The organism is Falsirhodobacter xinxiangensis, from assembly GCF_004959935.1.
GTDB classification, from domain to species: Bacteria; Pseudomonadota; Alphaproteobacteria; order Rhodobacterales; family Rhodobacteraceae; genus Falsirhodobacter; species Falsirhodobacter xinxiangensis.
The window spans coordinates 226,503-280,783 of the sequence record NZ_SMYN01000002.1; the positions used below are offsets into that span (position 1 = coordinate 226,503).

The following is a 54,281-nucleotide window of genomic DNA, read 5'->3' on the forward strand; positions in this document are numbered from 1 at the left end:
AGGACGATGCCGCACGTTTCGCCCTGATGAGCTGGTTCTTCGAGGAGAATCTGTCCAGCTTTTCACCCTATAACGCGAACAACCCGCGCGAGGGGTTTCAGATCATCGGAACCTCGGGGACGGTCACGACGGTCGCGGCGTCCTTCCTCGGCTTGCGGCGCTATGACCGCACCAAGGTTGACGGGCTGCACATGACCTCGGACCAGATCGACACGGTGATCCGGGACTATCTTGCGCTCGGCCCCGAAGGGCGGCGCAGCGATCCTCAGATCGGACGCGATCGGCACAGCCTGATCATGTCGGGCGCGGCGATCCTTCAGGCCCTGATGCGCATCTGGCCCACCGACCGGCTTTCGGTCGCGGACCGGGGCCTGCGCGAGGGGCTTCTCTATGCACAGATGAACGCGGATGGCGTTCTGGAAGACGGACCATTGAAATGACGGAAAAGAACACTTCGGGCCGCGGGCAGCGCGATCTTCGCGTGCGGGTGAAGACGGCGAAGGGGCGCAAGCTGTCTTCGACGCTGTGGCTGGAGCGGCAGTTGAACGACCCCTATGTCGTGAAGGCGAAGAAGGAAGGCTACCGCGGTCGCGCCGCCTATAAGATTCTGGAACTGGATGACAAGTTCGGCTTTCTGAAGCCGGGTGCGCGCGTGGTCGATCTTGGCTGCGCGCCGGGTGGCTGGTGTCAGGTCGCCGTCGCGCGGGTGAATGCGCTGGGCGAGCGGTCGGCCAAGCAGGGCACGGTGCTGGGCGTCGATCTGCAAGAGGTGGAGCCGATCCCGGGCGCCGAAATCCACCAGCTGGATTTCCTGTCCGACGATGCAGATATGCTGGTCAAGGGCTGGCTCGGCGGCGCGGCAGACGTGGTTATGAGCGACATGGCCGCAGCCAGTTCGGGCCACAAGGGCACGGATCACCTGCGCATCATCGCCCTGTGCGAGGCAGCAGCGGAGTTTGCGTTCGACGTGCTGGAGGAAGGGGGCACCTTCGTCGCCAAGGTTCTGGCAGGCGGTGCCGAGAATGAGCTTCAGCAGATTTTGAAGAAGAACTTCACCAAGGTCGCGAACGTGAAGCCGCCGGCGTCACGCTCCAATTCTTCGGAAAAGTTCGTCGTGGCTATGGGGTTCAGGGGGCGGCGGGCTTAACCGCCCCAGCTCCGCACCGGGCCGCAATCCATGTGGACGAAGTTGGAGCGCGAATAACGCCCCACGCCGCCCGAGGAGCAGGCCTCCGCCGCGCGGGCCATCTGGCTGACCGACCGGGATTTCAGTCGCAGGTCGGCGGCCTGGCCGACCATATGCAATGAATTGCGCGCAACGCCGCCCGAGCGGGACCGAAGCATGGCGTTGGTCTTGGGGCTGCGATATCCGGACAGAAGCATATAGGGTTCGGACACATCCATTAGGCGGTGGGACGCGGCCATGATGTCGATGGTTCGGGGGTCCATCTGGACCGTGTCGCTGGTCCGCCAGTCGCGCATGAAATGGTTGATCTCGCGCAGACCCTCGGGGATATACTCGCCTTCGATCCAATAGATCGTGTCGAGGCTTTCGCCGGTCCGGCCAGAATACATCTTGATTCGGCGAACGTCGCCAGCGCCGCGAAGGAAGCCGAACGCTTGCGATGTCGTGGGTGCTGCCACCACCATCGTTGCTGCGAATGCCCCCAGAAGCCCGCGTCGCGTCAGCCCCGGTAAGGATGATCCTGCCATTTTTGCCTGTCCCGCTTCGATCTTGCCACGTCTGTCTGTGCCGACAGTTCGTCTGCACTCTATGCCATAAGGCGCACGGATTCCCAAGATAGCGTTACGAAAAACGCGAGGGCGGGGTTGCGGATCGGCAGACAACCGCTGATGCCGGTGCGTGATGCATGTTCGTCACCGCAAGTTGCAGGAATGTCACGCGCGCCATGGCCGCGAAACGGACTGCATGGACAGCGGTCCGGCGGTTGTAAATGATGACGTTGAAGCGATTTTTCCTTTGGGTTTTTCAATGACGCGGCGGCTGAGACTGGGACATGCCCTTTGGCTGATGATGGCTTTTCTGCCACCAAGCGCCGTCGTGGCGCAGGAGGCCGGGCTGGCCCAGGTCATCGCGAGCGCCGCCGGAAGCGGCGATCAGATCGCAAGATTCTATCAGGAGCGGCATTACGCGCCGCTTTGGACCGGCCCGGATGCGTCGGAACGGCGGCAAATCTTCCTTGATGCCATTGCGACCGCATCCGAACACGGCCTGCCCACATCGCGCTATGACGCCGCGGGGCTGATCGCACAGCTTCGGGCCGTCTACACCCCCGACGATCTGGGGCGGGTCGAGATGGCGATCACCCGCGCCTTCCTTGCCTATGCCCATGACCTGCGGTCGGGGGCAATCGTTCCGGGCCGCGTCGATCCAACGATCGTGCGCGATGTCAGCCATAGGGAGCCCCTTGCCGAACTCGCCGCGTTCGAGGCTGATCCGGCGGGGTTTCTGCGCAAGCTGCCGCCGCAGGACCCGGAATATGCGCGGCTGATGCGGGCGGCGCGGCTGCTGCGCTCCGCCGATTGGGGGCGCGCGGTCCCCGCATCGATCCTGCGGCCCGGCCAATCGGGCGCGAGCGTGGTCGCGCTGCGCGACCGTCTGATCGCCATGCGTTATCTGGGGCGCACCGCGGCCGCCACTTATGACACGCCGCTGCGCGAGGCCGTGGCACGTTTCCAGACGGATCACGCCCTTTCCGCCGACGGCATCGCGGGCGAGGCGACGCTTGCCGCGCTGAACATCGGCCCGGACGAGCGGTTGAAATCCGTCCTCGTCGCATTGGAGCGGCAACGCTGGATGAACGCGGATCGCGGCGCGCGGCACATCTGGGTGAACCTTGCCGATTTCACGACACAGATCGTGGACGGGGGCGAGGTCGTGTTCCAGACCCGTTCGGTCATCGGCAAGGAGGTTCCGGATCAACGCACGCCGGAATTTTCCGATGTCATGGATCACATGGTCATCAACCCCTCGTGGTTCGTGCCGCGATCGATCGTGACGCAGGAATACCTGCCGCAGCTTCAGCGCAATCGCAACGCGGTGTCGCATATCCATGTCGTCGATGCGAATGGACGGGTGGTGGATCGGGGGGCGGTCAATTTCGGCGCCTACACTGCGCGGACCTTCCCGTTTTCGATGCGCCAACCGCCATCCGACCGGAATGCGCTGGGCCTTGTGAAGTTCATGTTTCCCAACAAGTGGAACATCTATCTTCATGACACGCCATCGAAATCCCTGTTCGACAGGGCTGCACGCGCCTTCAGCCATGGCTGTGTGCGCTTGGCCGATCCGTTCGATTTCGCCTATGCTCTGCTGTCGGCGCAGGAGGCCGATCCCGAGGGGGCTTTCCGCAAGATCCTTGCCAGCCGCAAGGAAACGCGGGTGAACCTTGCGCAGCCTGTGCCGGTGCATCTTGTCTATTTCACCGCGGTGGCGCCCGCGGTCGGGCAGATCAACTATCATCCCGACATCTATGGCCGCGATGCGGCGGTCTGGGATGCGCTGGACGCCGCCGGGGTGGCATTGCGCGAGGTTCAGGGTTAGATCAGTTCCGTCAGTAACGGAGGTCCACATGCCGCATACGATCCGCGAAATCGCAGCCGCCCTCGGGGCAGAGGCGGCGGGTGACCTCGACATCGCAATAGATGGCGTTTCCGAACCGGCCAGCGCCGCGCCGGATCAACTGGCCTTGGCGCTCGATCCGAAATACGCGGCGGGACTGGCCCAAGGGAAGGCGCAGGCGGCTCTGGTCTGGCCGGGTGCGGATTGGCAGGAGTTGGGCCTGAAGGCTGCGATCTTTGCTCCGCGCGGGCGGCTTGCGATGGCGGGGCTGTCGCGAATGATGGACAAGGGGCCGCAGATCGCGCCCGGCATCCACCCGATGACCGTGATCGATCCGACCGCCCAGATTGCCGAAGATGCCGCGATCGGCCCCTTCGTCACCATCGGCGCGGGGGCGCGGATCGGGGCGGGCGCGCGCATCGCCTCGCATGTCTCCATCGGCGAGGGGGTGCGGATCGGTGCGGATGCGCTGATCCTGCAGGGTGCCAAGATCGGCGCACGGGTGGTCATTGGCGACCGGTTCATCTGCCAACCCGGCGCGGCGATCGGTGCGGACGGCTTTTCCTTCGTCACCCCCGAGAAATCCGGGATCGAGGAGATCCGACAGACACTTGGCACCCGCGCCGAAATCCGCGCGCAAAGCTGGGTCCGCATCCACTCTCTCGGCTCTGTCACAATCGGCGACGATGTGGAGATGGGCGCGAATTCCTGCATCGACCGGGGCACCATCCGCGACACGACCGTCGGCAACGGCACCAAGATCGATAACCTGGTCCACCTTGGGCACAATGTGCAGGTCGGGCAGGATTGCCTGCTGTGCGGGCAGGTGGGTGTCGCGGGGTCGGTCAAGATCGGCGACCGTGTGGTGCTGGCAGGGCAGGTCGGCGTGTCGGACAACATCTTCATCGGCGATGACGTGATCGCGGGCGGCGGCACCAAGATCCTGAGCAACGCCCCGGCTGGCCGCGTCCTTCTGGGCTATCCCGCCATCAAGATGGACAGCCATGTCGAAATCCAGAAGGCATTGCGCCGCCTGCCACGACTTGCCGCCAAGGTTGCAGAGCTTCAGAAATCTGTTTCAAACCCTGGTGTAGGTGACTAGAACTTTTACGCGGACGAACAGGAGACAGCCATGACATCCGTCGAACAAGAGGTCATTCGGATCATTGCCGAACAGGCGGTGCTGGACCCGGCGGATGTGACGCCCGATTCCACGCTGGCGGACCTTGGTATCGACAGCCTCGGCCTTGTCGAATCCATCTTCGCCATCGAAGAGGCGTTCGACATTTCCGTCCCGTTCAACGCCAACGATCCTTCGGCCAGCGGGTTCGACATCTCTACCGTGAAGTCCATCGTGGCAGCGGTCGAGGGATTGGTCGCGCAGAAGGCATGAAGCGCGTCGTCATTACCGGGGCCGGCACGATCAATGCGCTGGCCCACGACGTTCCCGGCACGTTCGAGGCGTTCCGCGAAGGCCGTTGCGGCATCACCGAACTGGAGATCCGCGACCGCGACCGCCTGTCGATCCAGATCGGCGGGCAGGTCCACCACTGGGACCCCGAGGCGCATTTCAACCGCCAGCAAATCGTCCTTTATGACAAGTTCACCCAATTCACCCTGCTTGCGGCGCGCGAGGCGGTGGGCCAATCGGGTCTGAACTTCGATGGCCATCTGGGATACGAGGCCGGCGTCGTGCTGGGCACCGCCGCGGGCGGCGTGAACACCTGGGACGAGAATTACCGCACGGTCTACGAGGAAGGGAAGAACCGCGTTCACCCCTTCGTCGTGCCGAAGCTGATGAACAACGCGGCAGCCAGCCACATCTCGATGGAGTTCAACCTCAAGGGGCCAAGCTTCACCGTCGCCACCGCCTGCGCCAGTTCCAATCACGCGATGGGGCAGGCGTTCAACATGGTCCGGTCGGGGATGAGCCGGGCGATGGTCACGGGCGGCTCGGAATCCATGCTCTGCTTCGGTGGCATCAAGGCGTGGGAGGGGCTGCGCGTCATGTCCAAGGACGCCTGCCGCCCGTTCAGCCTGAATCGCAACGGCATGGTGCAGGGCGAGGGTGCCGCCGTCTTCGTGTTCGAGGAATACGAGCACGCCAGGAAACGCGGGGCCGAGATATTGGCCGAGGTTGTCGGCTTCGCCATGACCTCGGATGCGTCCGACATCGTGATGCCCAACAAGCAGGGTGCGGCGCGGGCGATTTCGGGCGCGCTGCGGGATGCGAAGCTGAACGGCGAGGAGGTGGGCTATATCAACGCCCACGGCACCGGCACGGCGGCGAATGACAAGACCGAATGCGCGGCGGTGGCGGATGTGTTTGGCCATCACGCCGACCGGCTGACGATCTCGTCCACCAAATCCATGCATGGGCACCTGATCGGCGGGACCGGCGCGGTGGAGCTTCTGGCCTGCATCATGGCGCTGAAGGACGGGGTGATCGCCCCCACCATCGGCTATGAGGAGCCGGACCCGGAATGTGCGCTGGATGTCGTGCCGAACGTGGCACGGGATGCGAAGGTGGATGTCGTGCTGTCCAACGCCTTCGCTTTCGGCGGGCTGAACGCGGTTCTGGCCCTGCGCAAGGTGTAAGGCCCCCTTTCGGGGGCCTTGGCCTTACTGGCCGGCGTTCTTGGTGTTCGCCTCGGTCACGGCGTTGAAGCCTGCGGTGAAGCCCGACAGCGACAGGTCCAGCGCAACCTTCTGATCGGGAGCGACGACCGGAACGATGGTCAGCACGGCTTTCGATCCGTTCTTGAACGCATCCACCTCGGCCTGCGTGAACCCGACGCGGGAAACGCAGCCGACATTGCTGCACCAGCTGAAGGGATAGACCTTCTCGGGAGTGTTATCGACCTTCATCACCAGATTGGCGGTCAGCAGCGTCTCCAGCGGGACGATGATGGTCGCACCGGCAGCTGCCTGATTCCCGGCGGGCAGGTTGAACAGGCTGAATTCGGCGACGTTGTTGCCCTCGCCATCCTGAAGCAGCTGATAAAGCTGGCAGGGGTTCGTGCCGTCTTCCTCGCGGATGCAACGCTGTTCCCAGTCGTTGAAGTTCGCCTCGACATACATGCTGCCGGGACCGTTCGGATCGGCGGGGGCCGCGCCCATGCTCAGCCCTTCGGCAGCAGGTGCATCGGCAGTCGGCGCGGCGGGGGCAGCCTCCTGCGCGAGCGTGGCCTGTGCAAGGCCAAGGCCCAATGTCAAGGCAAGAAGGCTGGTAAGGGTCTTCGACATTCGCATATCGTCCTCAAGTGGTTCTGCCAGCCGGATTAGCATGTGCGAAAGCCGAAGTCAGGGAGAAACTGTCAGGAAGTCACGCATGAAAAAGGAAAAGGGCCGGCTTTCCGCCGACCCTTTCCGAAGTGATGCTCCCTGTCGGACTGGCCGACTTATTACTGTTACGCTACGGTCTGGCCGATGGTCCGTCAACTGGAATGTTCCGGTTGTCAGGCTGGACGGGAAAAGGCTTCATCCCCACAGGGCGGTTCGGCAGAGGGATTTTCGGATGGACGGCATCTTCATCGGCGGCGGTTGCGAAGGATACGGCGCGGCGCAGACCCTTCTTCTAAAATACGGCAACCGGCACGGTTTGGTCGCCGGCGCGACCGGAACCGGCAAGACCGTCACGCTCCAGGTCATGGCCGAGGGGTTTTCTGCGGCGGGCGTTCCGGTCTTCCTGGCCGATGTGAAGGGCGATCTTGCCGGGCTTGCCCGTCCCGGCAGCGATACCGCAAAGATGCATGAGGGATTCGCGGCCCGCGCAAAGACCATCGGCCTCGATCTGGCTTATGCCGCCTTTCCCGTCACCTTCTGGGATCTGTGGGGGCGGCAGGGACACCCGATCCGCACGACCGTGGCCGAGATGGGTCCGCTGCTGCTGTCGCGGTTGCTGGAGCTGACCGAGGCGCAGGAAGGCGCGCTGAACGTCGCCTTTCGGTTGGCGGACGAGGAGGGGCTGGCGCTTCTGGATCTGAAGGACCTTCAGGCGATGCTGAACTTCGTGGGCGAGAATGCCGAGGAGGTCGGCACCCGCTATGGTCTGGTCGCCAAGGCATCGATCGGCGCGATCCAGCGTCGTCTTCTGGTGCTGGAGAACGAGGGCGGAACGCAACTTTTTGGCGAGCCTGCGCTGGACCTTGCGGACATGATGCAAACCGCGCCGGATGGGCGGGGGCGCATCAACATTCTTGCCGCCGACCGGCTGATGAACTCGCCCCGCTTGTATGCAACGTTCCTTTTGTGGCTGCTGTCGGAATTGTTCGAGACGCTGCCCGAGGTGGGCGATCCTGAAAAACCCAAGCTGGTCTTCTTCTTCGACGAGGCGCATCTGCTGTTCGACGACGCGCCCAAGGCGCTGGTCGCCAAGGTTGAACAGGTGGCACGGCTCATCCGGTCCAAGGGGGTCGGCATCTATTTCGTCACGCAGCAGCCAGCCGACGTGCCAGAAGATATCCTCGCCCAGCTTGGCAACCGGGTGCAGCACGCGCTGCGGGCCTTCACGGCCAAGGATCAGAAGAACCTGTCGCAAGCGGCGCAGACCTATCGCTCGAACCCGCGTTTCGACACCGAAACCGCAATCCGCGAGGTCGGGACGGGCGAGGCGGTGACATCGTTCCTGGAGGCGAAAGGCGTGCCGGGTGTGGTGGAGCGGACTCTGGTGCGCCCGCCATCCTCGCAGCTTGGCCCGATCACGCCGGACGAGCGGGCACAGGCGATCTTCGCCTCGCCGCTGGCGGGGAAGTACGATCGCCTGGTGGATCGCGAGTCGGCATTCGAGAAACTGGCCGCCCGGGTCAAACCGCCAGAGCAGGAACATTCCGCTGGCCGCCGATACGAGCCGAAGAAACCTGCAGCGCGGCGCGGAGACAGCGTGGGCGAGGCCTTTGCCAAATCCTTCGCGCGGCAGCTTGGCTCGCGGTCGGGACAGGCGCTGGTGCGGGGCGTGCTGGGATCGCTGTTCGGCGGACGGCGTTAATCTTCGGCCAGCGGGTGATGTTTCAGGACGAGCGATTTGAGCTGCTCGTCCACCACATGGGTATAGATTTCGACGGTGGCGATGTCGGAATGACCCAGCAGCGTCTGGATTGCGCGCAGGTCCGCGCCGCCTGCCAAAAGATGCGTGGCAAAGGCGTGGCGCAGCGCGTGCGGCGTCACGCGCGACGGCGAAATCCCGGCCATCACCGCGATCTGCTGCACCAGCTTGAAGAAATATTCGCGCCGCAGATGACCTTCGACACCGCGCCCCGGAAACAGGAAGCGCGATTCGCGCACCTCGGAGGCGTCGCGGACTTTCAGCCAGGCGGCCAGCGCCTCGCGCGCCGGAGGGGAAAGCGGCACCAACCGCTCCTTGCCGCCCTTGCCCTTCACAAGCATCATCTGCGGGTTGCCGCGCGCCGCCGCCTCGGGCAGTCCGACCAGTTCGGACACACGCATCCCCGTTGCATAAAGCAGTTCCATCATGCAGCGGTTTCGAACCTGCGCGGCATCGCTCCGGCCCTTGTCACGGGCGGCTTCGAGCAGCCGATCCACCTCCTCGACGCTCAGCGTGCCGGGCAGTTTCCGGGCAGGGCCGGGGCCTTTCATGCGGATGGCAGGATTGTCGGCCCGCAGCCCTTCCTCATGCGCGAACCTATACATCTGGCGGATCGACACCAGCCGCCGCGCACGGGTCGCCTTGGACAGACCCTGCGCATCGCAGAAGATCAGGTAATCCTCGACCGCTTGCCGATCCGCGCGGGTGAAATCGGACGCGCGCCGCTCCAGCCAGCCGGCGAAGTCCTTCAGATCGCGACCATAGGCCAGAAGCGTGTTGCGCGCGGCCCCGATCTCGGCTGCCTGCGCATCAAGAAAGCGCGAGATCCAGGCGTGGTCGCTCATCCCCGCCGCTCCAGCAGCATCAGTTGCAGCGCCACGCGTTTCGCCTGATCGTCAAGCCGCAAGGACAGCAGGATCGACAGCCCTTCGGTCACGCCGCGCAGATCGCCCTGCACCCCGCGCGAGATGCGATCGACCCCCAGCATCAACGCCTCGCCCACCCGGTTTTCGGCAAGCAGGCCCTGCGCCTCGGGCGAGGGAACGGGCCGCATGAAGGCGGCCGCGATGGCCCGGGCAAGGCTGTCGGTCGTCGGAACGCCCGTCAGCTTGCCGCGGGCGATCCCGGCAAGGAAAACCTCGGTCGGATCGTCGGGGGCATGGGTCTTGGCGGCATCCGCATAATCCCCCGCCAGCAGCCCGATCCGATAGGCAAGCGCCGCATCTTCGCCCCGCAATTCGCTGTTCAGCAGCGGCTCGGCATAGATGCGGGCAAATGGGACTTCCAGTTCGGCGCCGACCATCTGTCGCCACGCGGCCCCAAGCGCCGGGGCGGGATCGCCCGCATCGAGGCCCGCATCCAGCGCATGGATCGCCGCGACCCGGTCCCAGACACCGCCGGATGCCGCAGCCTGCCGTTCGGTGTAAAGGCCCAGAAGCTGGTTCGGCTCCAGCACGCCCGCGCGCGAGAGACGCTCTGCCGCCTCTAGCTGGGCCTTCCAGCCGGCGGTTTCGCGCAGTTCGGCATGGGCGAAAGCGAGCGGCAAGGTATTGGTCGAAAGCGGCTCGCCAATCGCCTCGAACATGCGCCAGTTGAGCGGATTGGGACGTTCGGGCGGGGGCAGGGGCGGCTCGCCCTCGTAAAGCTCGGGGTCGAGGAAGCGGGACAAAAGCGCGTCCTCGTCCGCAGGAATATGGCCCAGCGCCACGCCGGTGCGCAGCGTCAGCGCAGCCGCATTCCAGTCACCCGACCGTGCAAGGCAGAAGACCCGCGCCGGAAAGGTCGGCGCCAGATGCGGCGAGGCATCGATGATCTTGCAGGCGCGATCCTCGGTTCCCTGAAGCAGGGCGATGTCGAAACTGCGGCGGAACGGCTCCACGCTGTCCGAACCAGCAACGTCCAGCAGCGCCTGTGCCTGATCGAGTGCGCCCATCGACAGCAGCTTGTCCACCCGCGCAAGCAAAAGCGCGTTGCCGGTTCCCGCGTCGGCGGGCGGATCGGCTTCGGCGAGGAGCAGCGTCATCATCAGCCCATGCAGCGCCGGCAGGCTGTTCGCGGGTGCGGCGGTGATCTTCGCCGCGATCTCGTCCGCGCGGCCAAGGCCCCAGAGGTTGCGCGGCAAACCTGTCTGGCGCGGCGTCAGCAGCCCCGCGCCATCGGCGCTTGGCCCATCCAGCGGCGTCACCGCGACATGGCCGGGCAGTGGCGAGGTCGAAACCGCAGGCTCTGCCGGTTTCGGCGCGGGCATGACCACGGGCGTCGTCACCGATTGCGACAGCCAGTCGATTGCGGAAAGCGGCGCTTCCGCATGCGCGGGCAACGCGCCCGCAAGACACAGGAAGGCGAGGTGCCTAGCCCGCATCCAGCACCACCGGCTTGGTGATCTCCGACTGCGGCGGATCCATGTCACCCAGATAGGCGAAACCGGCCAATGCCGCGAAACCCAGAACCGCCAGCAGCAGCACCGTCTTGATGATGAACCCCATGTCTTGCCTTTCTGCCCGTCGCAGCGCCGCTTCCGGCGTCATTGGCGATTGTATCTGGCAATCGCGTTCAGTTCACGCCATTACCCCATAACAGTGTCGTGGGCCAGAACCCGCGCGAGTTTTGAAGACAGGGAAGAATGGCGCGGCTGAAGAAAACCGTTGTGCTGGTCGGGATGATGGGTGCGGGCAAGACCGCCGTGGGCACCCAGCTGGCGCGGCAGCTTGGTGTGCCCTTCGTCGATTCGGATGACGAGATCGAAAAGGCCGCCGCGCGCAGCATCCCCGAAATCTTCGCCGATCATGGCGAGGCGTTCTTTCGCCAGAAAGAATCGCAGGTTCTGTCGCGGCTTCTTCTGGGCGCTCCATGCGTTCTGTCCACCGGCGGCGGTGCGTTTCTGGCCGAGGCGAACCGGCGCGCGATCGCGGATCATGGCGTTTCGGTCTGGCTGCGGGCCGAGCTGGACCTTCTGTGGCAGCGCGTGCGGCACAAATCCTCGCGCCCCTTGCTGCGCACGGCGAACCCGCGCCAGACGCTTGCCGATCTTCTTGCCGCACGCGAAGACATCTATGCCATGGCCGCGATCACCGTGGACAGCCTGCCGGGCGTTCCGGTCGATCAGATGGCCGCCCGCGTGCGCGACGCCTTGTTCCGCCACCCCCATGTCATGGAGCCGTGAATGGATATCGTCCCCGTCGATCTTGGAAGCCGCAGCTATGAGGTCCGCATCGGGCGGGGGCTGATCGACCGGGCAGGGGCCGAGATCGCGCCTCTGCTGCGGCGCAAACGCGTGTCGATCATCACGGATGAAAATGTCGCCGATACGCAACTGCCGCGCCTGATCGCCGCGTTGGAGGCGGAGGGGGTCGAGGCCACCTCGCTGGCACTTCCCGCCGGAGAGGCCACGAAAAGCTGGCCGCATCTGGCCCACGCCACCGAATGGTTGCTGGAACAGAAGGTCGAGCGGCGCGATGTGGTCGTTGCGCTTGGCGGCGGCGTGATCGGCGATCTGGCCGGATTTGCCGCGTCGATCCTGCGGCGCGGCGTGCGCTTCGTGCAGATCCCGACCTCGCTTCTTGCACAGGTGGACAGCTCCGTCGGCGGCAAGACCGGGATCAACACGACGCAGGGCAAGAACCTCGTCGGCGCATTCCATCAACCCTCGCTGGTGCTGGCCGATATCGACGCGCTGCAAAGCCTTCCGCGCCGCGAGTTCCTGTCCGGCTATGGCGAGGTCGTCAAATACGGTCTTCTGGGCGATGCGGCATTCTTCGGCTGGCTGGAAGCGAACGGTCCGGCACTGACCGACCCGGCACTGTGCCAGCGCGCCGTCCTGCGTTCCGTCCAGATGAAGGCCGAGATCGTCGCCCGGGACGAGACCGAAGAAGGCGACCGCGCGCTGCTGAACCTCGGCCATACATTCTGCCATGCGCTGGAAAAAGCCACAGGCTATTCCGAACGTCTGCTGCATGGCGAAGGCGTAGCGATCGGTTGCGTGCTTGCGCTGGAATTGAGCCAGCGTCTGGGCCTCTTGCCACAAGAAGCCCCAAGCCGCCTGCGTGCGCATCTGCGGGCGATGGGAATGAAGGTCGACCTGACCGACATCCCGGGCGAACTTCCAAGCGCAGAGGCGCTGCTGGCCCTGATGGGTCAGGATAAAAAAGTCATCGATGGCAAACTGCGCTTCATCCTCGCGCGGGACATTGGCGAGGCGTTCATCTCATCCGACGTTCCGGCGGACGCCGTTATTGCCACGCTTAAAGGATGAGATAGCAGTAAAAAGTTACATAACCCAGATTATATCAATCTGTGGTCAGGTGGATTCAAGTTTGAATTGTGACTTTGGAGTAAGATCAGGATCTTGCAACAAGGAGGAATTCTCATGCGAAGATCCGCACTTTTCCCCACTGGTCAACCGACCACCGATCCCATACACCGCAAGCCCACGAAGACGGAGAGCCGCGATGCCCGACATCATTGCACGCTGCGAGGCCAAAGGTTTGCGGATGACCGACCAGCGGCGCACGGTCGCCCGCGTCATCGGCACCGCCGAGGACCACCCGGATGTCGAGGAACTCTATGCCCGCGCCTCCGCGATCGATCCGCGGATTTCGCTCGCGACCGTCTACCGGACCGTGAAGCTGTTCGAGGAAGCCGGTATCCTCGACAAGCTGGAATTCGGCGATGGCCGCGCCCGGTATGAGGACGCCGAGCGCGATCACCACGATCACCTGATCGACCTTCACACCGGCGAGGTCATCGAATTCGTCGATCCCGAAATCGAGGCGCTGCAGGAAAAGATCGCGCGAAAGCTCGGCTATCGGCTCAAGGGCCATCGGCTGGAGCTTTATGGAGTGCCGATCAAGAATGGATAACCTGCGCGGTATCGGGCTGATGATCCTCGCAATGGCGCTTTTCGCCGTCGAGGACGTATTCATCAAGCTTGCCTCGGCGCTGATGCCGACCGGTCAAGTCATTGCTGCAACTGGTCTTTTCGGCGCGACCTGCTTTGGGATCGCGGCCGTGATGCGGCGCGAGACGCTTTTCCGCCGCGAGGTCTGGTGGGGCGCGGCAGGCCTGCGGAACTTCGGCGAGATGATTGCGACCGGCGGTTTCGTGACCGCTCTTGCGCTGGCTCCGCTGGCGCTCGTATCGGCCATCCTTCAGGCGCAGCCGCTCGCCCTCACCTGCTGCGCGGCGCTGTTCCTTGGCGAAAAGGTCGGCTGGCGCCGCTGGACGGCGATCGCCGTCGGTTTCATCGGCGTGCTCGTCATCATTCGCCCGTGGGATGACGGCTTCCGCCCCGAAGTGGGCTGGGCAGTGCTGGGCATGATCGGCCTGACGATCCGCGACCTCGCAACCCGCAAGGTGCCGCGCAGCGTCGGGGCAGTCTCGCTCAGTTTCTCGGCGCTGTTCGTGATCTTCGTAATGGGCACGGCGATGATCGCCACCCAGGGCGGGTTCGTCGTGCCGACTGCGCATGGGGCGTGGCTTCTGCTGGGAACGGTCGTGTCCGGAACGGTGGGCTACGTCACCATCGTCGCCGCAACCCGCATCGGAGAGGTGTCTGTGGTGATGCCCTTCCGCTATGCCCGGCTCGTCTTCGTCATCGTGCTTGGCGCGCTGCTGCTGGGCGAGCGGCCGGACATGGGCGTGATCGCCGGCGCGACGCTGGTCGTGGGCTCGGGCATCTATACGCTGATCCGGGAAAGGCAGCTTCGCAAAATTGCTAACGCAAACACGGCTTAGCGCCCCTTCCCATAACGTTTCGGGCAAGCTAGACACTTGGCGAGCGTCAATAGAGGACAGGCCATGAGCACCATCATCGACATCCACGCACGCGAAATCCTGGACAGCCGGGGCAACCCCACCGTCGAAGTCGATGTGACGCTGGAAAGCGGCGCGATGGGCCGCGCTGCCGTCCCCTCGGGCGCATCCACCGGCGCGCATGAGGCGGTCGAGAAGCGTGACGGCGACAAGTCCCGCTATCTGGGCAAGGGCGTTCTGGACGCCGTCGCCGCCGTCAATGGCGAGATTGCCGAGACGCTGGTCGGGTTCGACGCGACCGAACAGGTCGGCATCGATCGCACCATGATCGAAATGGACGGCACGCCCAACAAATCCCGTCTGGGCGCGAACGCCATCCTCGGTGTGTCGCTGGCCGTGGCGAAGGCCGCCGCCGAATACACTGCCCAGCCGCTGTTTCGCTATGTCGGCGGCACCTCGGCCCGCATCCTGCCCGTCCCGATGATGAACATCATCAACGGCGGCGAGCATGCCGACAACCCGATCGACATTCAGGAATTCATGATCATGCCGGTTTCGGCGGAAAACGTCCGCGAGGCGATCCGCATGGGGTCCGAAGTGTTCAACACCCTGAAGAAAGAACTGTCGGCTGCCGGCCACAACACCAATGTGGGCGATGAGGGCGGCTTCGCGCCGAACCTGAACTCTAGCCGTGACGCGCTTGATTTCATTCTGAAATCCATCGAAAAGGCTGGGTATAAGCCGGGCGAGGATATCTACCTCGCGCTCGACTGCGCCTCGACCGAATACTTCAAGGGCGGCAAGTATGAGATGAAGGGCGAAGGCAAGTCCCTCACCTCGGCCGAAAACGTCGATTACCTCGCCGCTCTCTGCGCCGACTATCCGATCATCTCGATCGAGGATGGCTGCGCCGAGGATGACTGGGACGGCTGGAAGCTGCTGACCGACCGTCTGGGCAATTCGGTGCAGCTGGTCGGCGACGATCTGTTCGTGACCAACCCGCGCCGCCTGGCCGAAGGCATCGAAAAAGGCTGCGCCAACTCGATGCTGGTCAAGGTCAACCAGATCGGCTCGCTGACCGAAACGCTGCAGGCCGTCGATATGGCCCACCGCGCGCGCTACACCAACGTCATGTCCCACCGCTCGGGCGAGACCGAGGACAGCACCATCGCCGACCTCGCCGTGGCGACCAACTGCGGCCAGATCAAGACCGGCTCGCTCTCGCGCTCGGACCGTCTGGCGAAATACAACCAGCTGATCCGGATCGAGGAACTGCTGGGCGAAGTGGCCGAATATGCAGGCCGCTCCATCCTGCGCAAGTAAGCGCGCGGCAGCCGCCCGCGCCGATGGCCCCCAGCGGGGGCTTGAGGCGCGGGCGCCCTACCCGCTGATCCTGCCGCCCGAGACCGGAGCACGAACGCCGGTCGTCGAAACGCAAGAGGTCGGCATCCCCCGCGCTACGCGGACAGCCAGAAAGGCGAAGGCCTGCGCCTCCAGCATGTCGCCGTCCAGCCCCACGGCCTCCACCGGCAGCACGTCCACACCGCAGCGTGCCGCAAGCATCTGCATCATCGCCCCGTTGTGACGCCCGCCCCCTGTCGCAAGGATCTTGCCCACCGGCGCAGGGAAATGCCGCAGCCCCTCTGCCACCGACGCCGCCGCAAACCCCGTCAGCGTCGCACAGGCATCCGCATCGGCCAGATGTCCCACCCGCTGTAGGATCGCGTGGAAATCGTTCCTGTCCAGAGACTTGGGCGGCACTCTTGCGAAAAAATCCCGTGTCAGGAACTCATTCAGAACCGTCTCATCCACCGCGCCGGACGCCGCCAGACTTCCACCCTCGTCCCGATCCAGTCCAAGCCGCGCGCGCACCAGATCGTTTATCGGTGCATTGGCCGGGCCGGTGTCGAAAGCCAGAACGGCCCCCGGTGCCTCTGGCGCGCCGTGCCGCGGATCAACCCATGTGACATTGCCGACGCCGCCAAGGTTCAGAAAAGCCAGCGGCATCTCCTCGCCCGCCCAATGCGCGCAGGCGAAATGGAAAAACGGCGCCAGCGGCGCGCCCTGCCCGCCTTGCCGGACATCTTCGCTGCGGAAGTCCCAGACCACCGGACAGCCCAGCGCCGCCGCCAGACGTTCGCCCGATCCGACCTGCAATGTCCGCGCGCCCGCAGGATCATGCGCCAGCGTCTGCCCATGAAATCCCACCACATCGGGGCGGAACCCTGCCAGAATTTCGGCATGGGCGGCCTCCACCACCTCTGTCGCGGCGGAAACGGCATCTCCTTCCCACAATCCCAAGCCGGCGCGGATCGTCTCGCGCTCGGCATCCGAATACGGGCGATAGGCGCTATCGCCAAAGTCGAGTATACGCGCGCCGTCGGTCAGCACCATCGCGGCATCGACCCCGTCCAGCGACGTTCCCGACATGGCCCCAAGCGCCCAGACCGGCCCCGATTTCAACATTGGCAAATCCCACCCGTCCCGGCTATACGGCAAACCTCAATATATAAAGCACGAGACAACCATGACCTACCATGCGAAATCGGATTTCCTGCGCGTGATGATGGAACGCGGGTATCTCGCCGATTGCACCGACTATCAGGCGCTCGACGAGGCTTTGTCCAAGGGGGTCGTCTCGGCTTATATCGGCTATGATGCGACCGCCGCGTCGCTGCATGTCGGGCATTTGCTGAACATCATGATGCTGCGCTGGCTGCAAAAGACGGGCCACCAGCCGATCACGCTGATGGGTGGCGGCACGACCAAGGTGGGCGATCCCAGCTTCCGCGCCGACGAACGCCCCCTTTTGACCGAGGCGCAGATCGGCTCGAACATCGACGGGATGCAGCGCGTCTTCGCACAATACCTGACCTATGGCGACGGCGAGCGTGACGCGATCATGCTCAACAATGCCGAATGGCTGGACGGGCTGAACTACCTCGAATTCCTGCGCGACATCGGGCGGCATTTCTCGGTCAACCGGATGCTGTCGTTTGAATCAGTGAAATCGCGGCTGGATCGGGAACAGTCGCTCTCCTTCCTCGAATTCAACTACATGATCCTTCAGGCCTATGACTTTCTGGAATTGAACCGCCGCTATGGCTGCATCCTGCAGATGGGCGGCTCGGACCAGTGGGGCAATATCATCAACGGGATCGACCTGACCCGTCGCGTGATCGACAAGCAGATCTATGGTCTGACCTCGCCGCTGCTGACCACCTCGGACGGCAAGAAAATGGGCAAGTCGCAGGGCGGCGCGATCTGGCTGAACGGCGACATGCTCTCGCCCTATGACTTCTGGCAGTTCTGGCGCAACACGACCGACGCCGACGTGGGCCGCTTCCTGAAGCTTTATACCGAGCTTCCGGTCGAGGAATGCGAGCGTCTGGGCGCCCTCGCCGGGTCCGAGATCAACGCGGCCAAGGTGATCCTTGCCAACGAGGTGACCGCGCTGCTGCACGGGCGCGATGCCGCCACCGCAGCCGAAGCCACCGCCAAAGCCGTATTCGAGCAAGGCGGCGTCGGCGAGGAGCTTGAGGTCGTAACCCTTGCCGCCCTTCCCGAAGGTCTGTCCGTCGCGCGTTTCCTGGTCGATGCAGGGCTTGTAACCTCCGGCAAAGAGGCGAAGCGTCTGATTGCCGAGAACGGCCTGCGCTTCAACAACGAGCTTGTCGCCGACGCCAATGCGCCCGTGACGGCAGAGACTATCGGTGCAGAACTCAAGGTCTCGATGGGCAAGAAGAAGCACCGGCTGGTCCGGCTCGGCTGACCCGTTCGTGAAAATCTTTGGGGGGAAGGTGATGGAAGTCCCCTTCCCCTTGCACTATCGTCCTTGTGAATTGCGTATCATTGACAAAGCGGAATGACATGAAAATCAAGGCATTGCTGACCGCAACCGCGCTCGTGGCCCTTTTGGCGGGATGCGAGCAGATGTTGGAGCCTGCGCCGCCGCCCGGCCCGCAATTCATCGAAAACGCCTATGTCGCGGTCGATGACGGAAAATATGATCTGCCCGCTGTCCCGGTAGACCAGATCCCACCGCAATTCCGCCGTCAGGTCGTGGATTACGAGACTGCCGAGGCTCCCGGCACCATCGTGATCGATCCTGCGCAAAAGCTGCTTTATCTGGTGCAGGGCGACGGCAAGGCGCTCCGTTACGGCATCTCGGTCGGGCGCGAAGGCTTCGATTGGGCCGGCACCGCCATCGTGTCGCGCAAGCGTCCCTATCCCACATGGACCCCGCCGCCCGAGATGATCGAGCGTCAGCCGAGCCTGGAGCGTTGGAAGGATGGCCAGCCCGGCAGCCCGTCGAACCCCCTGGGCGTGCGCGCTATCTATCTGACCACGAACGGCGTCGATCACGGCTACCGCATTCATGGCACGCCGGAATGGCGCAGCATCGGGCGCAACGCATCCTCGGGCTGCTTCCGCATGATCCATCAGGACATCATCGACCTTTACAACCGGGTGCAGCCGGGCGCGAAGGTCGTCGTGCTCAACCCGGACGGAACGGTGCCGACAAAACTGCGCCTGCCGCCTCCCGCGCCGAAGAAGGCGAAACCCGCCGCGCCGAAGCCTGCCGAACAGCCGGTGCCTGCGGCAACGCCCGAAACGCTCGCCCCGGCCACGGTGACCGAGACGCCGCTGCCCGCCGAAGAAGCCGAGACGCCTGCACCCGAGGCTCCAGCAACCGAACCGCCGGCAGCAGAATCGCCTGCGGACCCGGCGCCCGCGGAACTGCCTCCGGCGGAGGCACCTGCACCGGAAGCGGACACGGCCTCACCCCCGGCACCGGTCGTTCCGGCGCCTGAAGCCGAAACGCCGGGCGAAGACGTCACGCCGAACTAAGACGATGGCGGGGAAGGACGATCATCGCCCTTCCCCCCTTTCAGCCTCTGGAAACTCTGTCTATCCTGCCCGTCCAGACAGGAAATCCTCTCATGACCCTCGGATCGCGCCGGCCCGTCGTCGGCATCATCGGCAACAACCACCTCATCAACGATGGCTGGTCCGTGCATCTTGGCGGGCGGATGGTCACCGAAGCCGTCGCGCAAGCGGCCGGCTGCATGCCGATCATCATCCCGTCCGACCCCCGGCTGGTGTCCATCCCGGAACTGTTGGACCTGTGCGACGGCTTCCTGCTGACCGGGGGGCGTCCCAACGTCCACCCCGAGGAATACGGCGAGGAGGAAACCCCCGCGCATGGCACCTTTGATCGCAGCCGCGACGCGGTGGCCCTGCCGCTGGTGCGCGCCTGCGTCGAACGCGGTCAGCCGTTCTTCGGCATCTGCCGCGGGTTTCAGGAGGTGAACGTCGCGATGGGCGGAACCCTCTATCCCGAAATCCGCGAGCTTCCTGGCCGCATGAATCACCGGATGCCCCCCGACGGCACGCAGGAGGAGAAGTTTGCCCTGCGCCACAAGGTCCGCTTCAACAAGGACGGCCCGTTCCACCGCGTCCTCGGCGCTGACGAGGTGATGACCAACACGCTGCACGGTCAGGGCATCAAGACCGCAGGCGCGCGGGTCAGGATCGACGGCCACGCCCCGGACGGCACGCCCGAGGCGATCTTCATCGAAGATGCGCCGGGATTTACCCTTTCGGTGCAGTGGCACCCCGAATGGCAGGCGGTGAGCGATCCGGTCTCGCGCCCGCTTTTCGAAGCATTCGGGGATGCCGTGCGCAACTGGTCCGGACGGACCTAGGCCCCTTGCGCGACAACGGCAGCGGCGGCGGCAAGCGCGCCCGGCCCGTGCGGGATATCGAGGGCGATCATCCCCGCCTCCATCACCGCCAGCGCGCCCAGCGTCATATGCGCGTTCACATGCCCCATATGCGCGACGCGCAAGAACCCGTGATAGGCGGGGTCCGTCGGATCGGCCATGCCAAGCCCGATCCCGAGCGTCACGCCCGCCTTGCCCTCGGTCCATTCGCGCAGCCGCGTCGCATGGGGCGCGCCCAGCCGTGCCGCCGTGACCGCCCGCCCGCGATGGGCCTCGTCCTCGATGTTGAGCCCGATCTGCGGATTGCCGGCGGACCAAGCATCGAACGCTGCCCAAACCGTGCGCGCCAGCGTATCATGCCGCTTCCACACCGCCTCCAGCCCTTCTTCGGCGATCATGTTCAGCGACTCGCGCAGACCGTAGAGGTGGTGCGTCGGCGCGGTGCCGTTGAAATGGTCGTGGAAATAGCCGACCTTGGCGCGCGGGGTCCAATCCCAATGCGGGGTGCGAAGGTCGTTCCCCAAAGACCGCTCATGCGCCTTTTCGGAAAACCAGATGAATCCCAGCCCCGGCGGCACCATCAGCCCCTTCTGGCTGGCGGCGATGGCCACGTCCGCGCCCCATTCATCCATGCGGAATTCGTCGCAGCCCATCGAGGCGATGCAGTCCACCGCCAGCAGCGCGTCATGCCCCACTGTATCCATCACCGCGCGCACCGCGGCCACATCGTTGCGCACCGAGGTTGCCGTATCGACATGGGTGACCAGCACCGCCTTGGCGTCCGGGTGGGCGCGCAGCGCCTCCTCCACCCGGTCCATGGTCACCGGACTGCGCAGCCCGAAATCGACGGAGACGACGTTCACGCCCACCGCCGCCGCTGCCGTCGCCCAGCCCAGACCGAACCGCCCCGTGACCAGCACGATCGCCTTGTCCCCGCGCGAGAAAAGGTTGAGGTTCGCAGCCTCCCACACCGCATGGCCGTTGCCGATATAGATGGCGACATTACCCGCCGTGCCCGCGACCGCGCGAAGGTCGGGCAGGATGCCCGCGACCATCTCGTGCAGCTGCCCCTGATATATGTTGGGCGCGCCGCGATGCATCGCCTGCAACACGCGATCGGGCATGGTCGAAGGCCCGGGAATGGCAAGATAGGGGCGACCGTAGGCAAGGCTCATGGGGCTCTCCGACATCTGGTGCCGGAATCGCTACGGCCCCTGCGCGCTAACGTCAATGCCGCGTCCTTGCCAGCCCGCCCCTGCCGCGTTAGACCCAAGGCCCAAGACGGAGAGCCAGATTGTCACTTGAACAGATGAACTTGCGCGACCCCCGTTACGCATCGCACAGGCTGTTCGGGCGGCTGTGGCGCGGATACCTCACGCCTCACAAGGGCATGATGGCCCTTGCCTTCCTTCTGATGGTGATCGAGGGATCGACCCTCGGAGCGCTGTCATGGATGATCAAACCACTGTTCGACCGCGTCTTCACCCCCGAAGGTGCCAGTTCGCTGGTCTGGGTCGGTTTCGCAATCATGGCGCTTTTCGCGGTCCGCGCGACGACGTCGGTGCTCTCCAAGGTGATCCTGACGCGGATCTCGCAGAAAAGCTCCACCGCGATGCAGGCGGACCTGTTGGCCCATATGCTGACCCTGGATCAGGATTTCTTCCAGAAGAACTCTCCGGGCCAGTTGATCGAACGGGTTCAGGGCGACACCGCCGCGGTTCAGGGTGTCTGGTCATCGGTCATCACGGGCATCGGGCGCGACACGATCGCGCTGGTCGGATTGTTCGTCGTGGCGTTGAACATCGATCTGCACTGGACGCTGGCGGCGATGGTCGGCGCGCCCTTGCTGATCCTGCCGGCGGTGATCGTCCAGCGGTATATCCGGCGCAAGGTAAACCAGTCCCGCGCCCAATCCGGCCTGCGCGCAACCCGGCTGGACGAGATATTCCACGGCATCCAGGCCATCAAGCTGAACCGGATGGAGGGCTATCAGCTTGGCCGCTTCCGCTCCATCGTCGGCATCCTCGTGCGGAACGAGGTCCGGACGGCGGGCGGGCGGGCGACGATCCCGGCGCTGGTCGATCTGATCACCGGCCTTGGCTTCTTTACCGTGCTGATGCTGGCCGGGAACGAGATCATCTCGGGCGAGCGGACGGTGGGCGAGTTCATGTCCTTCTTCACCGCGATGGCGCTGACCTTCCAGCCGCTGCGCCGTCTGGGCGACATGTCCGGCTTCTGGCAGGTGGCGGCGGCAAGCCTGACGCGCATCTTCCTGCTGTTCGATCTGCAACCTGCCGCCCGCCCGCCTGCCTCCGCCAAGCCGGCGAAGACGCCGCCTGAGATCGAACTGCGCGATGTCGGCTTCTCCTATGGGGATCAGCCGGTGCTGAACGGCGCCAGCTTCACCGCGCGCGCGGGCAAGATGACCGCACTTGTCGGCGCTTCGGGTGCGGGCAAGTCGACGGTGTTCCATCTGTTGACCGGGCTGGCACAACCCGCCTCGGGGCAGATCCTGTTCGACGGCGTGGACATCCAGCACTTCTCGCTTTCCGATCTGCGGACGGAATTCGCCGTCGTCTCGCAGGAATCGGCGCTTTTCGACGAAACGATCCGCGAAAACGTGATCCTTGGCCGCGACGTTCCCGAGGCCCGGCTGCGCGAGGCGCTGGACGCCGCCCATGTGAGCGAGTTCATCGACGGCCTTCCCCAAGGTGTCGATACCCATGCCGGGCCGCGCGGATCGGCTTTGTCCGGCGGGCAGCGGCAGCGCGTGGGGATTGCGCGGGCGCTGATCTCGGACGCGCCGGTGCTGCTCATGGACGAGGCGACCTCGGCGCTGGACGCGCAATCGGAAAAGCTGGTGGCCGAGGCGCTGAACCGTCTGGGCCATGGCCGCACGACGCTGGTGATCGCGCACCGTCTGTCCACCGTGCGCGATGCCGACAAGATCGTGGTCATGGACGCCGGGCGGGTCGTGGACGAAGGCACGCATGACGAGCTTTTGGCGCGCGATGGCATCTATGCCGGGCTCTACCGGCTGCAATTCAAGGATCAGGCATGACGCGGACGATCTGGAAGCTGACGGGCGCGGACCGGCTGGAGTTTCTTCAGAACCTCGTGACCAACGACGTGACGCCGTTGCAGCGTCCGGGCATCGTCTGGGCGGCGCTGCTGACGCCGCAGGGTAAGTATCTGGCGGATTTCTTCATCGTCTCGCAGGGGGACGATCTGTTGGTGGACATCGCGGACACGATTGCCGAGCCGACGCTGCGCCGCTTGTCGATGTACAAGCTGCGGGCGGATGTGCAGATCACACCTGCGGGCATCCAAGTGCATCGCGGGATCGGCCCCACCCCGGCGGGCGCGTTTGCGGACCCCCGGCACGAGGCGATGGGCTGGCGGCTGTATGGCGAGGGCGCCTCGCAGGACGTCGATTGGGACGCGATCCGGGTCGCACATGTCGTGCCGGAAACGGGGATCGAGCTGACGCCCGAGACCTATATCCTCGAAGCCGGGCTGGAACGCCTCCACGGAGTAGATTTCCGCAAGGGCTGCTATGTCGGGCAGGAAGTGACCGCCCGGATGAAGCACAAAACCGAGTTGAAGAAGGGCCTCGTGCGCGTCGCCATCGACGGCACCGCCCCGGTCGGGACCGAGATCACGGCGGGCGGCAAATCCGCCGGCACGCTATTCACGCAAAGCGGCGGTCACGCCATCGCCCATCTGCGGCTGGACCGCGCAACCGAGGAGATGCAGGCGGGGGATGCCCGCCTGCGCCTTGATCATTCGGCCTGAAGCAGGTCCGCCACGTCCAGCAGGATGAACTCGTTATCGGCGGCCTTGCCGATCTCGCGCCCGCCCGAAAACGGCAGGTTGTTGTCATTCGCCACCAGGATCTGCGTCTCGTTCACGCGGATCACATCCTCGATGGTCTGGAACGGGAAGTCGAATACGCCATCCGTGCTGCCGAAGGCTGCGCCAATCCCTTCGGGGTCCTGGATGTTCATCAGATCGATGCTGCCGATGCGGCGGATATACCCTTCGGCGTCCACTGATGCGGTATCGACCAGCGTGATGCGTTTCACCTTGGCAGGCATGGGATAGCCGGTCCCCACACCCTCGCCCGCGTCGCGTTCGATGACCAGCGCGCGGGTCGCGTCGATGAAGTTGAAATCGCCAATCGCCACCGCCCCTTCGGACAGGCGGAAGCGATAGCTGTCGCCCGTCCATTCACCCGCCGCCGGATCGAAGACGATGACACGCAGGAAATCGCCCTCGGTCCCGGCTTCGGTCAGCAGCGGTTTTTCAAGCATCCCCCACAAAAGGTCGGTGCCCGGCTGCAGCGCCATGCCCTCGTATCCGCCCGAACGCTGAACGCGGAAATCCTTGCCCGGCTGCGCGGGAACGACGGTGCCGGGCGTGTCGGGTCCGGTCAGGACCGCGCCATCCAGCTCGGTCGCGAAGACGTCCAGAATGCGGCCATCCAGCGCGGCGCGGATGATCCACGGGCCGAACTCGTCGCCGATCCAGATTTCCCCGTTCAGAAACTGGATGCTTTCGGGGTCGAAATCCGCGCCGGTCAGGTAACGCGCATCCGTCCCTTCATAGGCGATGCGGAACGGAACCTTGAAATCCGGGTCGTGCAGAAAGACGCTTTCATGCCGCGTCACGGTGCCGTTGGCGAAATCCGGCGTCATGCGGTGAAAGAACAGCAGCGCGTCGGCGCTGTTCACCTTAGACCCGAAGCCGTTGTCGGTCAGCGCGAAAATGCTGCCGTCTTCGGCCAGATTCATCGCAAATCCGGACATGCCCTGCACCGGCTGGCCGAGGAAAGGCAGGGACAGCCCGGTCGGATGCGCGCCATACGCTTTGCCCGTATCCGCAGGCGCCGTCATCGGATCGCGATTCGGTGTCTTGCCGGTGAACTTGCCCGAGATCCACGCGTCGCGCGGCGCGTCCGCCGGAGGCGCGATCAGCGTCATCGCAGGCAGATGGGCATGGCCCGCCAGCGTGGCGGTGAATGTTTCCTCTGCCATGGCGGGCGCGGCACCCAGTGTCAGGGCAGCAAGCGCGGGAATGAAACGCATCGTAAAACCTTCTTCTTCACGGTGTTCCGGCCCCGGTTAGCGTTCCCATACGACATAAACTTATAGTTTAAGTTGCAGTTTTCTGAACCAAACCGATGCAGCCTTGCCACATGACAACCTGTGGATGCGTTAACTCTTGCTAGGCGTGTGTGCCTTAATTTATCGTTTGCGATGAAGCCTCCCGGCGGAGGCATCCATATCATACGGAGTTGACGAATGCGTTCTTCCACCGGGTATATCCTCGTCGCAGCCCTTGCCGTCACCGCAGCCCCCGCACTCGCCGGCGGCCCGGTCGCCCCTATAGGCGAGATCGAACCGATCGCCCCGGCGGCTGTTGCACCCACAACGCCGTTCGCAGGCGCTTATGTCGGGGCCGATATCGGTTATGCCTTCAAGGGTGACGACGTTGTCGGGATCAACCCCTCGGGCCTGAACGACGGTGATCTGGAACTGTCGGGCGCGCTTGCCAACCTTCATGTCGGTTACCGCTGGCAACCCGGCGTCTTCGTCTGGGGCGTCGAACTGGGCGTCGAAGGCGGCGGCGTCGATGATGCGGTGAACTCCTCCTCGACGGAACTGAAATCGGCCGTCACGCTGCGTGCGATGTCCGGCTGGACCCCGAATGACGCCACGCTGCTTTACGGCTTCGCAGGCGTGTCGCACGCGAACTTCGATTACGAGGTCGGTGCCATCGGTTACGACGGCGACGTCAGCAGCACTGGGTATGTCGCAGGTTTCGGCGTCGAGCGTCTGCTGAACGACCGCTGGTCGGTGCGCGGCGAATACCAATACAGCGACTATGGCCGGGAGCGTCTGGAGACCGCCGCAGGCTGGACCAATGCCACGCCCAAGTTCCATTCCGTGCGCGTCGGCGTCAATTACCGTTTCTGATCGTTTACCCCGGCGATCCGGGCTGCAAGGGAGAAGCACGATGACTTTTTCGATGTTTGGCAGGATTGCCGGGGTCGCAGCGATTGCGCTTGTCGTCGCGGGATGCTCGCGCGACTGGAAGACCGATTACGCGAATGGCATCGATCCGGCGGTAAGCCGTCAGTGGAACGTCCGCCAGATCACCGTCAACGTCCCCGAGGAGCTGACGGTTTCGGACGCCAACACTTGGGCGCCGCAGGTGGACATCGTCTGGCACGGCGATCCGGCGGGCGACCGCAAGCTTCAGGTGGCCGAACTGGTCGAGGATGGGATCGAGCAGGGCTCCGCCGCTCTGCGCGGCCCGCGCCCGGTGAACATCGGCGTCACGATGCAGCGGTTCCATTCGATCACCCCGCGCGTCGAGGCAAATCTCCAGAACTCCGGCGTGCATGACATCCGCTATGTCATCCAGGTATTCGATGCCCGCAGTGGCGCGGCCCTGACCCAGCCCGAACCGATCGCCGCCGACATCGCCGCGCTGGTCGGCGATCAGGCGCGCGAAGCCCGGTCGCAGGGCATCACCCAGAAGGACGAGATCGTTCCCCACATCGCGCGGGTCACTGCCGGCTGGCTGGGGATCGGCCCGGACGTCCGGAACAAGTTCCGCCGCCTCGGGCGTTGACCTGATGTGGCGTCCTGCTACAGGACGCCACATATCAGCGCCGCAGAAGAACGATGTTGCAGCAATCGCCGGACCAGACAGCCAAGGTGCCCGCCTGCATTTCACGTGGCACCCTGATCGACACGTATCACGGGTCCATGCCGGTCGAGGACCTGCTGGTCGACGATCTTGTGATGACCAAGGACGCGGGCTTTCAGCCGATCCGCTGGATCCGGTCGGTGCAGGTTACTGCCAAGGGGCGGCTCGCGCCCGTCCGCATCTCTCGCGGGGCGCTGGGCAACAGCCGCACCCTGCTGGTGTCCCAGCAGCAGCGCGTGCTTCTGTCGGACTGGCGGGCCGAACTGCTGTTCGGCGAGCGTGAAGTGCTGGCCACCGCCCGCAGCATCGTCAACGACTCCTCGATCTGGATTCACGATGGCGGAGAGATGGAGTATTTCCATCTGCTGTTCGACCGTCACCAGATCCTTTACGCCGAAGACTGCCCGGCCGAGAGCCTGCATCCCGCCAATGACGGGATCGCCGCCCTGCCCGCCTTCCTGCAGGATGAGATACTGGCGCTTCGCCCCGACCTGAATGGCAATCTTGACGCATTCGGGGCCAGTGCGCGTCTGATCCTCAAGCCCTATGAGGCGAAGGCGCTGCGCGATTACGGCTGACGCGCAGATCCGGCATGTCGGGCGCGGGTCGGCGCAAAAATAAACATTCGCGCGATTGCCGCGCCCGATGATCTGTGGCAGGAACATCGGGACAGAAACAGAACCCGGTTCCAGCCCATGAGCGAGTTCGCCGCACGTCGCCTGATGATGGTCGACACGCAGGTGCGTCCTTCGGACGTGACGAAATATCCGATCATCGAAGCGATGCTGACCGTGCCACGAGAGGTCTATGTGCCCTCCGCACGCCGCGAAGCCGCCTATGTCGGCGAAAATCTGGAGCTGAGCCGCAACCGGGTCATCCTGGAGGCGCGGACGCTGGCCAAGCTTCTGGACGCGATGGACCTTCGCACTGGCGAGGTCGTGCTGGATGTGGGCTGCGCCCTTGGCTATTCCAGCGCCGTGCTGGCCAGCATGACCGACGCAGTGATCGCGGTCGAGGATGAGGAGTTCGCATCCGAGGCCGAGCGCAACCTGGCTGCCGAAGGTGTGGATAATGCCGTCGTCGTGGCCGGTCCGCTGGCGCAGGGCGCCGCGAAGCAGGCCCCCTATGACGCGATCGTGATCGAGGGCGGGGTCCAGCAGGTTCCGCAGGCGCTGATCGACCAGCTCAAGGAAGGCGGGCGCATCGGCGCCATCTTCATGGACGGGGCGCTCGGCACCGTCCGCGTCGGACACAAGATCAACGGACAAATGAACTGGCGGTTCGCCTTCAACGCCTCGGCCCCGGTGCTTCCGGGCTTTGCCGAGGTGAAGAGCTTCGCGCTCTGAACCAGTCGGATAAAAGGAGAGCGGGATGCGGAAGTTCAGGATATCGGCGGCAGCTGCCGCAATGGCGGCGGTTCTCGGCGCATCCTCGGCCTGGTCGGAAACGCTGACGGACGCGCTGATCGCGGCCTATCAGAACTCCAACCTGCTGGAACAGAACCGCGCCCTGCTGCGCGCGGCGGACGAGGATGCGGCGCAGGCCCTGTCGGCGATGCGCCCCATCGTCCAGTTCACGGCGGATGCGCAGTATTCCTTCGCGCGGCAGCGGGTCAGTTCGGGGCTGCTGCCGACCCTCGGGCCCAAGACCAACATCGAACAGCTGCAAAGCAGCATCGGCCTGACCACCAGCGTCACGCTGCTGGACTTCGGTCGCAACCGTCTTGCACATGAGGCTGCAAAGGAAACCGTGCTCGCAACGCGCGAGGCGCTGATCCAGGTGGAACAGCAGGTGCTGCTCTCCGCCGTCACCGCCTATGTCAACGTGCGGCTGACTCAGGACATCGTGGACCTTCGCCAGAACAACGTGCGTCTGATCTCGGAAGAACTTGACGCCGCGCAGGATCGCTTCGACGTGGGCGAGGTGACGCGCACCGACGTGGCGCTGGCGGAATCCGCACTCGCGACCGCCCGCTCCGGATTGACGCAGGCGCAAGGCGATCTGACCGTCGCGCGCGAGCAATATCTGGCCGCGACCGGCAACCTGCCCGGCGCGCTTTCGGCCCCTCCGACGCCGCCCGCAACGGCCCGGACCTTGGACGAGGCGAAATCCATCGCTCTGCGCGTGCACCCCAATATCCGTCAGGCGCAACGGCTCGTGACCGTGGCCGAGTTGAACGTCGAACGCGCAAAGGCGGATACGCGCCCGACGGTTTCGGCATCGGCTGGCGTCGGCTATGATGACGGCGGCAACGAAAATGCCTCGGTCGGGTTGAGCCTGAACCACACGCTCTACTCTGGCGGGCGGCTGTCCTCGGTCTATCGGCAAAGCCTTGCCGATCGCGATGCGCAACGGTCGAGCCTGCAACAGACCGGCGTGACCGTCGGGCAAGAGGTCGGCGTGGCATGGTCTGCGGTGGACGTGGCGCGGGCCAGCATCTCGGCCGCGGGTGAGACGATCAGCGCCGCCCGCATCGCCTTCGACGGTATTCGCGAGGAGGCCGCCCTTGGCGCGCGCACCACGCTCGACGTGCTGGATGCCGAGCAAGACCTTCTGGACGCTCAGTTTACCCGCGTCGAGGCAGAGGCCCAACGCTATCTCGGCGTCTATCAGGTGCTGTCGTCGATGGGGCTGCTGACCGTGGATCATCTTGGCCTTGGCATCCCGACTTACGATGCTGCCGCCTATTACAACTCGGTCAAGAACGCGCCGTCCACTTCGACCCAAGGGCGCAAGCTGGACCGCGTGATGCAGGCGATCGGCCGCAACAACTGATCCGGCCCTGATTGTAACACCGCGCGCCCGGGGGTAAACTCCGGGCGTTGCGCTTTTCAAGAGGGTGCCATGGCCGAACCTCTCGACAATTCAGAGATCGAGGACGTCCTGTCTTCCATCCGCCGCCTGGTGTCCGAGGATCGGGCAGAACGCCCACAGGCCCCGCAGCCGATGGGGAAGCTGTTGTTGACACCTGCCCTGCGCGTGGCAAAACCCGACACGGGCCACACCCGGGTGGAGGAGGCGGAAATCGTGGTCAGTGCCGCACCCCCGCCCTTCAATATCCGTCAGGGCGACGTCTATGACCGCATGGCCCCCATCGACGAAGAAGTGCTGCATGACCTGGTGCGCGAACTGATGACCGAGGAGCTTCAGGGCCCTTTCGGCGAGAAGATCACGCGCAGCATCCGCAAGGTCGTGAGGGCAGAGATCGCCCGCGCTCTTGCGGCTCGCGATGTCACTTGAAAGCAAAAGGCGCGCCGCAAGGGCGCGCCGCGATCGGTGCGTGCAACGGCAGGATCAGGCGGCTTCGGCCTGATCGCTCTCCATCGCGTTCCGGCGCTCGCTCTCCTCGCGCGACAGGGCGACCGAGGTGCGGATGCCTTTGGACACGAATTCCATCAGGCCCTTCACCACACGCTCGTTCGGGTCGATGCCCGAACAAGACAACACTTCGCGCCCATCGCGCGAGCGGGCCCAGCGGGCAATCTGGTCAGGACCGTTGCCATATTTCTTGTCATCCGCAATCGCGTCGTCCAGCGCAGCAAGGACCACGGCGGCGAAAAGTTTACGGGCGCGCTGACCCTGTTCGAAGTTGAACGCGGTGCTGTCGATAAAATCGGCCATCGGTGTGTCCTGTTCTTGCTTTTGTATCTTCCGGCGTTCGGCGAATATGACGATTAACGCTTGATTCGGGAGTTCGTTTTTGGAACGCCCGCCATGCATATACTGCATGGCATGTCAAACCGCACACATTATTTAGCTGCCTTGCTCCGGCATCTCGCCGCAGATATAGGCGTGATTAACATATCATCAAGGTTTCGCACCCATGCCGAAGATCAACGGAAACGAGATCAAGCCCGGACTTATCATCGAACATGACGGCGGGCTCTGGGCTGCGGTCAAGGCCAGCCATGTCAAACCGGGCAAGGGCGGCGCCTTCGCACAGGTCGAGTTGAAGAACCTGCGTGACGGTCGCAAGCTGAACGAACGCTTCCGGTCCGAAGACAAGGTCGAGACGGTTCGGCTGGAAAAGAAGGACCAGCAGTTCCTCTATGAGACTGATGGCCGCCTCGTCTTCATGGATGCCGAAACCTATGAGCAGACCGAGATCGATGCGGAACTGCTGGGCGATCGCCGGCCCTTCCTTCAGGACGGCATGACCGCCGCCGTCGAATATTACGGCGAGGAAGCACTGAACGTCGCGCTGCCGCAGAAAGTTACCTGCCGCGTGGTCGAAACCGAGCCGGTTCAGAACGGCCAGACTGCCGCCAAAGGCTACAAGCCCGCGATCCTCGACAATGGCGTGCGGATCATGGTCCCGCCCTTCATCCAGCAGGACGAGATGATCGTCGTTCACACTGAGCTGCTGGAATATTCCGAGCGCGCCTGACCCCAGAACGCGGCGCAGGCGGGTCCCCTGACCCAGCCCGCGCTGCCATCTCCCGTCGGACTTGCGGCCTCTTGCGGGCCGATGCGCCGAGTTAGCGTGTCCGCGCAGATCGCGGCAAGATCACAGCCCAAGACGCAGACGGCCTTGCGCGACGATGCACATCATTCGTGCAAATGCGTTGCCATCGCATAAAAAACAATCGATCGGTGAGTTCGAGCGTCCATTCGCAGCAACTCGACATCGCCCCCTTCGCCATAACCAAGCGTCCTCTCCGAATAGGCATCCGCGCTGGGCGAAAACCAGACGGTGGCTCGATCTGGCAGGGCGCGTGATGATTGCCGATATGCCGTGCAAGTGGTAGTTCCGCTCTAAACTTCGAACGCGCTGCCGGGATCGAGGTTGGAAGTCCCCAGACAAGAAACCGCGACCAGACGCCTGCGGTGCAAGAAGCGGCCATCGCCACCTTGTCAGGCGGCATGCCCTTCGCCCGGCATCATCTTCTGGGGCCAGCGGTGACTACCAGCGCGAATGCAATGCAAGATACGCTTTCTTTTCAGGCGCGTCGCCTCTAACCTCGCGAAAAAGGTTTCTATCCAACATGGGAGACGACAATGAAGAAACTGCTGCTGGCCTCGACTGCGACGGCGATGCTTGCCGGGGCCGCAGGGGCCGAGGAAGTGAAACTGGGGATCATCTTCGGCTTCACCGGCCCGCTTGAATCCATCACGCCCCATATGGCGGCGGGCGCGGAACTCGCGATGCAGGAAGTGTCCGAGTCGGGCCTGTTCCTCGATGGGTCCACCGTGACCCCGATCCGCGCGGATTCGACCTGCGTGGACGCATCGGCGGCGACGGCGGCGGCAGAGCGGCTTGTTACCTCGGATGGGGTGAAGGCGATCATCGGCGCGGACTGCTCGGGCGTGACCGGCGCGATCCTGCAAAACGTCGCGCGTCCGCAGGGCATCGTGCAGATCTCGCCCTCCTCCACATCGCCCGGCCTGTCTGAAGTCGAGGATGATGGCCTGTTCTTCCGCACCGCGCCGTCGGATGCGCGTCAGGGTGCGGTCATGGCCGACATCATCTCGGGCCGCGGCACGACCGACGTGGCGATCACCTATACCAACAACGATTACGGCAAGGGGCTGGCCGACAGCTTTGCAGCGGCGTTCAAGGAAAAGGGCGGCAACGTCACGATTTCCGCTGCGCATGACGATGGCAAAGCCGACTACTCCGCCGAGGTTGCAGCGCTGGCCGCTGCCGGCGGCGAGTTGCTGGTCGTTGCGGGCTATGTCGATCAGGGCGGTCGCGGGATCGTGCAGAACGCCATCGACACCGGTGCATTCGACACGTTCTATCTGCCCGACGGCATGTATGGCCCCTCGCTGATCGAGGCGATCGGGGATTCGCTGGACGGCTCCTATGGCGACGTTCCGGCGGCCGAGGGCGAGAACGTGGACACCTACCACGAGATGGCAACGGCGGCGGGCTTCGACGGCACCTCTTCCTATGCCGCCGAAAGCTATGACGCTGCGGCGCTGGTGCTGCTGGCGATGCAGGCGGCGAAATCCTCGAACGGCGCCGATTACAAAGGCAAGATCATGGACGTGGCCAACGCGCCCGGCGAAAAGATCAACCCCGGCGAATTGGCCAAGGCGCTGGAGCTGATCGCGGCCGGTCAGGACGTCGATTATGTCGGCGCGACCAACGTGGAAATGGCCGAACCGGGCGAGAGCCTTGGCACCTTCCGCGAATACGACATCACCGGCGGCGCGGTTGAGACTGTCGGTTTCCGCTGAAATCGGGTAAACGCAACGGATCGGCCCGGCTTTTGCCGGGCCGATTCCATTAACAAGCCCCGCGATCTGAACGCAAAAGGGGCGCAGGGGAAACAATGATAACCGTCGAAAACCTTCACAGGCATTTCGGCTCTTTCCGCGCTGTGAACGGTGCCAGCCTGACGATCAAAAAGGGTTCGATCACGGGGCTGATCGGTCCGAACGGCGCGGGAAAGACCACGCTTTTCAACGTCATCGCCGGGCGGCTGCCGCCCACTTCGGGCCGCGTTCTGATGGACGGCGAAGATATCACCGGCCTGCCCCCGCATGCGCTGTTCCACAAGGGCCTGCTCCGGACGTTCCAGATCGCGCATGAGTTCGGGTCCATGACCGTCCGTGAGAACCTGATGATGGTTCCCGCGAAACAGTCTGGCGAGACGCTCTGGAACGCCTGGTTCCGCCGTGCCCGCATCGCCGCCGAGGAACGCGCCCTGCGCGAGAAGGCCGATGAGGTTCTGGATTTCCTGACGATTTCCCACATCGCGGACGAATTGGCCGGCAACATCTCGGGCGGGCAGAAGAAGCTGGTCGAACTTGGCCGCACGATGATGGTGGACGCCAAGATCGTCTTTCTGGACGAGGTCGGCGCGGGCGTGAACCGCACCCTTCTGAACACCATTGGCGATGCCATCGTGCGTCTGAACCGCGAACGGGGATACACCTTCTGCGTGATCGAGCATGACATGGATTTCATCGGCCGCCTGTGCGACCCGGTGATCGTGATGGCGGCGGGCGACGTGCTGGCCCAAGGGTCCGCCGCGCATATCATGAAGAACGAGGCCGTGATCGAGGCCTATCTGGGCACCGGCCTGAAGAACAAGGTCGTCGCCAATGGCTGAACCCTTCCTGATCGGCGAGAACATGATCGGCGGCTACGGCTCCGCCAACATCCTGCACGGCTGCACGATCGCGGTGGAAAAGGGCCAGATCGCGGTGATCGTCGGCCCCAACGGCGCGGGCAAATCCACCGCGATGAAGGCCGTCTTCGGCATGCTGAAGCTGCGCGGCGGCCATGTGCGGCTGGACGGCGAGGAGATCACAGCGCTGTCTCCGCAGGACCGTGTTGCAAAGGGCATGGCCTTCGTGCCCCAGACGAACAACATCTTCGGCTCCATGACCGTCGAGGAGAATCTGGAGATGGGGGCGTTCCTGCGCCGCGACGATATCCGGCCGACCCGCGACATGATCTATGACCTGTTCCCGATCCTGCGCGAAAAACGCCGCCAACCGGCGGGCGAGCTTTCGGGCGGCCAGCGCCAGCAGGTCGCGGTGGGCCGCGCGCTGATGACGCAGCCCAAGGTGCTGATGCTGGACGAGCCGACGGCGGGCGTGTCCCCCATCGTCATGGACGAGCTGTTCGACCGCATCATCGAAGTGGCGCGGACCGGCATTTCCATCCTGATGGTGGAACAGAATGCTCGTCAGGCGCTGACGATCGCGGATCGCGGATATGTTCTGGTGCAGGGGGCGAACCGCTTCACCGGGACCGGCGAAGAACTCATGGCGGACCCCGAGGTTCGCCGCACCTTCCTCGGGGGCTGACGATGGACCTTCTGAACGCCCTCGTGGCATTTGCGAACTTCGTGTTCATCCCCGCCGTCGCCTATGGCGCACAGCTTGCGCTGGGCGCGCTGGGCGTGACGCTGATCTATGGCATCCTGCGGTTCTCCAACTTTGCGCATGGCGACACGATGGCCTTCGGCACGACGCTGACCATCCTGATCACCGTTGCGATGCAAGGTGCGGGGATCGGCTTCGGCCCGCTGCCGACCGCGCTGCTTGCCCTGCCCTTTGCGATCGTCCTGACCGGGATCGTGCTGGTCGGGACCGACCGCGCCGTCTATCGCTTCTATCGCAAGCAAAGGGCCGCGCCGGTGATCCTGACCATGGTGTCGCTTGGCGTGATGTTCATCATGAACGGTGTCGTGCGGTTCATCATCGGTGTCGATGACGTGACCTTTGCCGATGGCGAGCGGTTCGTGATCGGCGCGCGAGACTTCCGTGACGCAACCGGGCTGGCCGAAGGGCTGGCGATCCGCACCACGCAGGTCATCACGCTGGTCGTCGCCGCCATCGCGGTGGCGCTGCTGTTCTGGTTCCTGAACCGCACCCGCACCGGCAAATCCATGCGCGCCTTTTCCGACAACGAGGATCTGGCGCTGCTGTCCGGCATTAACCCCGAACGGGTCGTGCAGGTGACGTGGCTGATCGTGGCCGCGCTGGCGACGACGGCGGGTGTCCTTTACGGGCTGGATAAAAGCTTCAAGGCATTCACCTACTTCCAGCTTCTGCTGCCGATCTTCGCCTCGGCGGTCGTGGGCGGCCTTGGCAATCCGCTGGGTGCCATCGCGGGCGGTTTCGTCATCGCCTTTTCCGAGGTGGGCGTGACCTATGCGTGGAAGAAGGTCGCGACCTATGTGCTGCCGGAAAGCCTTGCGCCGGACGGGCTCGCGCAGCTTCTGTCCACCGATTACAAATTCGCAGTCAGCTTCGCGATCCTGATCCTTGTGCTGCTGTTCATGCCCACGGGCCTGTTCAAGGGGAAATCGGTCTGATGCGGAACGTGGTTCTTTTCGCCGCGATGGCGGCACTGTTCATCCTTACCGGGATGACGCAAAGCTGGAACACCTCGCTTTCGATCCTGAACATGGCGGTCATCTCGGCCATCATGGCAATGGGGGTGAACCTGCAATGGGGCTATGCCGGGCTGTTCAACATCGGCGTCATGGGTTTCGTGGCACTGGGCGGTCTGGGCGTCGTGCTGACGGCAAGCGCCCCGAATGCCGAGGCGTGGAATGCGGGCGGCTGGCGGATCGTCGGCGGGCTGGCCGTCGGGATCGCAGCACTCGCACTGCTGGTGCAGGCATGGCGGCGGCTGACGGGGCGGGTGCGGACGCTGGCGATGCTGGCCCTTGCCGTCATTGGCTTCGTCGCGTTCCGCTGGGTCTTCGATGCGGGCGTCACGGCGGTGGAGGCGATCAACCCTTCGGTCGCGGGAAATATCGGTGGTCTTGGCCTGCCGGTGATCCTTGCATGGCCGGTCGGCGGGCTGCTGGCGGCTGCGGCTGCATGGGCCATAGGCAAGACGGCTCTTGGACTGCGGTCGGACTATCTTGCCATCGCCACGCTGGGCATCGCGGAAATCGTGCTGTCGGTCATGCGGAACGAGGATTGGCTGGCGCGCGGCGTGAAGAACGTCATCGGCCTGCCCCGCCCCGTTCCCTATGAGGTGAACCTGCAACGCGATCCGGGCTTCGTCGCATGGGCGCAGGGTTACGGGTTCGATCCGGTCACGGCATCCTCCATCGTGGTGAAGCTGTGCTATCTGGGCCTGTTCGCTCTGGTTCTTGCGGCCATCGTGCTGCTGTCGGAACTGGCGCTGAACTCCCCCTGGGGCCGGATGATGCGCGCGATCCGCGACAACGAGGTCGCCGCGGGCGCGATGGGCAAGAATGTGACGAAGCGGCATCTGCAGATCTTCGTCATCGGCTCGGCGGTCATCGGGATCGCGGGCGCGATGATGACGACGCTGGACAGCCAGTTGACGCCGGGCACCTATCAGCCGCTGCGGTTCACCTTCCTCGTCTGGGTGATGGTGATCGTCGGCGGGTCGGGCAATAACTGGGGCGCGGTTCTGGGCGGCTTCCTGATCTGGTGGCTGTGGGTCATGGTCGAGCCGATCGGCGCGGGCGTGCTTGGCGCGATCACCGCAAACCTGCCCGAAGGGTCGTGGCTGCGCGTGCATCTGCAGGACGGCGTTGCGCATATGCGCCTTCTGACCATGGGCGTCATCCTGTTGATGGTGCTGCGGTTCAGCCCCCGCGGGCTGATCCCGGAACGCCGGGGCCGCTGATCCGGCGGGTTCCTGCCCCTTTCACGCCTTGACGCCCGCGCGATCCTGCCGACCGCGCGGGGGTCGCATTTACCTCGGCCCATCAGGCTCCTAGCTTCGCCACATGACTGCGAAACAAACAGGAGCTTTTTCGTGAAGCACAGCATCATCGCCGCCATCGTCGCTTCCTCGGCCCTTGCAGGTGCCGCCTTCGCGCAGGAGGCCGCGCCCGCTGCCCCGGCGGCTCCGAACATGGAAGAAACCTATGCTTCGGCGCGCAACCAGCTTGGCGTCCTGGAATACTGCCAACAGGCCGGCTTCGTCGGCGACGAGCCGATCAGCGTGCAGAACCGCATGCTGGAACTGATCCCTGCCCCCGGCGATACGTCCGCTGCCGACGCCGCTTATGAGAAGGGCAAAGCGGGCACCGTGTCCGCAATGGGCACCGAACAATCGCTTGCCGACGTCGCTTCCGCGCAATCCTCCAGCGAGGAAGCGCTGTGCAAACAGATCGGCGAGCTTGTGGCGCAGGCCGGCTCGCAGCTTCCCCCGGGCTGAGCCTGACTTGGCAGGCGGTTCAGACCGCCTGCCCCGCCGCCCAACCGGACGACCAAGCCCACTGGAAGTTATAGCCTCCCAGCCAGCCGGTCACGTCCACCACCTCACCGATGAAATACAGCCCCGGCCGTGATTTCGCCTCCATCGTGCGCGCGTCCAAGGCGTCGGTGTCGACCCCGCCCAACGTCACCTCCGCCGTGCGATAGCCTTCGGTTCCCACCGGACGCAGGCGCCAGTCGTGGATCAGCGCCTCCAGCCGGTCGAGCGCGGCATTGGACTGCGCGCCGATGGCCCCGTCCAAACCCGACACCGTTTCGATATGCCGGGCCAGCTTTTCGGGCATGAAGCGCGCCAGCGCGGTCCGGATCGCGGATTTTCCGCTGCTGCCCCGCATCTCGCGCAGGGTGCCGCCAATGCTTTGCTCCGGCAAAAGATCGACCCCGATCTCCTCGCCCGCCTGCCAGTAGCTGCTGGCCTGAAGGATTGCCGGGCCAGACAGGCCGCGATGGGTGAACAGCAGCGCCTCGTCGAAGCTGGCGCGGGCCGTCACACGCGCATCGACGGCGATCCCGGCCAGAAGGCGCAAGGATTCAAGCTCCTGCTCTGCAAAGGTCATCGGGACGAGGCCGGGCCGCGTTTCGATCAGCGGGATGCCGAAGCTTTCGGCAACGCGATATCCGAATCCGCTGGCGCCCATTTTGGGGATCGACTTGCCCCCGGTCGCGATCACGACGCGACCCGCTTTCACGATCCCGCGCGAGGTGACGACCGACCAGCCATCCTCGACCTTCTCGACGCTGGTTCCGAGCCAGAGCGTCACGCCCGCCTGATGCATCTGCCGCAGCAGCATCTGCACGATCTGCGTCGAGGCCCCGTCGCAGAACAGCTGCCCCAGCGTCTTTTCGTGCCAGGCGATTCCCTCCTCATCGATCCGCGCGATGAAATCCCATTGCGTGAAGCGTTTCAGCGCCGAGAGCGCAAAGCGCGGATTGTTCGAAAGGAACCGATCCCCCGCAATCCCGAGATTGGTGAAGTTGCACCGCCCCCCGCCCGAGATCCGTATCTTCTCGCCCGCCGCCTTCGCGTGGTCGATCACCAGGACGCGGCGACCCCGCCGCCCTGCCTCGATCGCACAGAACATTCCGGCGGCCCCTGCGCCGATGACGACAACATCGAATTTTTCCATGTGCAGCACCTACTGCGAGGGCATTCATCGAGCAATGAAAGAAATCTGCAAATTGCCTCTTGCGGCCCCCAAGGCGCTTCGCTAAACACCGCCTCACACAAGTTGGGGCGTCGCCAAGTGGTAAGGCAGCGGTTTTTGGTACCGCCATTCCCAGGTTCGAATCCTGGCGCCCCAGCCAAAATACTGAGTGATATCAGTATTTAATGTGTCGAAAAAGATATCTCCAGAACGATCCGGATATCCTTGTCAGAATCTTGATCCGACGCCATTCTGCTGCGATTGGCTGCTCGGGAGATCGACGATGAAGACGCATTTGGCGGCGGCTGCGCTTGCCCTTTCAGCAGGTGCTGCCCACTCTGCCACACTTACCTTCGACGCGGTGGAGCCGACGGACGGTGCAAGCTGGACCGAGCAAGGCTTCTTCGGCAATGTCGAATATTATTTCGGCGCTGGTCACGGAGAGATCAATGGCCCGATTGGCGCGAAAGCATCGGCAGCCACCATCGCGCGAAACGATCTGTTTTCAATCTCGACCATCGACATCACCGGGATCGGCGGCTTCAATGTCGATGGCAGTGGCGATGATCTGCCAAGCCGCGTCGCTTATGACAACCTCGTCTTTTCGGGCTATCGCGGCGCTGATCTGGTTGCGTCGGCTTCCATGTTCACCGGCGCGGTCTGGAACAGCTTCACCTATACGTTCGACGCGACCTTTGCTGCCATCGATCGCCTGGTGATCTGGACGCCCTATGACGTCACCGGGCCGAATGGCGAGTATTGTTTCGACTGTTCGACCATCCAGTTCGACAATCTTGAATACAGGTTGGTCGATGCCCCAGCACCCGTGCCGCTGCCAGCGTCGGCGCTTCTGCTTTTGACCGGCCTTGCGGGCGCCGGGTTGCTGCGCCGCCGCCGCTGAAAAAAAGGGGCCGGTTTGCCCGGCCCCCTGTCGTCACGATCCGCGCCGCACTTCGTTCAACGTGGCGCGCAAGACGGTGATCGTCGCCTCCAGCCACGAGTCGACCAGACCGGCAGGAACGCGCGATTTTGGGGCCAGCCGGTAGTGCTCGGGCTCGCGTCCGCCATTGCCGTCCGCGTCGCTTATCCCTGCAAACAGGCCATCGACGCTGCTTCCGAAGGTAAAGTTGTCGGGCAGCACCTCCCCCTCGGGCGTCTCCTTTTCGATCATGAAGGCGACACAGCGCGTCACCTTGACGCCTTTCAGGTTCCAGTTCGGCTGCCTGGGGAATTGCGGCAATCGGATGCGGGCCATGGTCTGCCCTTGGATCGGAAGCACGATGTTTTCCGAAACGAGGTAATCGGCCTTCCCCGATTTAATGTAGATGGCGTTCACCATCGACAGGCGCATCAGGTTGTGACGGATCGAGAAACGCTCGAAGTCGCCGATTCCGTCACCGACAAAGATGCCCTGCGCGGGGGCCGGCGTTCCCCTACCGCCCGCCTTGAAGGTTTCCTTCTTTTTCGGATCGCCATCGCGGGTGTGAAAAACCTCTTTCCCATCCGCCGCCCAATCGTGGAACAGATTCTGTTCGATGGTCATGTCCTGCGGGCACGAGGATTCGTTCGGCAGTCCGAATATCTGAAGATGATCGCCATGCATCGGCTTGGCGGCACGGTTGTCGAAAAACGCATTGCCGCGCACCTCTCCGAAACGGCTGTCGCCAGAGATTCGCATCGTATCCTCGCGGGCCCGTTCCAGAATGTTGCCGGTGACCTTGAAACGATAAGCGCGCAGGATGCGCAGCGGGAATTGCCCGTCATGCAGCCAGCACCGCTCCACGACGACGTCGTTCGCGCTTTCGATCACCACCTGCTCGGCGTCGCAGCGTCGGATGCGCACCGCATCGACGGTATTGACGCCGATATATCCCGCCTTCAGGCCATCCAGCACGAAACCCTTGCCGCGATGCTGCCAGTGCCAGCGAAGCAACTTGATCGAGCCGAATGTTGCGGACCCATCGCTCTGCAGCGTGACGGGAACCGCAAAGTTGGGCTTGATCTCGATCGATCCATAGTGGCCTGCGGCAAGCCGAAACAACTCGCCCCCCTTTGCCGATGCGAGCGCCGCATCCAACGCCGCGCGATCCGCGATCATCACACCGACCGAAGGTGCTGGGGTCGGCTTCGCCTCGGTGCCCGTCCCGCCGGGAGGGTGTTCCCCCGCATAGGCGACATAGGCCGCGATGGCCGCGTCCAGCGCCCGCTTCAGCCGATCTCGGGTCGCATAGCGGTGGCTGGGAACCGTCAGCCCGGAAGACTGCGTGTTCTGGATGGCGCGGACCATGTCGGCATACTTCTTGCGCAGGTCGTTGACCTCGGCCAGCAGTCGCGCCTGCTCTGCCGGGTCGATCGCGCGTTGGCTCTGCGGCGCGGCCGCAAGGGGCTGGCCGAGTGCGGCGAACGCCGTCTCGTGTCTGGTCATCACTGTCTCCGGAATTTTGTCGTTCAGGGGTCACACGCGTGAGGAAGCAAACCAGCGCGGTGGAACGTTCGCCATTCGACCGCCCCGGTCCGTTTCCGCAACTGAACCCTAATCGCGCATCGCTTAATCGGGGTTAAGCAACAGTACGGATGCGAAGAACCACCCTGAAGATGCAGGAACCGGGACTTCCATCGGTTCCAATCGAATAAATTTTCGAGAAAGTGGTACCCGAGGTCGGACTCGAACCGACAAGCCTTGCGGCGGGGGATTTTGAATCCCCTGCGTCTACCATTCCACCACTCGGGCACTTCCGCCCGCTTAACGCAGGGCGAAGGCGGGGTCAATCACAGACGTTCGGCCCGGAACGTATCGCATTGCGCGATCTGGCCGGTGCGGTATCCGTTTTCGAACCAGCGGGCGCGCTGTTCGGATGTGCCATGGGTGAAAGTGTGCGGCATCGGCCGCTGACCTGCGTTGCGCTGCAAGGTGTCGTCGCCGATCTGGCGCGCGGCATTGACGGCCTCTTGCAGATCGCCCGGTTCGATGGAGCCGAACTGCGCTTCGGCATGGCGGGCCCAGATGCCGGACAGGCAATCGGCCTGAAGCTCGATCATGACCGAGATGGCGTTGCTGTCCGCCTCGCTGCTGCGCTGGCGGATCTGGTTGGCGCGGTCAAGGATGCCGAGTTCGTCCTGAACATGGTGCCCGATCTCGTGTGCGACGACATAGGCGGCCGCGAAATCACCCTGCGCGCCCAAGCGGCGTTCCAGCGTCACGAAGAAGTCGGTGTCGAGATAAACCTTGTTGTCGCCCGGACAGTAGAACGGCCCGGTCGCGCCGCTGGCCCCACCGCAAGGCGACTGCGTCACGCCCTTGTAGAGCACCAGCGTCGCGGGCGTATAGCTCTCGCCAAGCTGGTCGCGGAACACGCCCGCCCAGACTTCCTCCGTATCGGCCAGGGTGACCGAGACGAACTGCGCCGCCTCCTCGTCCGCCTGCGTGATCTCGGTCGTTCCCGATTGCATTCCGCCATTCAGAAGCGGCGTCACGTCGATGCCAAGGAAATATCCCAGCAGCAGGACGATGATGACGCCCCCGCCCCCGATTGCCGCCCCGCCGCCGCCGGATCGTCCGCGTCGATCCTCGATGTTGCGGCTGCCTCGTCTTCCACGCCAATCCATCACTCGACCCCATCACGATGCAGTGAAACCTTACGACAGGGATGGCGCTTCGCAAAGTGTTGCGTGATGTCCTGCCCGACGTGATTTCCATTGCCATTCCTGCGGCATAAACTGTTCGCAGGCAGACCGGGGAAGACGATGACAAGGGTTTGGGCCGCGATTGCAGCGGCAGGATCGGCGGCGCTGCTGCTGGGTGCGCTGGCGTTTCAATATATCGGCGGGCTTGCACCCTGCGCGATGTGCATCTGGCAGCGCTGGCCGCACGGTGCGGCGATCGCAATCGGCGTGCTGGTCTGGGTGATGCCCCGCCGTGCGCTGTGCTGGCTGGGCGCGCTGGCGCCATTGACCAGCGCCGGGATCGGCATCTTCCACACCGGGGTGGAGCGGAAATGGTGGCCCGGCCCCGCAAGCTGCACCGGATCTTCCGATGCGCTTTCAGGGCTGTCGGGGGCGGATCTGCTGTCCACCGCGCAGCCTGTGCACGTGGTGATGTGCGATCAGGTGGCCTGGTCGATGGCGGGCCTGTCGATGGCGTCGTGGAACGCCATCGCATCGCTGATCCTGGTTGCCGTCTGGATCGTGGCGGCTCAGCGGCAAAGCCGCTGATGTTCCTGTAACGCGAAACGGTCGGTCATTCCCGCGACGTAGTCGGCGACGTTGCGGGCATATTGAACTTCATCATCGCCCTCGCCGCGCCATTGTTGCGGCAGGATCGCGGGCTGTTCCATGAACAGCTTGAAAAGATCGTTTACCGCCGTCGTGACCTTGGCGCGTTCCGCCATGACCGAAGGCGCGCGATACATGCGCGTGAACAGGAAGCTGCGGATCGCCTTCAGCTCCTGATACAGCGGCTTCGAAAAGCGGATCACCGTCTGTTCCATCGCGCGGATGTCGTCCACCGACTGCGGCGCGGCGGCCTCCAGACGGTTCTGGGCAATGTGGATCACATCCTCGACCATCCGCCCGAAGACACGGCGCAGCGCCTCGTGGCGGCGCCGCATCGGCTCCAGCCCGGGATAGATCCGATCCACCTCCTCGAACGCCGGGCCGGTGACGGGCAGTTCCATCAGGTCTTCTTCGTCGAACAGGCCCGAACGCAGCCCGTCATGCAGGTCGTGATGCGAATAGGCGACGTCATCGGCAATCGCCGCGACCTGAGCCTCGGCGCTGGCAAAGGTATGCAGCTCCAGATTCCATTCGGCATTCGCTTCGGCCAGCGCATAGGGCAAATCGCCGGTGACGGGGCCGTTGTGCTTGGCGATCCCCTCAAGCGATTCCCATGTCAGGTTCAGCCCGTCGAACTCGGCATAGTGCCGTTCCAGCCGGGTCACGATCCGCATGGCCTGCGCGTTGTGATCGAAGCCCCCATAGGGCTGCATCAGCAGCGACAGCGCATCCTCGCCCGTATGGCCGAAGGGCGTGTGCCCCAGGTCATGCGCCAGCGCGATGCATTCGGCCAGATCGGTGTTCAGGCCCAGAACGCCGGCAATGGTGCGGGCAACCTGCGCCACCTCGATCGAATGGGTCAGGCGGGTGCGGTAATAATCGCCCTCGTGTTCGACGAAGACCTGCGTCTTGTGTTTCAGCCTGCGGAAGGCCGAGGAATGGATGATCCGGTCGCGGTCGCGCTGGAAGGCGGAACGAAAACTGCTCAGGTCTTCGCCATGAAGCCGGCCCCGCGATTGCGAAGGCTGGCAGGCATAGGGGGCCAACATGTGTCTTGCCTGTTCTTGTTAGACGTTTTGCTTCATCCTATATGGGATAGGTAACACCGATGACACGGGTTTTTGCCATGGACGCCCTCACCCTTCCGCCCCGCGTGACCGACCGTGCCTTTGCGCGGCTGGCCGAGATTGCCGAGGATACGGGCGAAAACCGTGCCCTGCGCGTCGCGGTCGAAGGCGGCGGCTGTTCCGGGTTCCAATACGACATCAAGCTGGACGATCCGGCGGATGATGATCTGGTGCTGGAAAAGAACGGCCAGAGGGTTCTGGTGGATGCGGTTTCCCTGCCCTTCCTTGCCAATGCAGTGATCGACTTTTCCGAAGAACTGATCGGTGCGCGTTTCGTGATCGAAAATCCGAACGCCTCCAGCTCCTGTGGCTGCGGCGTCAGCTTTTCGATCTGATTGCATCGAACGGCCGCGCGGCCTAGGAACGGTGAAAACCGGAGGGCCGCCATGAAGATCGCCACGTTCAACATCAACGGCATCAAGGCCCGGATCGAGGCGCTTCCCCGCTGGCTGGCGGAGGCGAATGCCGATGTGGTCCTGCTGCAAGAGATCAAGTCGGTCGATGAGGCCTTCCCGCGCGAGATTTTCGAGGATCTGGGCTGGCGCGTGGAAACCCACGGGCAGAAGGGTTTCAACGGCGTCGCGATCCTGTCGAAACTGCCGCTGGAAGATGTCACGCGCGGCCTTCCCGGTGATGACGAGGATGTGCAGGCCCGCTGGATCGAAGCCACGGTGATCGGCACCAAGGCCGTGCGCGTCTGCGGTTTGTATCTGCCCAATGGCAACCCCGCGCCGGGGCCGAAATACGACTACAAGCTGGCATGGATGGCGCGGATGCAGGCCCGCGTGGTCGAATTGCTGGCGCAAGAGGAACCGTTGGTTCTTGCCGGCGATTACAACGTCATCCCGCAGGCCGAAGACGCGGCGCGGCCCGAGGTCTGGCTGACCGACGCGCTGTTCCTGCCGCAGACGCGCGAGGCATTTCGGCGGCTTTTGAACCTTGGCCTGACGGATGCCTTCCGCGCGCGGGTGCAGGGGCCGGGGCATTATTCCTTCTGGGACTATCAGGCCGGCGCGTGGGAGCGGAACAACGGCATCCGCATCGACCATCTGCTGCTGTCGCCCCAAGCCGCCGATCTGCTGTCGGATTGCCGCATCGACCGCGAAGTGCGCGCGGGCGAGAAGCCTTCGGATCACGTGCCGGTCTGGATCGACCTCAACGCGTGACGTCGTGACGATAGATCCAGTCGAAGCGTCTGAGCGGCGCCTTCGGTGCGATCACGCCGCCCAGACGCATCACCGCATGGGCGACCGGCGCAATCGGCGGCGGCAGGTGATAGACGCGGGCATTGGCGTTGGCCGCCGCGACGACCTTCCTTACGCGCCCCTCGCGGATGCGCTGATAGGCGGTGGTGGCCGACACGAAATCCGGATGACGGTTCAGGCAATCGGCCAGAACCCATGCATCCTCCAGCGCCAGATTCGCACCTTGCGCCATGAACGGCAGCGTCGGATGCGCTGCATCGCCAAGGATCACCCGCCGCTCGTCATGCCAAAGCCTCGCGACCTCGTGACGGAACAGGCCCCATAGCCACGGCTCGTCCACCCGGTCCAGCCAGCCGCGCACGCGGGGAGAGAAGGTCGCGAACGCAGCCCGCAGGTTCCGCGCGTCATCACGCAGAGTCCAGCTCTCCTCGGCCCACGCCTTGCGCCGTTCCACCGCCACGATGTTGCGAAGCATTCCGCCACGAAGAGGGTAGCTGACCAGATGGCGCCCCGGTCCCATATGGATTTCCGCGACTGCCTCGGCCCCCGGTTCCGCCGGGATGACCGCGCGCCACGCCACATGGCCGGTAAAGAACGCCTGCGAGGCACCGCCGATCGCACCGCGCAGGCGCGAATGCATGCCGTCCGCACCGATGACATAGCCGGGGGCATCATGGGCGCGCCCGCCCATCACGATCCGCGCCCCGGCCTCGGTCGCGCCATCTGCCAGCAGCCCGATCAGGTCCGCGCGGTGAATCATATGATAGCGTTGGTCGGACACATCCAGCCGCAGCACCTTCGCGCCGCTGCTTCCCCGCCGCAATTCGACCGCCCGACCACGTATCGAAGCGCCGTCCAATGCATCGCCCAACCCAAGCGCATGCAGGACCGCCGCCCCATTGGGCGAGATCTGAAGCCCCGCCCCCGTTTCACCGAAACTGGCCGCCTGTTCCAGCACGGTGACGCGCCATCCGCGCAGCGACAGCGCCCGCGCCACGGACAGCCCCGCGATCCCTGCCCCAAGGATCGTGATGTCGGATGGCGTCATGCTGCGTTCCAATGAAAAGCGCCGGGCCCGAAGACCCGGCGCGGAAAACGGGTCTGGAAAGTCTTAGTCGTCGCGGTGAACGCGCTCGCGGCGTTCGTGCTTTTCCTGCGCTTCCAGCGTCATGGTCGCGATCGGACGCGCATCCAGACGACGCAGCGAGATCGGCTCTCCCGACACTTCGCAATATCCGTATTCGCCATTCTCGATCCGGCGCAGGGCGGAGTCGATCTTGGAAACCAGCTTGCGTTGACGATCGCGGGTGCGAAGCTCCAGCGCGCGGTCGGTTTCTTCGGAGGCACGGTCGGCGATGTCGGGAACGTTGCGGCCCGAATCCTGAAGGCCTTCGATCGTCTCGGCGCTCTGCTCCATCAACTCGGCCTTCCAGCTCAGCAATTTTCGGCGGAAGTATTCGAGCTGACGCTCGTTCATAAATGGTTCCGATTCCGCGGGACGGTAATCATCGGTAAGAAAGATTTCTGCTTTCATGGCTGTCTTTTCGCAGGCCGGACCGATGGGGCTGTCGTTGGTCCGGCACTCCCTTTCGCGGTCCGCATACTCCAAGCGGGGGCCAATGTCACTATCGGACTGGCCGGGTGCGGGCGAAATTCGCCGCGACTGCACCGCGCAAATTGTGCAGATTTTACAACGCATCGCCGCACTGCAACCATAGGTTGTTTCGCTTTGCCCCTTGGCCTCGACGCGGGTTCCTCTATCCTTGGGCCACGGACCGGCATGACGCCTTTCCTCGTTCGACAGGGCCGCCCCCCATGCGCTTCCGCCTCCTCCTCGCCTGCCTGCTGCTGACGGGCTGCGCCGAAACCCTGCCGGAAGTGACGAGCAGCCCCCCGATGATCGCGGACGCGCTTCCGCCCATGCGCAGCTTCGGCCCACAGCGCCCGTTCTCGGCGCAGCGCAGCAACGCGCAGATGGTGCGCGACTTCCTCGACCTCAGCTTTCTTATGGAAAGCGGGCGCGAAATCCCGAGGATGAGCCGCTTCGAGGGACCGATCACCGTGGCGATGCGCGGCCCCGTTCCCGCGACCGCCGGGCCGGATCTGGACGCCGTGCTGGACAGGATGCGATCCGAGGCGCGGATCGACATCTCGCGCAGCGAAGGCCCCGCCTCGGTCACCATCGAATTCGTCCCGGTCGAGGTTCTGCGCAAGCGAGTGCCCACCGCCGCCTGTTTCGTCGTGCCGCGCGTATCGTCCTTCGCCGAATATGCGGCCAATCCGCAGAATGCCGATCTGGACTGGACCACCCTGAAAACACGCGAGCGGATTGCGGTCTTCATCCCATCCGACACCAGCCCGCAGGAAACGCGCGATTGTCTGCACGAGGAATTGGCGCAGGCCATCGGCCCTTTGAACGACCTTTATCGCCTGCCGGATTCGATCTTCAACGACGACAATTTCCACAACGTGCTGACCAGCTTCGACATGCTGATGCTGCGCGTCTATTACGCGCCTGAAATGCGGTCGGGCATGACGCGGGCCGAGGCGGCGGCGGTGGTGCCTGGTCTTTTGGCGAAATTCAATCCGCGCGGCTCGCTTTCCAGCGCGCCGATCGATCCCGAGACACCACGCCGCTGGATTTCCGCCATCGAGACGGCGTTCGGCCCCGACACTGGCCAACCCGCCCGCATCCGTGCGGCGGAGCGTGCGCTGCGGATGGCGCAGGACCGCGGCTGGCAGGACGCCCGGATGGGGTTCAGCTGGTTCGCGCTGGCGCGACTGAACCTTGACGGCGATCTGGGCGTTGCCGCCGCCGGCTTCATCGAGGCGGCGCGGGTATTCCGCAACATCCCGACCGGAGCGCTGCATGCCGCGCATGTGGACATGCAGATGGCCGCCTTCGCGCTGGCCTCGGGCGAGCCGGAGGTTGCGATCCTGCTGGCCGACCACGCACGTCCCGTCGTCACGCAGGCGCAGAACGCGGCGCTGCTGGCGACGCTGCTGATGATCCGGTCCGAGGCGCTGCGGGTGCTGGGGCAGGACGACGCGGCCCAGGCCACCCGGCTCGACAGTCTGGCTTGGGCACGCTATGGCTTCGGCTCTGACGCGGAGGTGCGCGCGAGGATGGCCGAGATCACCGCCCTCGCCCCCCCGGCAGGCGGCTGAGGGAGACGGACGTGATCGTGATTGCAGGACTGCTGGGGGGCGCGATCATCGGCGCGTTCCAGGCCAAGCGCCGGGGCGGCAGGGCCATGGACATGCTCCAATACGGCGCCGGTTACGCGATCTTCCTGTCGCTCGTCGGGCTGCTGCTGACCATCGTGATCGACCGGATGACCTGATGCTTACGCTGCTGCCCCTTCTGCTGGCCATCGGTTACGGGCTGGTGAAATGGCAGCTCGCAGCGGCGCGGACCAAGGCGATGCTGGACCAGCGCTCCCGCCCCTTGGCCGAACCGGAGCTGGAGGCGATGACCGCACGCATGGCCGCCGCGCTGAACATCCCGCATGTGCCTGTCCACGTGATCGACATGGACGCCGTGAACGGGCTTGCCGCGCCCGACGGCCGCATCTTTCTGACACGCGGGTTCATGGAAAGCTTCGGGCGCAACGAGGTGACGGCGGCGGAGCTCGCCTCCGTCATCGCGCATGAGTTGGGCCATGTCGCTCTGGGCCATTCGCAACGGCGCATGATCGACTTCACCGGGCAGAATGCGGTGCTGATGATCGTGACGCCGGTGATCCAGCGTTTCCTGCCGGGAGTCGGTGTGATGTTGGCAGGCCTCTTGTCGCAGGCGCTGGCGGCAAGGCTGTCTCGGCGGGACGAGCACGAGGCGGATGCCTATGCTTCGGCCCTTCTGGTGAAGGCCGGGATCGGCACCGGGGCGCAGAAATCAATGTTCGCCAAGCTGGATCGCCTGTCCGGCGCGCGTGGCACCGCACCCGCATGGCTTCTGAGCCATCCGCCCACCCCCGAGCGTATCCGCGCAATCGAAGCGCGCGAGGAACGCTGGGGCTAGACCACCTTGGCCAGCCGCGAAAGGCGCCCGCGTTTCAACATCGCCTTGCGCGACACCTCGCCCCCCGCCATCTGTTCGGCGCGGGCATGAACGCGGTCGATGACGCCCGCGACGGTTTCGGGATGGTGCGACCAAAGCTCCCACAGGAACCCGTCCGGGTCGCGGCGCGCGATACCCTCCTCGGCCAAGACATGACGCGGAAAATCCGAGGCATTGAAGGTCAGGATCGCATCCGCGCTGGAGCCGATGGCCACGGCCAGAACATGGATGTCATTCGGATCGGGCAGATGCAGCCGCGCCTCCAGCCCCGGCTCTGCGCGCTGCATCGCGCGGGGGAATTGAGCGTTCATCGCCAGCGCAACCATCCGCGCCTCGCCTTCGGCCAAGGGGCCGATCTTGCGGGTGGCGCGGGCCCATTCCTCGATGATCCGCTCGGACCAGATCGGGTGGTAAAGCCCCGCCGCCGCGACGCCCAGCAGGATATCCCGCAGGATCGGCGGGAAGATCACGCAGGCGTCGAGGACGACCCTCACAGCCGGAAGAACAGCGACTTCAGGTATCCGCTTTCCGCCAGTTGCGGCAGGATCGGGTGATCCGGCGCGGCAAAGCCGGTATGGATCAGCTGCCCGCGCCGACCGCCCCGCCCGATCCCGCGGGCCGAGGCATTGCGGAACGCGGACAGATCCGCCGCGTGAGAGCAGGAGCACAGCACCAGATACCCGCCCGGGGCCACCAACGGCGCAGCAAGGCGCGCGATCCGTTCATAGGCGCGCAAACCGGCCTCCAGCGCGGGTTTGGCCGGGGCAAAGGCGGGCGGATCGCAGATGACGAGGTCGAACTGCGCACCCTCTTGCCCCAATGCTTCAAGCACGGCGAAGGCATCGCCTTGGCGGGTGTCGAAACGTTCCGCGAAACCGCTGGCCTCGGCCCCTTGGGTCGCCAGCGACAGTGCGGGGGACGACGCATCGACCGCCAGCGCGGAACTTGCGCCGCCAGCCAAAGCGGCCAGAGCGAAGCCACCGACATGGGTGAACACGTCCAGCACCCGTGCACCTTTCGCCAGCCTTGCAGCGAAGGCATGGTTCGGGCGCTGGTCATAGAACAGGCCGGTCTTCTGCCCGCCCATGACGTCGGCCATATAGGTGGCGCCGTTCATCGGCACCGGGATCGGCCCATCCACAGCGCCCGACAGAAGCACGGTTTCCTCGGGCAGCCCTTCAAGACCGCGAGACCGGCCGGTGCCGTTCTTGACGATGGACGTGATTCCCGTCACGCGTGTCAATGCGGCGGCCAGCAGGTCCAGATGCACCTCGGCCCAAGCGGCGTTCGGCTGGATGACGGCGGTATCGCCGAAACGGTCGATGATCACGCCCGGCAGACCGTCCGATTCAGCGTGGACGAGTCGATAGAATGGCGCGTCGAACAGCCGCTCGCGCAGGTCCAGCGCGCGTTGCAGCCGCGCCTCAAACCAGGCCGCATCGATCTGCGCGTCCGGATTGCTGTCCAGCACCCGCGCGATGATCTTCGACTGGGTATTTACGGTCACCAGCGCCTGTGGGCGACGGTCGGCATCCTCCAGCACGGCAAGCGTTCCGGGGGCGAGCGCCTGCGTGCGGCGGTCCGTGACCAGCTCGTCAGCATAGACCCACGGAAAGCCGTGGCGAATGGCGCGGGCTTCGGCCTTGGGCTTCAGGCGGACGACGGGGCGGGTTGCGTGCATTTCGGTCATGCCGGATGCTCTACCCGCTTCGCCCGTCTTCGGGAAGGGTCTGCGTTCAGGCGCGGCTGCCCTGCGGTGCGCGGCGACCGAATGCGCGAAGCAGCATGGCGGTGAAGCGGCGCAGGCTGTCCGCAATGAACGCGTCGCGCTGACGATTGGCTTCCATGACGATGGTATAATATTCGCGGTTCATTTCTTCTGCCTTTTCAACGCCTCCCGTTGCCTATGTAGGACATAACCGCGGGATGCGGCAGTGCAGCATCTCGCATTCCCGCCATGCACCAGTTGCAATCCGAAAAATGCGGCGGGTGCCCTTTCCCCCGAAGGCAGTTACCGCTAACATGTGGACATTCCCGCACCCGGACCCCATCTATGCCGGGCAAGCCAGAGGTGGTTACCCCATGATCCTGAACAGCACACTCGACCGCGTGACCGACAGGATTCGCGCACGGTCCGAGAAATCACGCAGCGCGTATCTTTCGCGGATGGAGGCGGCTGCCAGCCAAGGCCCGGCGCGCGCGCATCTGACCTGCGGCAATCAGGCCCATGCCTATGCCGCAATGGAAGATGACAAGCCTGCCCTGGCCGAAGGGCGTGTGCCGAACATCGGGATCGTCACGGCCTTCAACGACATGCTGTCGGCCCACCGCGTCTATGAGGATTACCCGAAGCAGATCCGCGAGGCGGCCCGCAAGGTCGGCGCGACCGCGCAGGTGGCGGGCGGTGTTCCGGCGATGTGCGACGGCGTAACCCAAGGGCAGGTCGGGATGGAGCTTTCGCTTTTCTCTCGTGATGTCATTGCCTTGGCGGCGGGCGTTTCCATGTCGCATAATGTCTTCGACAGCTCGCTCTATCTTGGCATCTGCGACAAGATCGTGCCCGGTCTGGTGATCGCGGCGGCGACCTTTGGCCATATCCCGTCGATCTTCGTGCCCGGCGGGCCGATGACTTCGGGCCTTCCGAATGACGAAAAAGCCAAGGTTCGCAACCGCTTCGCCGCCGGAGAGATCGGGCGGGATGAACTGATGGCCGCCGAGATGGCCTCCTATCACGGCCCCGGCACCTGCACCTTCTATGGCACGGCAAACTCCAACCAGATGCTGATGGAGTTCATGGGTCTGCATCTGCCGGGCGCGAGTTTCGTGAACCCCTACACCCCTCTGCGCGACGCGCTGACCGAGGCTGCCGTCACTCGTGCCGCCGCGATCACCGCGCTGGGCAACGACTACCGACCCACCTCGCAGATCCTTGACGAGCGTGCCTATGTGAACGGCATCGTCGGGCTGATGGCGACGGGCGGATCGACCAACCTCGTGCTGCATTTGCCAGCGATGGCAAGGGCTTCGGGCGTGATCCTCGACCTTCAGGATTTCGAGGACATCTCGAATACGATTCCCCTGATGGCCAAGGTCTATCCCAACGGGCTGGCCGACGTGAACCATTTCCACGCGGCGGGTGGCCTCGGTTACATGATAGGCCAGCTTCTGGACGCGGGCCTTTTGCATGACGATGTCAAGACGATCGCCGGCGACGGGCTGAGCCATTATCGCCATGATCCAAAGCTTCAGGACGGCCGCCTCGTCTGGTCCGACGGTCCAAAGGAAAGCTCCAACGACAAGATCCTGCGGCCTGCCAGCGATCCTTTCCAGAAGACGGGCGGGCTGAAACAGCTTGCCGGGAACCTCGGGCGCGGCGTGATGAAGGTGTCCGCCGTGGCACCCGAACGTCACGTGATCGAAGCTCCGGCCCGCGTCTTCCATGATCAGGAAGGGGTGAAGGCTGCGTTTCGTGCGGGCGAGTTCACCGCGGACACCATCGTGGTCGTGCGCTTTCAAGGCCCGCGCGCAAACGGGATGCCGGAGCTTCACTCACTGACGCCGGTTCTGTCGGTGCTTCAGGATCGCGGGCTCAAGGTTGCGCTGGTCACGGATGGGCGCATGTCTGGCGCGTCGGGCAAGGTGCCTTCGGCGATCCACGTCTCGCCCGAAGCGGCACAGGGTGGTCCGCTTGCACGCCTGCGCGATGGCGATATCGTGCGCGTCGATGCCGTGTCGGGCAAGCTTGAGGTGCTGGCCTCCGATTTCGAGACGCGCGATCCGGTCATTGCCGATCTTTCGGCGAATCGTCACGGTATCGGGCGCGAGCTGTTCGAATCCTTCCGCCAGACGGTGGGCAATGCCACCGAGGGCGCCGCTGTCGTCGTATGAGGAAACCGCATGACCCCTGCTGAACAAAGCCGTCGCTCGGCCGAGATTTGCCGCCTTGCCCCCGTGATCCCGGTTCTGGTGATCGACGATCTGGCCCATGCCCGCCCGCTGGCCGAGGCGCTGGTCGAAGGCGGCCTTCCGGTGCTGGAGGTGACGCTGCGCACACCCGTCGCGCTGGACGTCATCCGCGAGATGGCAGCGGTCGAAGGCGGCGTCGTCGGCGCGGGCACCTTGCTGACCCCTGCGGATGTGCAGGCTGCGGTGGCGGCGGGCGCGAAATTCGGTGTCTCTCCGGGTGCGACGGACCGTCTGCTGGATGCCTGCGAGGCGGCGGCCCTGCCCCTGCTGCCCGGTGCCGCCACGGCGACCGAGGTGATGGCCCTGCTGGAGCGCGGCTATACTACGATGAAGTTCTTTCCCGCCGAAAGCTCGGGCGGTGCGCCTGCGGTCAAGGCCATCGGCGCGCCGATCCCGCAGGTGTCTTTCTGTCCGACGGGCGGCGTGTCCCTGGCCAATGCGGGCGACTATCTTGGACTTTCAAACGTCCACTGCGTCGGCGGAAGCTGGGTGGCCCCCAAGGCGCTGATGCAGAAGAGCGACTGGAAGGCGATCACGGAATTGGCGCGCGAGGCTGCGGCCCTTCCGCGAGCATCCGTTCGATAACCCCTGCGGCGGCGCCGCTGCGCGCCGCCATCTCGTCGGCCAGTGTGCCGTTCATCGACGTCTCGCGTTGGATGAAGGCGCGGCCACCCTGTCCCAGATCGTCAGACAAAAGCTCGCGCTCCGTCAGCAGTCGCGTTGCAGCCTGAAGGCGCCAGCACAGCCGATAAGCGTTCAGAAGGATGTTTTCCTCCTCTGCGGTCAGAAGGCCCGCCGTGCGCCCCACCCGAAGCTGCGCCTCGACCCGCCTTGCCCCATCGCCCGTCCGCAGCGCGCAGCTTTGCGCGGCCAGTTCCACGTCCATCATCCGCCCGGGCCCGTTCTTGGCGTCCCACGGACCGGACGAGGGTTTCGCCGCCGCCAGTTTCTGCCGCATGTCGGAAATGTCCGACAGGATGCGCGCGTCGCCCCCCCGCGCCGTCAGCACGTCGC

General features: G+C 64.4%; 58 protein-coding genes and 2 tRNA genes (2 of these 60 cut by a window edge). 40 read left to right on the forward strand and 20 right to left on the reverse strand.

Features of this window, described 5'->3' with window-relative positions; translation table 11 throughout:
- Positions 1-440: the end of a Ppx/GppA phosphatase family protein gene (locus E2K76_RS03195; RefSeq protein WP_136682820.1), read on the forward strand. Its footprint begins 673 nt before the window's first position; the window shows 440 of its 1,113 coding nt (coding positions 674-1,113); its start codon lies off the left edge, out of view; it ends in the stop codon at positions 438-440.
- Positions 437-1,147 (forward strand): RlmE family RNA methyltransferase, encoded by a 711-nt coding sequence (locus E2K76_RS03200; RefSeq protein ID WP_136682821.1) that lies wholly within the window; start codon positions 437-439, stop codon positions 1,145-1,147. Before E2K76_RS03195 ends, E2K76_RS03200 begins: the two co-directional genes overlap by 4 nt.
- Here the strand turns inward: E2K76_RS03200 and E2K76_RS03205 are convergent.
- A complete protein-coding gene (locus tag E2K76_RS03205; protein ID WP_136682822.1) occupies positions 1,144-1,713 on the reverse strand; it encodes a YcbK family protein in 570 nt (189 codons plus the stop codon). The two genes, E2K76_RS03200 and E2K76_RS03205, sit on opposite strands and share 4 nt — an antisense overlap.
- Positions 1,714-1,993: 280 nt before the next feature.
- Between E2K76_RS03205 and E2K76_RS03210 the strand changes: the two genes are divergently transcribed.
- The 4 genes from E2K76_RS03210 to E2K76_RS03225 are packed head-to-tail and all read left to right on the forward strand — an operon-like array spanning position 1,994 to position 6,181.
- Entirely contained in the window at positions 1,994-3,565 is a 1,572-nt protein-coding gene (locus E2K76_RS03210; protein ID WP_136682823.1) for a L,D-transpeptidase family protein, read from the forward strand.
- A 28-nt stretch (positions 3,566-3,593) separates the two neighbouring features.
- Positions 3,594-4,685 carry a UDP-3-O-(3-hydroxymyristoyl)glucosamine N-acyltransferase gene (locus E2K76_RS03215; RefSeq protein ID WP_136682824.1) on the forward strand — a complete coding sequence of 364 codons (1,092 nt, stop codon included), beginning with the start codon at positions 3,594-3,596 and terminating at the stop codon, positions 4,683-4,685.
- A gap of 30 nt (positions 4,686-4,715) precedes the next feature.
- A complete protein-coding gene (locus E2K76_RS03220; RefSeq protein ID WP_136682825.1) occupies positions 4,716-4,976 on the forward strand; it encodes an acyl carrier protein in 261 nt (86 codons plus the stop codon).
- On the forward strand, positions 4,973-6,181 hold the full coding sequence (locus E2K76_RS03225; RefSeq protein WP_136682826.1) for a beta-ketoacyl-[acyl-carrier-protein] synthase family protein: 1,209 nt from the start codon (positions 4,973-4,975) through the stop codon (positions 6,179-6,181). The genes E2K76_RS03220 and E2K76_RS03225 overlap by 4 nt, the downstream gene beginning before the upstream one ends.
- A gap of 24 nt (positions 6,182-6,205) precedes the next feature.
- On the opposite strand, the gene E2K76_RS03230 is transcribed toward E2K76_RS03225, so the two are convergent.
- Complete coding sequence (locus tag E2K76_RS03230) at positions 6,206-6,835, reverse strand: invasion associated locus B family protein (RefSeq protein ID WP_136682827.1); 630 nt, start codon at positions 6,833-6,835, stop codon at positions 6,206-6,208.
- A 265-nt stretch (positions 6,836-7,100) separates the two neighbouring features.
- Here E2K76_RS03230 and E2K76_RS03235 point away from each other — a divergent pair, with 265 nt between their 5' ends.
- Positions 7,101-8,570 (forward strand): helicase HerA-like domain-containing protein, encoded by a 1,470-nt coding sequence (locus E2K76_RS03235; RefSeq protein WP_136682828.1) that lies wholly within the window; start codon positions 7,101-7,103, stop codon positions 8,568-8,570.
- Here the strand turns inward: E2K76_RS03235 and E2K76_RS03240 are convergent.
- From E2K76_RS03240 to E2K76_RS20965, 3 genes are read right to left on the reverse strand one after another with little or no spacing between them, the layout of a single operon-like run.
- On the reverse strand, positions 8,567-9,472 hold the full coding sequence (locus tag E2K76_RS03240) for a tyrosine recombinase (protein WP_136682829.1): 906 nt from the start codon (positions 9,470-9,472) through the stop codon (positions 8,567-8,569). The genes E2K76_RS03235 and E2K76_RS03240 overlap by 4 nt on opposite strands.
- Positions 9,469-10,989, reverse strand: a complete 1,521-nt coding sequence (locus tag E2K76_RS03245) for a hypothetical protein (protein WP_136682830.1) — start codon at positions 10,987-10,989, stop codon at positions 9,469-9,471. The genes E2K76_RS03240 and E2K76_RS03245 overlap by 4 nt, the downstream gene beginning before the upstream one ends.
- Positions 10,979-11,113: a hypothetical protein gene (locus tag E2K76_RS20965; protein ID WP_281280682.1), complete on the reverse strand. Its 135-nt coding sequence runs from the start codon at positions 11,111-11,113 to the stop codon at positions 10,979-10,981. The genes E2K76_RS03245 and E2K76_RS20965 overlap by 11 nt, the downstream gene beginning before the upstream one ends.
- Positions 11,114-11,250: 137 nt before the next feature.
- On the opposite strand from E2K76_RS20965, the gene E2K76_RS03250 reads away from it, so the two are divergent.
- From E2K76_RS03250 to eno, 5 genes are all read left to right on the forward strand, one after another.
- Positions 11,251-11,790: a shikimate kinase gene (locus E2K76_RS03250; RefSeq protein WP_136682831.1), complete on the forward strand. Its 540-nt coding sequence runs from the start codon at positions 11,251-11,253 to the stop codon at positions 11,788-11,790.
- Positions 11,791-12,879, forward strand: a complete 1,089-nt coding sequence (gene aroB, locus E2K76_RS03255) for a 3-dehydroquinate synthase (RefSeq protein ID WP_136682832.1) — start codon at positions 11,791-11,793, stop codon at positions 12,877-12,879.
- Between the two features lie 196 nt (positions 12,880-13,075).
- The gene (locus tag E2K76_RS03260; protein WP_136682833.1) at positions 13,076-13,486 is read left to right on the forward strand and encodes a Fur family transcriptional regulator; all 411 of its coding nucleotides are present in this window, start codon (positions 13,076-13,078) and stop codon (positions 13,484-13,486) included.
- Entirely contained in the window at positions 13,479-14,360 is an 882-nt protein-coding gene (locus E2K76_RS03265; RefSeq protein WP_136682834.1) for a DMT family transporter, read from the forward strand. The genes E2K76_RS03260 and E2K76_RS03265 overlap by 8 nt, the downstream gene beginning before the upstream one ends.
- 63 nt (positions 14,361-14,423) lie before the next feature.
- A complete protein-coding gene (eno, locus tag E2K76_RS03270) occupies positions 14,424-15,701 on the forward strand; it encodes a phosphopyruvate hydratase (RefSeq protein WP_136682835.1) in 1,278 nt (425 codons plus the stop codon).
- A gap of 57 nt (positions 15,702-15,758) precedes the next feature.
- On the opposite strand, the gene E2K76_RS03275 is transcribed toward eno, so the two are convergent.
- Positions 15,759-16,844 carry an anhydro-N-acetylmuramic acid kinase gene (locus E2K76_RS03275; RefSeq protein ID WP_136682836.1) on the reverse strand — a complete coding sequence of 362 codons (1,086 nt, stop codon included), beginning with the start codon at positions 16,842-16,844 and terminating at the stop codon, positions 15,759-15,761.
- 61 nt (positions 16,845-16,905) lie between these two features.
- Between E2K76_RS03275 and tyrS the strand changes: the two genes are divergently transcribed.
- The 3 genes from tyrS to E2K76_RS03290 all read left to right on the forward strand — a co-directional run bounded on the left by tyrS (position 16,906) and on the right by E2K76_RS03290 (position 20,086).
- A complete protein-coding gene (gene tyrS / locus E2K76_RS03280; protein WP_136682837.1) occupies positions 16,906-18,150 on the forward strand; it encodes a tyrosine--tRNA ligase in 1,245 nt (414 codons plus the stop codon).
- Positions 18,151-18,248: 98 nt separating this feature from the next.
- A complete protein-coding gene (locus E2K76_RS03285; protein WP_136682838.1) occupies positions 18,249-19,229 on the forward strand; it encodes a L,D-transpeptidase in 981 nt (326 codons plus the stop codon).
- 92 nt (positions 19,230-19,321) lie between these two features.
- A complete protein-coding gene (locus E2K76_RS03290; protein ID WP_136682839.1) occupies positions 19,322-20,086 on the forward strand; it encodes a gamma-glutamyl-gamma-aminobutyrate hydrolase family protein in 765 nt (254 codons plus the stop codon).
- Here E2K76_RS03290 and E2K76_RS03295 read toward each other — a convergent pair.
- Positions 20,083-21,279: a pyridoxal-phosphate-dependent aminotransferase family protein gene (locus E2K76_RS03295; protein WP_136682840.1), complete on the reverse strand. Its 1,197-nt coding sequence runs from the start codon at positions 21,277-21,279 to the stop codon at positions 20,083-20,085. The two genes, E2K76_RS03290 and E2K76_RS03295, sit on opposite strands and share 4 nt — an antisense overlap.
- 134 nt (positions 21,280-21,413) lie before the next feature.
- On the opposite strand from E2K76_RS03295, the gene E2K76_RS03300 reads away from it, so the two are divergent.
- Positions 21,414-23,165, forward strand: coding sequence for an ABC transporter ATP-binding protein (locus E2K76_RS03300; RefSeq protein ID WP_246032881.1), 1,752 nt, complete (start codon positions 21,414-21,416; stop codon positions 23,163-23,165).
- A complete protein-coding gene (gene ygfZ / locus E2K76_RS03305) occupies positions 23,162-23,899 on the forward strand; it encodes a CAF17-like 4Fe-4S cluster assembly/insertion protein YgfZ (protein WP_136682841.1) in 738 nt (245 codons plus the stop codon). The genes E2K76_RS03300 and ygfZ overlap by 4 nt, the downstream gene beginning before the upstream one ends.
- On the opposite strand, the gene E2K76_RS03310 is transcribed toward ygfZ, so the two are convergent.
- A complete protein-coding gene (locus E2K76_RS03310; protein ID WP_136682842.1) occupies positions 23,887-25,191 on the reverse strand; it encodes an esterase-like activity of phytase family protein in 1,305 nt (434 codons plus the stop codon). The two genes, ygfZ and E2K76_RS03310, sit on opposite strands and share 13 nt — an antisense overlap.
- A gap of 216 nt (positions 25,192-25,407) precedes the next feature.
- Here E2K76_RS03310 and E2K76_RS03315 point away from each other — a divergent pair, with 216 nt between their 5' ends.
- The 6 genes from E2K76_RS03315 to E2K76_RS03340 all read left to right on the forward strand — a co-directional run bounded on the left by E2K76_RS03315 (position 25,408) and on the right by E2K76_RS03340 (position 30,061).
- Positions 25,408-26,082, forward strand: coding sequence for an outer membrane protein (locus E2K76_RS03315; protein WP_136682843.1), 675 nt, complete (start codon positions 25,408-25,410; stop codon positions 26,080-26,082).
- Positions 26,083-26,122: 40 nt separating this feature from the next.
- Positions 26,123-26,743 carry a DUF6778 family protein gene (locus E2K76_RS03320; RefSeq protein ID WP_246032871.1) on the forward strand — a complete coding sequence of 207 codons (621 nt, stop codon included), beginning with the start codon at positions 26,123-26,125 and terminating at the stop codon, positions 26,741-26,743.
- 53 nt (positions 26,744-26,796) lie between these two features.
- Complete coding sequence (locus E2K76_RS03325) at positions 26,797-27,399, forward strand: Hint domain-containing protein (RefSeq protein WP_136682844.1); 603 nt, start codon at positions 26,797-26,799, stop codon at positions 27,397-27,399.
- Between the two features lie 117 nt (positions 27,400-27,516).
- On the forward strand, positions 27,517-28,167 hold the full coding sequence (locus E2K76_RS03330) for a protein-L-isoaspartate O-methyltransferase family protein (RefSeq protein WP_136682845.1): 651 nt from the start codon (positions 27,517-27,519) through the stop codon (positions 28,165-28,167).
- A 25-nt stretch (positions 28,168-28,192) separates the two neighbouring features.
- Positions 28,193-29,596 (forward strand): TolC family outer membrane protein, encoded by a 1,404-nt coding sequence (locus E2K76_RS03335; RefSeq protein ID WP_136682846.1) that lies wholly within the window; start codon positions 28,193-28,195, stop codon positions 29,594-29,596.
- 69 nt (positions 29,597-29,665) lie between these two features.
- Positions 29,666-30,061 carry a hypothetical protein gene (locus E2K76_RS03340; protein ID WP_136682847.1) on the forward strand — a complete coding sequence of 132 codons (396 nt, stop codon included), beginning with the start codon at positions 29,666-29,668 and terminating at the stop codon, positions 30,059-30,061.
- A gap of 54 nt (positions 30,062-30,115) precedes the next feature.
- On the opposite strand, the gene E2K76_RS03345 is transcribed toward E2K76_RS03340, so the two are convergent.
- Entirely contained in the window at positions 30,116-30,442 is a 327-nt protein-coding gene (locus E2K76_RS03345) for a DUF6280 family protein (protein ID WP_136682848.1), read from the reverse strand.
- Between the two features lie 202 nt (positions 30,443-30,644).
- On the opposite strand from E2K76_RS03345, the gene efp reads away from it, so the two are divergent.
- The 7 genes from efp (at position 30,645) to E2K76_RS03380 (ending at position 37,433) form a co-directional block, all read left to right on the forward strand.
- Positions 30,645-31,208, forward strand: coding sequence for an elongation factor P (efp, locus tag E2K76_RS03350; protein ID WP_136682849.1), 564 nt, complete (start codon positions 30,645-30,647; stop codon positions 31,206-31,208).
- Positions 31,209-31,819: 611 nt separating this feature from the next.
- Entirely contained in the window at positions 31,820-33,004 is a 1,185-nt protein-coding gene (locus tag E2K76_RS03355) for an ABC transporter substrate-binding protein (protein ID WP_136682850.1), read from the forward strand.
- A gap of 95 nt (positions 33,005-33,099) precedes the next feature.
- Positions 33,100-33,882 (forward strand): ABC transporter ATP-binding protein, encoded by a 783-nt coding sequence (locus tag E2K76_RS03360; RefSeq protein WP_136682851.1) that lies wholly within the window; start codon positions 33,100-33,102, stop codon positions 33,880-33,882.
- Positions 33,875-34,585, forward strand: coding sequence for an ABC transporter ATP-binding protein (locus E2K76_RS03365; protein WP_136682852.1), 711 nt, complete (start codon positions 33,875-33,877; stop codon positions 34,583-34,585). Before E2K76_RS03360 ends, E2K76_RS03365 begins: the two co-directional genes overlap by 8 nt.
- Positions 34,586-34,587: 2 nt before the next feature.
- A complete protein-coding gene (locus E2K76_RS03370) occupies positions 34,588-35,598 on the forward strand; it encodes a branched-chain amino acid ABC transporter permease (RefSeq protein ID WP_136682853.1) in 1,011 nt (336 codons plus the stop codon).
- Entirely contained in the window at positions 35,595-36,896 is a 1,302-nt protein-coding gene (locus E2K76_RS03375; RefSeq protein WP_136683001.1) for a branched-chain amino acid ABC transporter permease, read from the forward strand. The genes E2K76_RS03370 and E2K76_RS03375 overlap by 4 nt, the downstream gene beginning before the upstream one ends.
- Positions 36,897-37,028: 132 nt before the next feature.
- A complete protein-coding gene (locus tag E2K76_RS03380; RefSeq protein ID WP_136682854.1) occupies positions 37,029-37,433 on the forward strand; it encodes a pore-forming ESAT-6 family protein in 405 nt (134 codons plus the stop codon).
- Between the two features lie 19 nt (positions 37,434-37,452).
- On the opposite strand, the gene E2K76_RS03385 is transcribed toward E2K76_RS03380, so the two are convergent.
- Positions 37,453-38,619: a BaiN/RdsA family NAD(P)/FAD-dependent oxidoreductase gene (locus E2K76_RS03385; protein WP_136682855.1), complete on the reverse strand. Its 1,167-nt coding sequence runs from the start codon at positions 38,617-38,619 to the stop codon at positions 37,453-37,455.
- A 103-nt stretch (positions 38,620-38,722) separates the two neighbouring features.
- On the opposite strand from E2K76_RS03385, the gene E2K76_RS03390 reads away from it, so the two are divergent.
- Positions 38,723-38,797: transfer RNA gene (locus tag E2K76_RS03390), tRNA-Gln, on the forward strand.
- Positions 38,798-38,920: 123 nt separating this feature from the next.
- Positions 38,921-39,538, forward strand: coding sequence for a VPLPA-CTERM sorting domain-containing protein (locus E2K76_RS03395; RefSeq protein WP_136682856.1), 618 nt, complete (start codon positions 38,921-38,923; stop codon positions 39,536-39,538).
- A 33-nt stretch (positions 39,539-39,571) separates the two neighbouring features.
- Here E2K76_RS03395 and E2K76_RS03400 read toward each other — a convergent pair whose 3' ends face one another.
- The 3 genes from E2K76_RS03400 to ypfJ all read right to left on the reverse strand — a co-directional run bounded on the left by E2K76_RS03400 (position 39,572) and on the right by ypfJ (position 42,243).
- Positions 39,572-41,062 carry a right-handed parallel beta-helix repeat-containing protein gene (locus tag E2K76_RS03400; RefSeq protein ID WP_136682857.1) on the reverse strand — a complete coding sequence of 497 codons (1,491 nt, stop codon included), beginning with the start codon at positions 41,060-41,062 and terminating at the stop codon, positions 39,572-39,574.
- Positions 41,063-41,284: 222 nt separating this feature from the next.
- A tRNA-Leu gene (locus E2K76_RS03405) sits at positions 41,285-41,368 on the reverse strand.
- A 38-nt stretch (positions 41,369-41,406) separates the two neighbouring features.
- On the reverse strand, positions 41,407-42,243 hold the full coding sequence (gene ypfJ, locus E2K76_RS03410; RefSeq protein ID WP_136682858.1) for a KPN_02809 family neutral zinc metallopeptidase: 837 nt from the start codon (positions 42,241-42,243) through the stop codon (positions 41,407-41,409).
- A gap of 138 nt (positions 42,244-42,381) precedes the next feature.
- Between ypfJ and E2K76_RS03415 the strand changes: the two genes are divergently transcribed.
- A complete protein-coding gene (locus E2K76_RS03415; protein ID WP_136682859.1) occupies positions 42,382-42,849 on the forward strand; it encodes a disulfide bond formation protein B in 468 nt (155 codons plus the stop codon).
- Here the strand turns inward: E2K76_RS03415 and E2K76_RS03420 are convergent.
- Positions 42,831-43,958, reverse strand: coding sequence for a deoxyguanosinetriphosphate triphosphohydrolase (locus E2K76_RS03420; protein WP_136682860.1), 1,128 nt, complete (start codon positions 43,956-43,958; stop codon positions 42,831-42,833). The genes E2K76_RS03415 and E2K76_RS03420 overlap by 19 nt on opposite strands.
- A 77-nt stretch (positions 43,959-44,035) precedes the next feature.
- Between E2K76_RS03420 and erpA the strand changes: the two genes are divergently transcribed.
- Together erpA and xth are read left to right on the forward strand one after the other, a co-directional pair.
- The gene (gene erpA / locus E2K76_RS03425) at positions 44,036-44,371 is read left to right on the forward strand and encodes an iron-sulfur cluster insertion protein ErpA (RefSeq protein ID WP_136682861.1); all 336 of its coding nucleotides are present in this window, start codon (positions 44,036-44,038) and stop codon (positions 44,369-44,371) included.
- A 51-nt stretch (positions 44,372-44,422) separates the two neighbouring features.
- Entirely contained in the window at positions 44,423-45,202 is a 780-nt protein-coding gene (gene xth, locus E2K76_RS03430) for an exodeoxyribonuclease III (RefSeq protein ID WP_136682862.1), read from the forward strand.
- Here the strand turns inward: xth and E2K76_RS03435 are convergent.
- Together E2K76_RS03435 and dksA are read right to left on the reverse strand one after the other, a co-directional pair.
- Positions 45,192-46,289, reverse strand: a complete 1,098-nt coding sequence (locus E2K76_RS03435; protein WP_136682863.1) for an FAD-dependent oxidoreductase — start codon at positions 46,287-46,289, stop codon at positions 45,192-45,194. The genes xth and E2K76_RS03435 overlap by 11 nt on opposite strands.
- Before the next feature lie 63 nt (positions 46,290-46,352).
- Entirely contained in the window at positions 46,353-46,775 is a 423-nt protein-coding gene (gene dksA, locus E2K76_RS03440; RefSeq protein ID WP_136683002.1) for an RNA polymerase-binding protein DksA, read from the reverse strand.
- 281 nt (positions 46,776-47,056) lie between these two features.
- Here dksA and E2K76_RS03445 point away from each other — a divergent pair, with 281 nt between their 5' ends.
- The 3 genes from E2K76_RS03445 to E2K76_RS03450 are packed head-to-tail and all read left to right on the forward strand — an operon-like array spanning position 47,057 to position 49,262.
- Positions 47,057-48,409 carry a DUF2927 domain-containing protein gene (locus E2K76_RS03445; protein WP_136682864.1) on the forward strand — a complete coding sequence of 451 codons (1,353 nt, stop codon included), beginning with the start codon at positions 47,057-47,059 and terminating at the stop codon, positions 48,407-48,409.
- An 11-nt stretch (positions 48,410-48,420) separates the two neighbouring features.
- Positions 48,421-48,585: a hypothetical protein gene (locus E2K76_RS20250; RefSeq protein ID WP_169053191.1), complete on the forward strand. Its 165-nt coding sequence runs from the start codon at positions 48,421-48,423 to the stop codon at positions 48,583-48,585.
- Complete coding sequence (locus E2K76_RS03450; RefSeq protein WP_136682865.1) at positions 48,585-49,262, forward strand: M48 family metallopeptidase; 678 nt, start codon at positions 48,585-48,587, stop codon at positions 49,260-49,262. Before E2K76_RS20250 ends, E2K76_RS03450 begins: the two co-directional genes overlap by 1 nt.
- On the opposite strand, the gene E2K76_RS03455 is transcribed toward E2K76_RS03450, so the two are convergent.
- From E2K76_RS03455 to E2K76_RS20255, 3 genes are read right to left on the reverse strand one after another with little or no spacing between them, the layout of a single operon-like run.
- Entirely contained in the window at positions 49,259-49,795 is a 537-nt protein-coding gene (locus E2K76_RS03455; protein ID WP_136682866.1) for an RSP_2648 family PIN domain-containing protein, read from the reverse strand. The two genes, E2K76_RS03450 and E2K76_RS03455, sit on opposite strands and share 4 nt — an antisense overlap.
- The gene (locus E2K76_RS03460; protein WP_136682867.1) at positions 49,792-50,991 is read right to left on the reverse strand and encodes an RSP_2647 family RNA methyltransferase; all 1,200 of its coding nucleotides are present in this window, start codon (positions 50,989-50,991) and stop codon (positions 49,792-49,794) included. The genes E2K76_RS03455 and E2K76_RS03460 overlap by 4 nt, the downstream gene beginning before the upstream one ends.
- A 46-nt stretch (positions 50,992-51,037) precedes the next feature.
- Complete coding sequence (locus E2K76_RS20255; protein ID WP_169053192.1) at positions 51,038-51,175, reverse strand: hypothetical protein; 138 nt, start codon at positions 51,173-51,175, stop codon at positions 51,038-51,040.
- 208 nt (positions 51,176-51,383) lie between these two features.
- Here E2K76_RS20255 and edd point away from each other — a divergent pair, with 208 nt between their 5' ends.
- Together edd and eda are read left to right on the forward strand one after the other, a co-directional pair.
- The gene (edd, locus tag E2K76_RS03465; RefSeq protein ID WP_136682868.1) at positions 51,384-53,189 is read left to right on the forward strand and encodes a phosphogluconate dehydratase; all 1,806 of its coding nucleotides are present in this window, start codon (positions 51,384-51,386) and stop codon (positions 53,187-53,189) included.
- Positions 53,190-53,198: 9 nt separating this feature from the next.
- Entirely contained in the window at positions 53,199-53,852 is a 654-nt protein-coding gene (gene eda, locus E2K76_RS03470; protein ID WP_136682869.1) for a bifunctional 4-hydroxy-2-oxoglutarate aldolase/2-dehydro-3-deoxy-phosphogluconate aldolase, read from the forward strand.
- Here eda and E2K76_RS03475 read toward each other — a convergent pair.
- Positions 53,800-54,281 carry the 3' portion of a bifunctional [glutamine synthetase] adenylyltransferase/[glutamine synthetase]-adenylyl-L-tyrosine phosphorylase gene (locus tag E2K76_RS03475; RefSeq protein WP_136682870.1) on the reverse strand. Its footprint extends 2,287 nt past the window's final position, so the window shows 482 of its 2,769 coding nt (coding positions 2,288-2,769); its start codon lies off the right edge, out of view; it ends in the stop codon at positions 53,800-53,802. The genes eda and E2K76_RS03475 overlap by 53 nt on opposite strands.

Excerpts from the sequence above, each read along its gene's own strand:
- erpA (WP_136682861.1), top strand. The coding sequence starts at position 44,036 with ATGGACGCCCTCACCCTTCCGCCCCGCGTGACCGACCGTGCCTTTGCG.
- E2K76_RS03360 (WP_136682851.1), top strand. The coding sequence starts at position 33,100 with ATGATAACCGTCGAAAACCTTCACAGGCATTTCGGCTCTTTCCGCGCT.
- ygfZ (WP_136682841.1), top strand. The coding sequence starts at position 23,162 with ATGACGCGGACGATCTGGAAGCTGACGGGCGCGGACCGGCTGGAGTTT.
- E2K76_RS03295 (WP_136682840.1), bottom strand. The coding sequence starts at position 21,279 with ATGAGCCTTGCCTACGGTCGCCCCTATCTTGCCATTCCCGGGCCTTCG.
- E2K76_RS03240 (WP_136682829.1), bottom strand. The coding sequence starts at position 9,472 with ATGAGCGACCACGCCTGGATCTCGCGCTTTCTTGATGCGCAGGCAGCC.
- E2K76_RS03365 (WP_136682852.1), top strand. The coding sequence starts at position 33,875 with ATGGCTGAACCCTTCCTGATCGGCGAGAACATGATCGGCGGCTACGGC.
- E2K76_RS03435 (WP_136682863.1), bottom strand. The coding sequence starts at position 46,289 with ATGACGCCATCCGACATCACGATCCTTGGGGCAGGGATCGCGGGGCTG.
- E2K76_RS03325 (WP_136682844.1), top strand. The coding sequence starts at position 26,797 with ATGTTGCAGCAATCGCCGGACCAGACAGCCAAGGTGCCCGCCTGCATT.
- E2K76_RS03460 (WP_136682867.1), bottom strand. The coding sequence starts at position 50,991 with ATGACCGAAATGCACGCAACCCGCCCCGTCGTCCGCCTGAAGCCCAAG.
- E2K76_RS03370 (WP_136682853.1), top strand. The coding sequence starts at position 34,588 with ATGGACCTTCTGAACGCCCTCGTGGCATTTGCGAACTTCGTGTTCATC.
- E2K76_RS03225 (WP_136682826.1), top strand. The coding sequence starts at position 4,973 with ATGAAGCGCGTCGTCATTACCGGGGCCGGCACGATCAATGCGCTGGCC.
- E2K76_RS03395 (WP_136682856.1), top strand. The coding sequence starts at position 38,921 with ATGAAGACGCATTTGGCGGCGGCTGCGCTTGCCCTTTCAGCAGGTGCT.
- E2K76_RS03265 (WP_136682834.1), top strand. The coding sequence starts at position 13,479 with ATGGATAACCTGCGCGGTATCGGGCTGATGATCCTCGCAATGGCGCTT.
- E2K76_RS03215 (WP_136682824.1), top strand. The coding sequence starts at position 3,594 with ATGCCGCATACGATCCGCGAAATCGCAGCCGCCCTCGGGGCAGAGGCG.
- E2K76_RS03415 (WP_136682859.1), top strand. The coding sequence starts at position 42,382 with ATGACAAGGGTTTGGGCCGCGATTGCAGCGGCAGGATCGGCGGCGCTG.
- E2K76_RS03205 (WP_136682822.1), bottom strand. The coding sequence starts at position 1,713 with ATGGCAGGATCATCCTTACCGGGGCTGACGCGACGCGGGCTTCTGGGG.
- E2K76_RS03330 (WP_136682845.1), top strand. The coding sequence starts at position 27,517 with ATGAGCGAGTTCGCCGCACGTCGCCTGATGATGGTCGACACGCAGGTG.
- E2K76_RS03335 (WP_136682846.1), top strand. The coding sequence starts at position 28,193 with ATGCGGAAGTTCAGGATATCGGCGGCAGCTGCCGCAATGGCGGCGGTT.
- E2K76_RS03245 (WP_136682830.1), bottom strand. The coding sequence starts at position 10,989 with ATGCGGGCTAGGCACCTCGCCTTCCTGTGTCTTGCGGGCGCGTTGCCC.
- E2K76_RS03290 (WP_136682839.1), top strand. The coding sequence starts at position 19,322 with ATGACCCTCGGATCGCGCCGGCCCGTCGTCGGCATCATCGGCAACAAC.
- E2K76_RS03320 (WP_246032871.1), top strand. The coding sequence starts at position 26,123 with ATGACTTTTTCGATGTTTGGCAGGATTGCCGGGGTCGCAGCGATTGCG.
- eda (WP_136682869.1), top strand. The coding sequence starts at position 53,199 with ATGACCCCTGCTGAACAAAGCCGTCGCTCGGCCGAGATTTGCCGCCTT.
- E2K76_RS03210 (WP_136682823.1), top strand. The coding sequence starts at position 1,994 with ATGACGCGGCGGCTGAGACTGGGACATGCCCTTTGGCTGATGATGGCT.
- edd (WP_136682868.1), top strand. The coding sequence starts at position 51,384 with ATGATCCTGAACAGCACACTCGACCGCGTGACCGACAGGATTCGCGCA.
- E2K76_RS20255 (WP_169053192.1), bottom strand. The coding sequence starts at position 51,175 with ATGAACCGCGAATATTATACCATCGTCATGGAAGCCAATCGTCAGCGC.
- E2K76_RS03260 (WP_136682833.1), top strand. The coding sequence starts at position 13,076 with ATGCCCGACATCATTGCACGCTGCGAGGCCAAAGGTTTGCGGATGACC.
- E2K76_RS03340 (WP_136682847.1), top strand. The coding sequence starts at position 29,666 with ATGGCCGAACCTCTCGACAATTCAGAGATCGAGGACGTCCTGTCTTCC.
- E2K76_RS03345 (WP_136682848.1), bottom strand. The coding sequence starts at position 30,442 with ATGGCCGATTTTATCGACAGCACCGCGTTCAACTTCGAACAGGGTCAG.
- E2K76_RS20965 (WP_281280682.1), bottom strand. The coding sequence starts at position 11,113 with ATGGGGTTCATCATCAAGACGGTGCTGCTGCTGGCGGTTCTGGGTTTC.
- E2K76_RS03400 (WP_136682857.1), bottom strand. The coding sequence starts at position 41,062 with ATGACCAGACACGAGACGGCGTTCGCCGCACTCGGCCAGCCCCTTGCG.
- E2K76_RS03355 (WP_136682850.1), top strand. The coding sequence starts at position 31,820 with ATGAAGAAACTGCTGCTGGCCTCGACTGCGACGGCGATGCTTGCCGGG.
- E2K76_RS03250 (WP_136682831.1), top strand. The coding sequence starts at position 11,251 with ATGGCGCGGCTGAAGAAAACCGTTGTGCTGGTCGGGATGATGGGTGCG.
- dksA (WP_136683002.1), bottom strand. The coding sequence starts at position 46,775 with ATGAAAGCAGAAATCTTTCTTACCGATGATTACCGTCCCGCGGAATCG.
- ypfJ (WP_136682858.1), bottom strand. The coding sequence starts at position 42,243 with ATGGATTGGCGTGGAAGACGAGGCAGCCGCAACATCGAGGATCGACGC.
- aroB (WP_136682832.1), top strand. The coding sequence starts at position 11,791 with ATGGATATCGTCCCCGTCGATCTTGGAAGCCGCAGCTATGAGGTCCGC.
- E2K76_RS03300 (WP_246032881.1), top strand. The coding sequence starts at position 21,414 with ATGAACTTGCGCGACCCCCGTTACGCATCGCACAGGCTGTTCGGGCGG.
- E2K76_RS03275 (WP_136682836.1), bottom strand. The coding sequence starts at position 16,844 with ATGTTGAAATCGGGGCCGGTCTGGGCGCTTGGGGCCATGTCGGGAACG.
- efp (WP_136682849.1), top strand. The coding sequence starts at position 30,645 with ATGCCGAAGATCAACGGAAACGAGATCAAGCCCGGACTTATCATCGAA.
- E2K76_RS03230 (WP_136682827.1), bottom strand. The coding sequence starts at position 6,835 with ATGCGAATGTCGAAGACCCTTACCAGCCTTCTTGCCTTGACATTGGGC.
- tyrS (WP_136682837.1), top strand. The coding sequence starts at position 16,906 with ATGACCTACCATGCGAAATCGGATTTCCTGCGCGTGATGATGGAACGC.
- E2K76_RS03315 (WP_136682843.1), top strand. The coding sequence starts at position 25,408 with ATGCGTTCTTCCACCGGGTATATCCTCGTCGCAGCCCTTGCCGTCACC.
- xth (WP_136682862.1), top strand. The coding sequence starts at position 44,423 with ATGAAGATCGCCACGTTCAACATCAACGGCATCAAGGCCCGGATCGAG.
- E2K76_RS03385 (WP_136682855.1), bottom strand. The coding sequence starts at position 38,619 with ATGGAAAAATTCGATGTTGTCGTCATCGGCGCAGGGGCCGCCGGAATG.
- E2K76_RS03200 (WP_136682821.1), top strand. The coding sequence starts at position 437 with ATGACGGAAAAGAACACTTCGGGCCGCGGGCAGCGCGATCTTCGCGTG.
- eno (WP_136682835.1), top strand. The coding sequence starts at position 14,424 with ATGAGCACCATCATCGACATCCACGCACGCGAAATCCTGGACAGCCGG.
- E2K76_RS03220 (WP_136682825.1), top strand. The coding sequence starts at position 4,716 with ATGACATCCGTCGAACAAGAGGTCATTCGGATCATTGCCGAACAGGCG.
- E2K76_RS03450 (WP_136682865.1), top strand. The coding sequence starts at position 48,585 with ATGCTTACGCTGCTGCCCCTTCTGCTGGCCATCGGTTACGGGCTGGTG.
- E2K76_RS03285 (WP_136682838.1), top strand. The coding sequence starts at position 18,249 with ATGAAAATCAAGGCATTGCTGACCGCAACCGCGCTCGTGGCCCTTTTG.
- E2K76_RS03445 (WP_136682864.1), top strand. The coding sequence starts at position 47,057 with ATGCGCTTCCGCCTCCTCCTCGCCTGCCTGCTGCTGACGGGCTGCGCC.
- E2K76_RS03310 (WP_136682842.1), bottom strand. The coding sequence starts at position 25,191 with ATGCGTTTCATTCCCGCGCTTGCTGCCCTGACACTGGGTGCCGCGCCC.
- E2K76_RS03235 (WP_136682828.1), top strand. The coding sequence starts at position 7,101 with ATGGACGGCATCTTCATCGGCGGCGGTTGCGAAGGATACGGCGCGGCG.
- E2K76_RS03420 (WP_136682860.1), bottom strand. The coding sequence starts at position 43,958 with ATGTTGGCCCCCTATGCCTGCCAGCCTTCGCAATCGCGGGGCCGGCTT.